Here is a 57,671-nt window from a genome sequence, read left to right on the forward strand (position 1 = left end):
GCTCGTGAGTGTGTATTCGTCACCCTCCGACAACCGCGACATGAGCACGGTCGTCGACGTCGCGGCGTTGAAGCGCACGCTCTCGGTCCGCTCGGTGTCCGCACCGGCGAGCTCGAGTCGTGATGGTGCGCCGACACCCGGGAGCCACACACCCGTGTACCCCTGCACCGTCACGTCGAGCGATCGCTCGTCGGCCCGAGTGAAGAGATCCGGCTCCGGGAACTCGCCGCCGACGAGTCGGAACGAGCCCGAACCGTTCGTCGCGACGTCGACCCCCGCGACGTCCCACAACCTGCCCGTGTACGTGTCCATCGTCGCGAGACGCAACTGATCGCCCGGGACGAGTCCGTCGACCGTGAACAGGATCGTCTCGTCGAGGTCGGCCGTGTAGTTGCGGAAGCCCGCGAGCGGGCTCGGATAGTCGACGGGGTCGAAAGGCGGCTGCACGACCTCGCGGAGGACGAAGCGCGACTCCGCGACGGGTGCCTCGACCGCGGCCGTCCCGACGGCGCCTGCGGCGACGGCTGCCGCCACGATGACGGCGGTGCCGACGAGCTTCCGCCGGGCCAGCGTGCTGCGGTCCTGCAGGCTCGCGTTGCGACCGAACGGGTTGCGCCAGCCGAGCCACACGAGCGCGACGACGGCGAACGCGGTTCCACGGACGGCGGCGAGGAACGGGTCGTCCGTCCCCAGCACGACCGTCACGATGTAGAGGACGACGGGGGCGATGAGAAGGACCGAGACGCGGCCGAGCGAGCGACTGCCGCGCGGCACCCACCGCAGGGCGAGCACCGCGGTCACGAGTCCCGTGAGCCACGCGCTCACGTACGGGAGGACGAGCAGGTAGTCGGGAGCCGCAGCCGGGGCCGAGAGCGTGAGGACGTCCCTCCAGCCGAACACGGCGCCGACGGCGAGCCCGCGCAACGAGCCGAGCGACGGCAGGACGCCGAGGATCGCCTGACCCGGGATCGCCGCGGGAGTCCCGAGGAGGAAGTAGAGGACGAGGGCCAGCAGCGCCGTGAGGATCGCCGAGAGCCCGAGGACACGGGAGAGCCAACCGGCGGCCACGCCGACGAGGAGTCCCACGACGGCGGCGACGAGGAACCAGCCACCCACGAGCACGGGCGCGAAGCCGAGGAGGGCGATGGCGAGGAGGAGGGAGACGACGCCGAGGTCGATGAGGGAGCGGCGGTCGGCGCTCGCGGCGAGACCCGAGCGCGGGCCTCCCCACCCGCGGGACGATCGGGACGTCGCGCGGCGGGCGTCACGCCGCGCCCCGCGCCGCGTCGCGGTCGCGGTGTCGGCGAGGCCGTCGCGCAGGCCGGGCTCCGCGGCGCCCTGCGGGTTCGCGCCCTGCGGGTTCGAGCCCTGCCCGCTCATCCCCTGCCCGCTCATGACGCCCTCGTGAGCACGCGCGGGAGGTCACGGAGAGCGCCGACCGTGAAGATCTGCAGTCCTCCGGCGATCTGGACCTTCGGGTTCTCGCCCTCGGCGATGCGGAGCGCGATGACGCGCGTCTCCGACGGGAAGAACTTCTCGATCGCACGGAAGTCTGCCGCGGTCATCCGGCTGCCCGCGACGATGACGGCGACGCTCGGCGCCGGGAGCATCGCCGTCGCGTCGCGCGCGAAGTCGCGGGGACTCGTCGTCGCACCTCGGATGACATCGATGCGGCACGTGTCGTCGAGCAGGGCGCCGCCCGTGTGGGTGCGCAAGCGCCGGCCCTCGGTGACGACGTCGATCGCCGTCGCCTCGCGGATGACCTGCGTCGCGACCGACGCGGTCACGGAGACGGCGAGCTCGAACTCCTCGACCGAGGCGAAGTAGCGCTCGTCTGAGGTGTGGAGGATCGTGAGGTGGGAGCGACGGGTCTCTTCGAATTGCCGCACCATGAGCTGGCCGGTCCGAGCGGAGCTGCGCCAGTGCACGTGCCGCACGTCGTCGCCGACGACGTACTCGCGGAGCGCGTGGAAGGCCATGTCGCTGTTCGTGATCTTCTGCGTCGTCTGACCCTCGAGGTCGCGGACGAGTCCGGCAGCGCTCGGCTGGAGCCGCGTCGTCACGGGATGGACGAACAGCTCGATCGGCTCTGTCCACGACACGGTGCGGCGGAAGAGCCCGAGCTGGTCGCCCCGGACGGTCACCGCGGGACCCGCGTCGATGACGGCACGCCGATGGGTGGGGACGGCGAAGAGCTCGTCGGTCGCCGCCTCGGGGGCGAGCCCCGGGATCGCGAAGACCGCGAGTCCGTCGCCGACGGGCAGCTCGAGACGGGTGGCGGACGTGCGGCGCGAACCGACGTTCGTGATCTCGACCCGCCCGATCGCCCGTTCACCCACGACGACCCGCGTCGGGCTGAGCGTCACCTCGACGCGGAAGCTCGTCCGGCCGAGCACCGTCACGATCGCGACGACGACGGCCGCGGTCGCGGCGAACGCCACCGCAAGAACCTCGGACCAGGACCACGACAGGCCGACGACGAGGAGGACGGTCGAGGCGACGATCGCGAGCCAGCCCGTCGTCGTGACGACCCCGACGACCGGTCCGACGGCACGGACGACCGGCCGCATACCCGTCGCGAGGGTGCGACGGATCGACGCGAGCCGCGTGGGCTTCGCATCCGCTCCGAACGCCTCCGTCGCCGTGTTCGCCATGCCCTCGAGGTCCTACGCTGCCCGCGCGGCCGGCGGCGTCACCCGGGCGATCACACGGGTGATGATGTCGATCGCGGTCGTACCCGCGAACTCGGCCTCCGCGTCGACGATGATGCGGTGCGCGAGGACGTGGGGGGCGAGCTCGCGGACGTCGTCCGGCGTCACGTAGAGCCGTCCCTGCGAGAGAGCCCACGTCTTCGCGATGCGCGCGAGGGCGAGCCCACCGCGCATGCTCACTCCGAGCGCCGAGTCCTCGTCGTCGCGCGTCCCCTGCAGCAGGTCCGTGATGTACTCCATGACGGCGCGCTCGACGTGCACCTCCGACGCCAGTTGGATCATCGCGTTGACGGCTTCTGCACCGATGATCGCCGAGACGCGGGAGGCGCGCGCGCGGTTCGCGGCGTCCATGAGCAGGTCGACGCTCGTGTCACGGTCGGGGTAGCCGAGCGACGTCTTCACGAGGAACCGGTCGAGCTGGGCCTCCGGCAGCTTGTACGTTCCGGCCTGCTCCACGGGGTTCTGCGTCGCGATCACCATGAAGGGACGGCCGACGACGTGCGTCTCACCATCCACCGTGATGAGCCCCTCCTCCATGACCTCGAGGAGAGCCGACTGCGTCTTCGGCGAGGCACGGTTGATCTCGTCGGCGAGCACGATCTGGGCGAAGATCGGGCCCTTGTGGAACTCGAACTCCCGCGTGTTCTGGTTGTAGATCGTGACACCCGTCACGTCGGACGGCAGCAGGTCCGGCGTGAACTGGATGCGCGAGTGCGCGCCGTCGAGGGTGTTCGCGAGCGCCTTCGCGAGCACCGTCTTCCCCGTGCCGGGGTAGTCCTCGAGCAGCACGTGGCCCTCGCTCACCATCGCGGCGACGACGAGCCGGATGACGTCCTGCTTGCCGAGGATCGCTTTGTCGACGTTGTCGACGAGGCTCGTGAAGGCGTCGCGGAACCACGCGGCCTGTTCGGTCGTGACGGGCACTGTTCTCCTTGGGTGCGAGGGGGGGGTCTGTCGGTGACGGGGCGTGATCGCGGTCGCGGCGCAGGCGGTCTACGGGAACGAGAACGGTCCGTAGTCCTTGCCATCGATCGTCAGGAGAACACCGTTCGCCGTCCACGAGCCGTTCTGGATGTACGCGGTCGACCGCGTCTCACCCTTCTCGCCGGAACTCGTGTACGTGCCGGCGATGTTCTCCCAACCGTTGCCGCGGTTGAACTTCGGGGTCACGCGGTGGTCACCCGGACCGAAGTTCTCCCAACTCCACCCCACCTTGTACGCGTTCGTGACGCCCTCGATGGTGCGCGGACCGTCGTAACCGAACACGTCGGTGACGGTCGGCACGGGTGGTGGCGGCGGCGGAGGTGGAGGCGGCGGAGGCTGGTCCTCGACGCTCGCGGATGCGGAGGTGCTCGCAGGGCCGCAACCGGCCGGTGAGCACGCGACCACTGTGAAAGAGTACGTGCCGGCCTTCATCTCGGCGGAGGTCGCGCGCGTCTGAGCGGTGCTGCCGGTTCCGCCGCCGCTGAAGGTCCACTCGTAGCGATCGATGCGTCCGCCGCTGTCGGAGGGCGCGGCCCAGGCCATCGAGAAGGTGCTCTTCGCCCAGTCGCTGTCCTTCGAGAGGCTGAGGTTGCGGGGAGCTCCGGGCTTGCCGTACGAGACCTCGCTCGCGGCGGCGGAGGCTGTGCTCTCCCCGACGCCGTTCGTCGCCGTCACGGTGAAGGAGTAGGTCGTGCCGTTGGTGCCGGAGAAGGAGCACGGCACGCCGGGCGAGCAGTCCGTGCGCGTGGTGCCGTCGTTACGCGTGACGGTGTAGCGGGTGACCTCGGAGCCGTTGTTCGCGGGCGTCGCACCGACCGTCACGGCGATGCTGCGATCGCTCGGTTTGAGGGTGGGAGCCGGTGGCGCGTCGGGCACGTCGGTGACCGTCACCGAGGCGCGGCCCTGCGAGGTGCGAGAGGGGTCCTTCGTGGCGTCCTGGATCGTGTAGATGACGCTGATCGATTGGCTCTTCGGGGCACCCGTCTCGATGACGACGTTCGTGCCGCTCACAGCCGCGGACGCTTGACCGGATTCGACGGCGACGTCGGTGATCGTGAGGTCCTGGCCCGGAAACGGGTTGAAGTCGTTGTCGAGGACCGGGACGGTCACGGTCGTGTTCTTCCGCGCATCCGGCATGGTGTCCTCATACGCTTGCGGGAGCGGCCGGGACGACGCGACGACTCGGATGTTGACCTGGCCGACGACCTGGAACTCCCGGTACGTCACCGTGATCGGAATGGTCGTGGAGGTTCCGGGCTGCACACCGAACGGCGCGCTCGCGGTGAGGGTGGAACCGGCGAGGTTCGCTTCGATCCCACCGGTCGGCTGCCCGAGGGAACCGAACGTCACGGAGCGGAGGACGTCCGCGTTCGGGTGCGCCGCCGACTCCCGCAGGTCGATCGGGAAGGGAGTCCCGTCGGCCTCGATCGAAAGCGTCGGGTTCGTGAAGGTGGGAGGCTCGTCCTTCATCTCGGGGTCGCCGACCGTGATCGGCATGGTGAGGAGGGAGACGCCGAGCGCGGTGCCGTCGCTGACCTCGAAGGTGAGGGATGCGGGGCCGCGGTAGTCCTTCGCGGGCGTGAAGGTGACGGTCTGGTCGTTGACGTAGTTGGGGGTACCGTCGCTGCGGTTGCTCGTGACCTTCTCGGGGTCGGTGAGCGCGATGCCTTTGCCCGTCGGGGATTCGGCGATCTCGGAGAGCTTCCACGTCTTCGTCTCGTTCTTGTTCACGATCCGCTCCTCCTCGATGAGGACCGGAGGCAACCCATCGGAGAACGGCGGGACCACGATGAACGCGGCGGAACTGAGCCCGTCGATCTCGTTCGTGAGGCGGTAGGTGATCGCCGTGCGGGTGTCGCCGAGCGTGACCCGGGCGGTGCCGTCCTCGAGCAGCTCCACCGCTCCCGCATTGGGTCCCTCGATTGTGGGGACGAGGTCCTGCACCCGCCCGCCGGGGTTGGATGCGCCCTCACGGAGGTCGATGTCGACGGTCTTCTCCGCGATCACCTCCCGCGCCTCGATCACGTGGTCCTCCACCCCGGGAGGCTGGATACGCGCCTCTTCCGTGACACGGACTTGCACGTAGGCGTTGTCCGTGCCGCCGTGGCCGTTGGAGATCGTGTACCGGATCGCGAACGACGTCTCCTCATCCGGCGCCTCGATCTCCACCGTGCCACCGTTCACCTCCGCGGCCACGTCGTCCGGGACGTCACCGAGCTCGTTCGTGAGCTCGATCGGGTACGCGTTCGGGTCGGAGTCGTTGCCGAGGACCGGGACCGTGACGATGCGGCCGGGTCGGACCTCGATGCGGTCGTCGACCGCGATCGGCGACATGTCCTGCGCGGGACGCTCGATGACCGCGATCTTGATCGTGCCGACGGCGGTGGCGCCGTACACGTCGCGCACACGGTACTGGAAGGTGTCGGTGCCGTAGCGGGTCGGATTCGCCTCGTACACGAACGTGTCGCTCGTCGCGTCGCGGACCAGCCCGAGCTCTTGAGCGCCCGTGATGCCGTCGAACACGACGGAGTCTCCGTCGCCGTCGAGGCCGTCGAGCGGGACGTTGACCTCCACGTCGGCGCCCGCGAAGACGCGAGCTGTGAGGGTCGGCGCCGTCGGCGCGAGGTTGTTGTCGGCGTCGACAGGGATGACCGTGAAGACGACGTTGCCGACGGCCTTCTGCTGGAACTCGTCGGTCACCTGATACGTCGCGGTGTAGACGCCCGGTTCCGACGGCGCCTGGTAGCGGACCCGATCGCCGGTGACGAAGGAGAGCCCCTTCTCCGCGGCCTTCATCAGGTCCTGATCGACCGTCATGAGCGCGTTGTCCGGGTGCAGGTCGTTGTCGAGCACCGGAACGCTCGCGATGTCCCCCGCGCGGACCTTGACGAAGTCGTCCTGCAGGATCGGCGCCTGATGCTTCGTCAACGGCGCCACGGGAACGACCGTCACGGTCGTCGTCGCGTCGTGCGTGCCATCCGAGAGCGTGTACGAGAACTGCAGTTGGCGATCGAGCGCCTCATTCGCGGTGACGCGCACGACCGACTGTCCCAACAATTCGACCGAGAGCGCGGCGGCATCGTCGGGAGTCGCGATCGACCGCACCGCGAGCACCGACCCAGACGGGGACACGTCGTTGTTGAGCACGGCGAGGCTCGTCGGCTCGTTCGGGCGCAGATAGAGGGTGTCGCGGACGGCGATCGGCTTGCCGATCTCGTCGGGGAGTTCTGCTACGTCGACGCGAGCGAGACCGACGCTCGTCTTGGGTCCGGCGGCGAGCGTGTACTTCACGTAGTACGTGCCGGGCGCGCCGGCGGAGAGGGACAGCACTCCGGAGTCGGTGTTCGGGGTGATTCCGAGGCCGCCGGTGATCGCCTCCGCGCCGACGAGGGCGAGAGGAGCGCCAGACGGGGAAACGTCGTTGTCGAGGACGTCGAGTTCCACGGCCTGCCCGACGAAGGTGTCGGTGAAGTCGGGGGTGCCGACGGGGTTCATCGACCCCGCCGGTTTCGCGTCGAGCGCGAATGTGCCCGTCGCTTCGGTGGTGCCGTCGGACACCACGAACACGACGTCGCGGACACCCAACTGGCCCGAGGAGTGGGTGACGGTCACGAACCCGTCGGGAGAGAACCTGACCCGGTCCCCGGCCTTCGACGCTGCGCTCTTGAGATAGATGTCGTCGCCGTCCGGATCACGCCAGTCCATGAGCGCGTTGTACGACACCGTCTGCCCCGACTCGACCGACGTCGCCCCCACGCGCTGCTCCGCCGGAGGCTGGTTGAGTTCATACGGGACCACGCGGATCGACAGCGACGCCGTCGACACCCCACCGGGGCGACCGTCGGACACGGTGTACCGAAGCGAGATGGTCCCGCTGGTCTTCGCCTCCGACGGCGTGAACTGCAGGGCACGGCCCCCGTCGATGTACTCGAGGGTTCCGTCCGACTCGGACACGCCCGTGTCGGAGATGACGGTCAAGACGTCGCCATCGGGGTCGGTGTCGTTGTCCAGGACCGGCAGCACGGTCGAGCGACCGGGGCGCGCACCGATGTCGTCATCGCGGGCGAGCGGCGGCCGGTTCGTGTCGGTGCGCTCCGCGATCGTGTCCTCGAACGACTGCCGCGACGCCTTCTCGTCGCCCTCCTCGCCCTCGTCCTCCTCGGGAGGGGTCACCTCTTCCCAGTTCTGGACGAGGCGCATGTTCGCGTCGACGAGCCAGATGTCACCGGTGAAGAGATTGTTCAACGCGATGATCTGCCGATTCACGCGGAACATCAGCGGCGACCCGTCCGCCGTGGGCTCGACGTCCTGCCGGTCGATCTCCGTCTCGTCGCACACCGCGAGGTACCGGCTCGCCGACGACCACGCCCCGTGCCAGCACCCACCGAGGTTCACGGGGGCCGCGACGTCGTCGGCGCTCGTCGCGGGAGCCGAGACGTTCGCCGACACGACCATCGGGTCGCCGTCGCCCTCGAGCGGCACGGCGATGAGCGAGTCCCCCGTCGCGACGAGCGCGACGTCGTCGGACGGGCTCGACTGCTGCAGCACGAGACCGTCCTCCGGGAGGTCGATCGTCGACCCGTCGCCGCGCACGATCCGGCCGTCCGTGCGATCGAAGATGACGGGCTTCTCCCCCGCGGCCGCGACCTCGATGTCCTCGAGCGGCGGAAGCTTCTGCGTCGACGACTCGTTACCGTCCGACGGGAGCGTGTGGAGTTCGCGCTCCTCGGTGGAGACGGCGAACACCGTCCCCGTCGATGACACCGCGACGTGCGCCTCGGCGCCGAGTTCGAGGATCGGCTCGGTGTCGACGGTGCTCAGCTCCAGGCCCGTCTCGACATCCGTCGTCCACAACTCGCCGTCCGGGGACAGCACGGCAAGAGTCGTCGCGCCGAGAGCGACGCTCGAGCCCGCCGGGATGTCCGTCTGCTCGACGAGAGTCGTGTAGGAGGGGTCGATCATCTCGATCGTCGACCCCGTGAGGTCGTGCAGCACGACGGTCTCCCCGTCCTGCAGCACGTCGATCTCGTTCGACACCGTCTGCACGGCCGCGTCGAGCTCCTCGATCTGACGGTTCAACCGCCCCGCGAGCAGCTCCGACCCGTTCGTGACCCAGACGTCCTTCGCCTCGAGCGTGACATCCGTGACGGGGAACCCGTCATGCAGGATCGCGAACGACACCGGAACGGCGACGAGCACAGACACGGCGACGACGGACGCGGTGACCTTCCGGCCGCGCAACCACGCCCGAATCCCCAACCCCGTCACATCCCCTCGGCAGCGTTTCGTATCCCACGTCACGGAGGCGGTCGACCGACGGCACACACGCGACGACGACACGCGGCCCCCGGGAAGAAACGCTAACACGCACCCCGTCCGGCTCACGTGCCGGACGACATCCGGCCCGCCCCCCAGTTCAGGCGAGTCGACGCCGTCGAACGGCGCGGATGCTCGCGCCTCAGACCGTCGGCTCCTGCAGGTTGCCCGTCGTCTCGGCGGCATCCTCCGCCGCGTTCCGCTCGAGCAGGATGAGGTCGTCCGCGTCGACGAGTCGCGTCGACACGGCGTACTCGACGAGTCGTGCGCGGCGGTTGGTCGCGAGCTTCCCACGACCCCCGCGGAGCCCCTGCACACCATGGCGATCGAGCTTGTCGCACACGTTGTCGAGCTTCCTGTTGAACGCCGTCTGCGTCCACCCGAGCCGCGCGGCGGCGTCCGCCGACGCCGGGATCTCGCCCCGACCGGGCGAATTCTGCTTGAGGATGTCCTCGGCGAGCGCCACGACCAGCAGACGCTGGCTCGTCGTGAGGGTGATCGGTCCGACGGTCGTCTCACCCGTCGACGCCGACGTCAACTGCGACGTCGCGAAGTAGTCCGACGTGGAGTGGATCGCGAAATCGTACGTCGTGGATCCGGCGCTGAAGAGCACGTTGAGCGTCGGGAACACGATGGGAAGCCGTGCGTTCGGCGCGAGCCACGCCTGGACCTGCCCCGAGTCGTCCGTGACCGTCGCGGAGAGCAGCGTGCCGACGTTCGCCAGCCACCACAGGTCGTTCTCCTTCGACACGGCGAGGAAGCGCCGGTGCAGGAAGGGGTTCTCGTCGATCACGAGGTCGGCGTCGCGGCCGATGTAGAAGGGCTCGTCGGGGTGGACGTCGTACCACTCCCCGCAGAACTCGATGCGTGGGTTGCTCACGATGTGCACATCTCCAGAGGTTCGGGTGATTGTCGACCGGAGCGCACGATCCACACGGATACGCACACCTCGTCGCCGGGCTCGATGCCGCCGACCGTCGCCGACGGTGTTCCCGTCGGTGTCTTGTCGCCGGGGACGCCGTCGGTGCGCTGCCAGATGTAGCGGTCGCCCTCGCGTGCGTCGGGGTTGGTCCAGGAGAAGGTGACGGAGGCCCCGCCGTCGCCGATGGCGATGTCGCCCTCTCCCGGCGCCGGAACGCCCTCAACGTCGAGCGGATCGTTCTCCACCGGGTTCGACGTCGCGACGGGTTCCTCCTCGCCTCCGAGCAGGATGCCGGCCGTCACGGCTCCGCCCACGAGCACGACGACGAGTCCGATCACGATCGCGGGGATCCATCGCCGTCGCGCCCGCACCGTGGAACGGCGCGCACCGCGGACGGTCGCGTCGTCGACTCCGGCACCGATCGCACCGGTGTGGGGAACGTGGTCGGCCGTCGACCACCCTGCCGTTCCGGCCGCAGGCGCTGCGACCCGTGCCGCGTCCGTCGGGCCGGGGTCCTGTCGCACGACGACGGGGCGCCGCATGATCGTCCGGTCGTCGTCGCCCGCTGCCCCGTCCGGCTGCGACGCCGTCGGCCCCGCCGGGGGTGAGACGATGCGCCCGGTCGGTCCGACCCCCGGTTTCTGCGCCTCGACCGTCCGGATGTCGCGCATTCGGGTCGCGTCGGGGTCCCCGCCCTCGGGTCGCGTGTTCGACGGGATCGCGAGGTTCGGCACGTCGATCGTCGTCGGGCTGAACGAGAGCTCGAGCTCCACTCCCTGCAGAGCGCGCGCGAACTCGAGCACCGAGTCGTACCGCGACGCCTTGTCGACGGCCATACCGCGAGCGAGCACCAGCAGGAGGGATCGCGGGATGTCGGGGCGTTCGTCCTCGAGCGGAGTGATCGTGCCCCGCTCGATGCGGCCGATCAGGTCCACCATGCCGTTGGGCTTGCCGCGCACCTCGAACGGCGTGTGACCGGCGAGGAGCGTGTAGACGGTGGCAGCGAGTGAGAACACATCGCTGCGCACGTCCGTCTGCGGGTGGTCCGCGAACATCTCGGGAGGCGACCACGGGATCGACATGCCGATCGTCGGGCTCGTACCGCCGTCGGCCTCCCCCGTCGGAGAGCCGGCCGACGGCAGGAGTCCGGCGTGCGCATGGTCAGGATCGAGCGCGGCGGAGATGCCGAAGTCGGTGAGCGCCGGCCACCCGTAAGCGTTGGTGAGCACGTTCGCCGGCTTGATGTCGCGGTGGAGGATTCCCGCGGCGTGAGCCGTCGCGACGGCGCTCGACAAGCGCACGCCCGTCCGCAGCGCGTCCGCGACCGTGAAGCGGTGGTCCTTGTACTGCTCGGCGAGGCTCGGGCCGGCGCAGTACTCCATGACGAAGTAGGGGCGCCCGTCCGCTGCGACCGCGGCCCCGTAGATCGTGACGATGTAGGGATGCGCGGAGAGCTGCGCCATGAGGTTCGCCTCGCCGACGAACGCCGATCGCGACTGGTCGTCGACCGTCTCGGCGGCGAGCACCTTGACCGCCACCTCACGGCGCGGCAGCTCCTGTTCGTACAGGTAGACGTCGCTGAACCCGCCGGATCCGAGGGGCCGGACGAAGGTCAGGCCCGGGATGTCGGGCGGACTCGTGGGAGCACGGCGCACCCTCGTCACACTCCCCTGACGCGCATCGTGACACCGCCGCCCAGATCGATGAGGGTACCCGCGATGACGGGGGTCGGCTCACCGCCACGGAGCTTCTCCGGCGGACGACCGGGGACGATGACGATCGTGCCGTTCGAGGAGTGCAGATCCGTCACGACGACCGTGCCGCCCTCGACGCCGACGCGGACGTGATTGCGCGAGATGTCGTCGCCGACGAGCGTCACGAGGTGCGGGAGGGCGGAAGCCGGAACTCCCGCGACGCTCGGCGCCCGGCCGAGCACGACGGGGACGTCGAGCGGCTGCCGGGACCCCGATGGCAGTTCGAGCTCGTAGCGCTGCACCGCGAACGACTGCGGGACCGCAGCGGGGACGTGCGCCCCCTGGCGGGCCGCGCGCAGGTCCTCGGCGAGCACGGTGAGCCCGTCGTGGTCGCCGAGGGTGTCCGCCGGCACTGGAGCGTCGGAGGCACCGGGCGCGGGCGGGAGCAGTGGTGCCGACGGAAGCGACGGCGCAGGTGCCAGGGGCGGAGCGGGCGGAGCGGGCGGAGCGGGCGTCCCTGCGGCCGCAGCGGCACGAGCCGCGCGGACCGCGCGCGACGGACGGGCGATCGTGTGACCCTCGATCGGGTCGTCGTCGATCGGGTCGTCGTCGATCGCGTCGTCGTCGAGGGAAACGGGCACCGCTGGTCCCGCGTCATTGCCAGCGGTCGCCTGCTCGACGTGGCGCCCTGCGCCCCGTTCTCCGTCCAGCGCTACGTCCCGCTCGCCGTTCGGCACCGCGTCCCGCTCGTCCTCCTTCACGGAGATGCGCGACACCCAGACGGAACCGGCGTCGAGCTCGAGATCGACCACGGGGGCGCCGGGGTCCCCGAGTTCGAAGGTGACGGCTGTCGCGCCGTCGATGTGCCGCTCCGTCCAGCTCGCGAAGCCGCGCGCTTCGACGCTCTCCTCACCGGCTCGGGTCGACACGAGCGCCCGGCCTTCACCGCGCGCGACGATGCCGACGCCGTCCTCCTCGAGGCGACCGGGCAGCCAGAACGCGAGCACGAACGACGGCGTGCTCGTGAGCCCGGCCGACGTGAGCGCGTCGAGGAGCCCCTGCACCGTCGAACCTCCGCGGGTGAGCGCGACGAGCGGCTCGATACGGTCGCTCGTGAGCTCGAGACGCACCGCGAGCAGGCAACCGGGTGCCGCGACGGCGAGCCACTCGGGCGCGACGGTCGGGCTGTAGCGGAATACGGGCATGCGTCAGGACCTCATGTTCGGGGAAGCGTCTCTTCCAGGACGCCGAGCGGCCTGTCGTCGTGGTAACCGGGGCTCTGCGGTCCCGTCTCGGTGCTCACGGCGTCGACGACGACGACGGTGACATTGTCCCGCGAGCCCTGCCGGATCGCTCGTTCGACGAGCGCGGACGCTGCGTTCTCGACGCCCGCGTCGAGGTCGCCGACGATCTCCGCCTCCGACACGTCGCGCGTGAGCCCGTCCGAGCAGATCACGAAGGTCTGGCGTCCCGAGACGGGGATCAGCCACACGTCGGGGTCCGCGTCGTCCTCGACCCCGACGGCGCGCGTCACGACGTTCCGATCGGGATGGGACGCGGCCTGCTCGCGCGTGATCGATCCGTCGTCGAGGAGTTCCTGAACGGCGGAGTGGTCGACGGTCACCTGGCGGAGTCCGCGCTCGTCCCGCAGGTAGACGCGGGAGTCGCCGATGTTGAAGACCATCCAGTGCAGGTCGATCTGCGTCGAGAGACTCACGAGAGCGACGCCGGCGATGGTCGTTCCGGCGATGCCGCCCCGTGTGCTCCACGACCGCACCGTGGCGTTCGCCGCCGTGATCGCCGTGAAGATCGCTTCGGGCGCGGTCGGACGTCCGGGGCGCACGCTCAGACCGAGCTGCTCGACCATCGCGCGACTCGCGAGGTCGCCGCGGTGGTGACCGCCGAGGCCGTCTGCGACGGCGAAGACCGGCGCGGCGCTGAAGAGGCTGTCCTCGTTGACCGCCCTGACCGGTCCGGTCTCGGATCTCCCCGCGGCGGCGATCGAGATCTCCGACCGTTCATCGGCGATCAGGATGCGATTGTCCACGCGAACGTCCTTCCCCGGGCCTCGGTACGACAGCGGACCCGTCCGCCACGCTACTCGACCCCTGCCGCGACTCGCGATGGGGACGGCTGCCCATCGCCCGGCGGCACCTCGGTGCGATCGATCAGGCTCGAGCGGCGGGTCCGGCCTCGAGCACGCGCTCGTACTCCTCGCGCGCCTCGATGTTGCGCGCGCGGACGGATCGCCCGCGCTTCCCCACCCACACGCCGAACCAGATCGGGACCTCGCGAGCGACGATGAACGCGAGGACCGCAGCGGGCGTGAGGGCCTGCGCGAGCAGGAACGACGGCACCTGGGACGGAGCGACCTCGAACGCGTTCTGGATGAGAGCGCCACCGAGCGCTCCGGCATAGGTGATGATCGCGACGACGAAGCCGCCGATCACATAGCCCCACCAGGGTGCACGAGTGAGCACGACGATGAGCAGCACCCAGGCGAGGAAGAACACGATCACGGGCACGAAGAAGGCCGCACTCGTGAGGATCGTCATCGCCGAGGCGGCGTAGTCGACAGCTGTCCCCGACAGAAGCGGGGTCAGCAGGAGGGCGACGAAGTACAGCGCACCGAAGACGGCCGTCGCGAGGACGCCGACGAGAACGCCGAAGCCGCGGTTGCCCTTCTTCTTGGGAGGCGCCGGGGCCTGAACGTAGACGGGGCGCTGCGCGGCACCGTCGGAACGGTCGGCGGCGTCGCGATCCGACGCCGTCCGGGTGTCGACGGCGCGGTCGTCGCGATCCCTCGCGATGCGTTCGGTCGTCGACGACCGGTCGCGATCGGCCTCGTGCGTCGACGCGGCGGATCCCGCGGATCCCGCGGCGACAGCGGCGACCGCAGCCGCCCCCGAGCCGGATCCTGCTCCGGAACTCGCGGGTGAGGGGTCGCCGAGGGCCTGCGGCGGGTACGGGTGGAAGTCCTCCTCCGGAGACGGCTTCGTGAGGGGCCGCTCGTCGGCGCCGGGTTCGGTGTCCGGCTCCTGATACGCGCCGTAATCGACGACGATCTCCTCCCCGCCGGGACCTTCCGTCGCGGGCGACGGCTCGGCGTCCGTCGCCCCGATCGGGTAGGGCTCGCGCTCCTCGCCGGACAGGTCGTCGTTCGACGAGAGTGCGGAGGTGGAGGCGGCGGAAGCCGAGCCGTCGTAGACGTCAGCCGGACTCGTCGGCTGGACGGGCTCCGCCGGGACCCCAGGGTCAGCGGGAGCCGCACCGTCGATCGAGTGGCTCGGGTCGGCGGCGACCGCAGCGACGTCGTCTCGGTTCACGTCGTCACCGGCGTCACCCTGCACCGTGCTGTCATCGGAGCTGGGGCCGTCGAGGATGATGCCGTCGTGCGACTGCTGGTCCTCATGGGGCGAAGTCTCGTGGTCTGGCGTGTTCGACGTCATGGCGGAGCTCCCGTTCTGCGGCGAGCAGGTCTTCTGCTCGGGCATGACTCTAACGCGGGACCCGGCCCCCGGCCGGGTGGCACGCGGGACTCGGCCGAGCCCGTCGTCGACCGGGCGTCATCCCCTCCGCGCGGAGAGCCTCACTCCGCGGCGGGCCAGAGGGATTCGACGATGTCCTGGGTGTACCGGTCCGGCGCGAAGTTCACCCAGTGCGTCGCGATCCACACGCCACCGCGGACGAAGTGCGATTCACCCGTGCGGTAGGTGCCGAGTTCGTCCGTCACTGTCTCGCTGTCGATGCAGCGCTTCCCTTCGGATTCGTCGTAGCACTCGTAACCGAGCGAGTCGAGCTGTTCGAGGACCGCCGCCGCCGTGTCCGACGACACCTGCGTGATGTTCGTGTTGAGACCGTACTCCCCCGCGAAGCCCCAACTGCACTTGAAGGTCGTACCGTCGGTGATGAGGGCGGCGAGGACCGGATCGGTCGAGCCGAGGCTGTCCGTGACGGAGTCGTCGTTGAGGGGCAGGCCCGTCGACTCGAGGTACTCGTACATCTCCGACGAATAGATCTGCGTGCATTCGGTGGGGCGCGGGGCGGCCGGCGCGGCCTCCGCCGTCTGCGCCGGAACCGGCCGCGAGCCGTCGCCGACGGCGGTGCCCGTGTCGGGACGCGTCGGACTCGCCATCCCGGCGCCGTCCATGTGCGTCAGCAGCGCGAACACACTGCCGGCGAGCAGCGCGAGGACGGCGGCGATCGCGATGGCCGAACCGATCCACAGGCGGCTGCGACGAGGGGTCCCACCGTCGTCGCGCGCATCGGCGGTCGACGGGCTGTGCTCATCGACGGCGTCGGGATGCGTCATGACTCCTCCTGGGGGCTTGGGCCACTCCTCGATGCTACCCGTCACGAGATCGGGGCGGCCGTACCGCGCTGCGGGGTGGCTGCGTGTTCGCCCGTTACTCCGCGGCCGCTTCTTCTGCTCCCGCCGCGCCGAGGAGGACGTAGGCGAAACCCGTCGAGGTCGCTGTGAACGAGCCGGTGTCCTCGTCGGAACTGACCTGGAGCGACGTGACGAGGAACAATCGTTCGCCGTGCTGGAGCCGATCGACGAAGTCGAGGACGTCCTCGTTGGAACCCGTGACCGCGACGGAGACCTGCATGGAGTAGAAGTTCTCCGGCGTGATGAGGGGATCCGTGATCATCGGAGGACCGGTGGGTTCGGCGGGAGCCGGTTGCTCCTCGGCCCCCTCCTCTGCTTCCTCCGTGTCCCCTTCGTGGGCACCCGAGTCCGGTGGCACGTCGACGACCGGAGGGGTGTACGCGACGAGCGGCGACGTCGTCACTTGCGTGACCGTCGTGCCGCTCGCCGCGGCGAGGGCATCGAGCTGGTCGAGCAGGAGCGACGACTCCGACGTGACGGGGATCGACGTACGCAACGCGTCCCGGTCCTCCTCGAGCGCGTCGAGGCCCCCGAAAGCCGTCTCCAGACGAGCGACGGTCGCCTCGGTTGCGGCGTTCTGCGCGTCGACGCCCCGGCGTTGCTCATCCGTCGCTCGCATCGCGACGAGTTGCGGCTCGACACCGACGAACCATCCGAGCACGAGCACGGCGACGGCGACGATGGCCGTCCCGATGATCCAGAGCCTCTGCGCGTTCACTCGCCCGCCTCCGATCCCGCCTGGCCCTCGCCGACCTTCTCGTCGTCGGGCGTGAATCGTTCGGACCAGGCGCCCTCATCGATCTGCATGGTCACCGCCGACGTGTACAAACGGCTCTCCTCGTCGAGCGACACGGAGGCGGGGGTGGCTCCGACATACCCGGGCAGGTCGGCGAGACCGTCGAGCCACGACGTCACGTCCGGAAGAGTCGCGCTCACCGCCGAGAAGGTGAGCGTCGCGACGCGCGGCTCCTGCAACGGCTCGTCCGACTGTGCGAACTCGCTGAGCGGCGATGCCGACTCGATCAAGACCGACATGACGACGACGTCGGCCGGGAGCTTCGACTGGACGCTCAGAAGGTAGTCCTTCCAGAGGATCTCAGTCGACGCTCCGACCTTCCGTCCGCTCTCGATGAGGGCGATCTCCTCCTGCACCCGGCGCACCTCGATGTACTTCGCCTGCTCGACGAGCAGATCCGCCGTGCGAGCTTGTGATGCGAGGAGCGCGAACTGACTCTGCACGTTGAGCCACGTCGCCCCTCCGGCGGCGAGACCGACGACGAGCAGCACGCCGAGCAGACCGAGCAGCAGCCGACGACGGGTCTTCTTGGCCTGATGCTCCGCGACGATTTCGGGCGGGATGAGATCGGCGCGTGGACGGCGACCGACCGCGAGTTCCTCGACGGCGCTCCGGGGGCTCATGCCGCTGCCCTCCCCGCGTGGGCGTCCTGCACGCCGACGGCGAGCCCGAGCGCCACCGTGAACTCCGCCTGCCGGGCATGCAGCCCTTTGGCGTCTACGCCGCGCGCGATCGCAAGACCGGCGAGCACGTCCACCGGAGCGACCGGCAGACGCGTCAACTCGGCGAGCGCCTCCGGCAGTCCGCGGAGGAAGGACCCTCCCCCGCACAGCTGGATCCGCTGGAGGATGGAATCGGGCCGAGTGTGCGTGAAGTAGGCCACCGTGTTCCGGATGCTCCCGAGCAGATCGCTCGCGACCTCGTTGATGATATTCATCGCCGGCACGTGCCACGGGTCAACGACCCGCGTCGTCAGACCGACGAACCGCTTGAGCGTCTCCGCCTCGCCTCGCTCGAGTTCGAGCCGGAGCTTCAGAGCCTCGGTGACGTCCTCACCGCCCGACGGGATGATGCGGAGGAACTGGGGAACACCACGCGTCGAGATGACGACGGTCGTGGCCGTCGCGCCAATCTCGACGACCGCTTCCGTGACGATCCCTGCACCCTCCGACGCGGCCGTGCCCAGGAGGAGGCGTGAGAGCGCGAAAGGAACGAGGTCGACGCCCGAGGTGGTGAGTCCCGCGAGTTCGACGGCTCGAACGTTCCCGAGGACGGCCTCCTTGATCGCGGCGATCAACAAGCCGTTCACGACCGGGCCCGAGTCCGACATCGCCTCGGAGATCGGGTAGAAATCGAGTAGAGCCTCCTCCACCGGCACGGGGAGATGATCCTGGACCTGGTACGGGAGCGACTCGCGGATTCGCGTGATCGACATACGGGGAAGGGTCAGGTCACGGGCGAGCACACGCTGGTTGCCCATCCCGATCACGACCTCCTTGGAGCCGAAACCCGCCGTCGACCACAACCGTTTGAGGGACGAGGCGACGGTGCGCTGCTCGATGACCTCACCGCGCGCGACGGCGCCCTCCGGCAAAGGAATCTCTCCGAAACGCAGCACGGTCGGTCGCGCCTTGTCCGGGTCCTTGAGTTCGACGGCGCGAATGGCGACGCTGCCGATGTCGATGCCGACGACGCTCGATGCCATGGTGTGTCTCCTGAACTGTGGTGCTCGTGGTGCGTGGTGGACGCGGGCGCTCGGTGCGCTCACGCCAAGCCGAGGGATGAGAGATAGACGGTGGCGACGGGTTCACCGGCGACGGCGCCGATCCATGCCCCGAGGAGCATCCAGGGGCCGAACGGAATCCCCGACCCGCGTCGAGCGCGACCGGTCACGAGCAGGCTGACCGCGAAGAGTCCGCCCGTCAGGAACGCACCGAACGCGCCGACGATGAGTTGTGGCCACCCGAGCCACGCGAGCGCGAGCCCGAGCACACCCGCCAGTTTCACGTCGCCGAGCCCCATCGCTCCCGGCTTGACGGTCGCGAGGATGAGGTAAAAGACCGCGAGCACGGCGGCGCCGATGACGGCGCGCCCGAGAGCCTCCGGCCGCCCGTCCAGGAGCGCCGATGCCCCGAGGAGGACCGTCAGCACGACGTAGGCCGGGAGCACGATCCGGTCCGGGAGACGATGGAGGTCGAGGTCGATGAGGCCGAGCGCGAGCGACACCGCCGCGAGGTAGAGGAAGGCGACGAGGCCGAGGCCCGAGGCGACGATCCCGCTCACCGTCTCCGTGAGCCCTGTGACGGAGGTCCACCACCCGGCGACGCCGATGAAAGCGACGCCGCCCGCGAGCTCGACGAGGGGGTAACGCACGGAGATCGGCTCGCGGCACGCGCGACACCTGCCGCCGAGCACGAGCCACGAGAGCACGGGAACGTTGTCGTACGGCTTGATGTCCGCGCCGCAGCCGGGGCACGCACTCGGCGGGTTCACGACGGACAGCCCGTTCGGCACTCGATAGACGACCACGTTGAGGAACGAGCCGATCAGCAGTCCGAAGACGCCGACGAGCACGGCACCCACCACAAGGAGAGGGACGAGGTCCACCTGAGTCATGCCGGGCTCCCGTCGGGCTTGAAAGCAGACTTGACCTCGACGATCTCCGAGACGCCGTAGGTCGTGGTCGCCGGCGAGAGGAACTTGGGTGGTGCCAGGTACTTGAAACGCGGGTCGTACGAGTAGTTCTTCAGGTAGCCGCTCTGCACGCCACCCGCTCCGTCGGTGGTGGCGACCGGGCCCCGGAACTTCTGGGCGATGGACCCCATCACGGTGAGCGTTCCGAAGGACGCGCCGCGGTCGTAATTCTGCACGATGAAGGTGTGCAGAACCGAGAGGATCGCAGCATCGATCCGCCGATCCTTCGTGGTCGAGATGTTCGCGTAGGTTCTGCACGTCGTATTGCGACCGTATTCGTCCTTGTTCCAGACCGAGCAATAGACGGGTTTGTGCACCCACACCGAGTTCTCGCCGACCAACCCGAGGACATCGTCGGATGCGCTCTCGTAGGTCAGGTCTCCGGTGACGTAGATGTAGTTCTGGGCGGCAAGGGTCACTCGGCCGTCGAGCACGCCCTTGACGTAGAGGTCGCCGTTCCGACACCCGTAGTGCGCCGGTGACGCGTATGGCACCTGTTCGTTGGCGGCGGGGTGTTTCTCGGTGCCGAAGGTCCACTGGTTGCCGGAAGAGGAGCACGTGAAGTTGCTGGCCGTCGTCGAGATCGGGATGTTCGGGTTGCCCGCTTGATTCGGCACGTTCTGGACGTAGATCAGGTTCTGGTCAATCACGGGGATCGTCGCACCGTCGAGGGAACCGAGCTGTCCGGTCTGGTTGCCGGGGGTGCCGCAATCGGTGTTCACGACGGCACCGGAGGCCGGCGAACCCGACGTACGCGTCGCTCGCGTGAACGGTGACTTCACGTTCATCATCCCGTCCGCGGTGAATGTGATGATCGTCGGACCGCTGTAGAGGCAGCCGGGGCGCGGCACCGTGCTCGACATGAGGTCACCACGCGTCTCACGGAGCATCTCCGCGTTCGACTCCGGCATTTTCGGGGCATCGCTGTGCTTAGGCGCTACCGCGAAGACCGGAGAGCCAGAACAACCGGAGGCAGTCGACCGCTTGTAGAGCGGCGCAATTCGGTTCTCCGTCGTGAACGTACCGTTGAAGCGCGTCGCACCGCAGGTCAAGACGGTGTCCTTCGAATGGAACGGACCGTTGATGACGTCGTTGGCGGCGAACTGGATGTTCTGACACCCGCTCGCGTGGGTGTTCCCCGGCAGCTGGTGCGCGTAGGTGAGCGGGCACCAGGAGTTCGGGCGCAAAATGGGATCCGTCATCTCGAAATCGGTGTAGTAGAGGTAGTCGACGAAGCCCTTCTGCTTCACGTTCACGACGATCGAGCGGACACTGTCGCCGACTCGACCGGAGGAGCGGATCCGGAGACTCCCGGCCGTCGCGTAGGAGGAGTTGTCGACCTCGTACCGGTACTGGGCCCCATTGGAGCTGCCCGGCACGCTCGCCCACGTCCCAGTCGTGCCGATGCCGAAGGCCGGATTCTCCTGGGCCGGCAGGACCAGCGTGCTGGTGCTGCTGAAGGCGGCGTGGGGGTTCCCATAACGCGAGTACGACGTGTCGTTCGACAGTCGCGACTGGTAGTCGTCGACCCCGGCGTATGCGGCCGCAATGGCGGCGCTCCAATCCGCGTCGTGCGAGGACTTCCGGGTTCCACTGACCGCGACCGCTGTGGCCGTCGCGACGAAGATCATCAGGACCATTCCGATGATGATCGTCATGGCGAGCGCAGCACCGTCGTCCGCCCCTTCTCGCCACCGACCCAGAGTCGTCCTCAGCCGGTTCACGGGATCACCCGGGTTCGACCGAGGTTCGGGATCGCCACCGTGTTCTCGAGCGCGACGCGAGAGCGGGTGTCGGTGGACGAACCCTGGATGGTGAGAGCGATGGACACGGCGCTGACGGACGCGAGGACGTCCGTACTGATCACACCGCCCGACGGCACCGCGATCGGATGCCCCGCCTTATCGAGATAGGTGAACAGCGGCGAACCGGTCTCGGCCGCCGGGACGAGCGAGGTGGCCAGCTCGCGCCTCGAGGTGGGATCGGGCGGAAAGTTGTAGAAGTCACCGTCCGGTGGGCCGGCCTCCCACGTCGTCTCGATGAGGTCGGTGCGCTCGACTGAGTACTGCACCTTCACCGGCTTCTGGTCGCTGTTCTGGAGGTTGACGTAGGCGTACATCGTGAACGAGTCCGGCGCGATCTGGACGAACGCCGGTCGTGGGACCATTTCGTTCTTCACCGGGTAGGGGGTGCCGGCCCGCACCATGCGCGTTAACTGGTTCATCCCGTTCGACGCCATCCGGGTGTTCGTGTCCGTCGCCGACGAGACCGACATGGCGCGGACGGAGCTGATGAAGAGGTTCGCGATGAGGGCCGAAATGATCCCCAGCACGAGGATCCCCACGACAAGTTCGACGAGGGAGATGCCCTCGTCGCGTTGCGCGACGCGCCGGACGCTGACCATTCGCGCCGCGACCGCCCGGACGACCATCGACGGGTTCACGGCACGACCACCTTCCGCGGGTCCAGGGTCAGGACGCCGTCGTTGAAAAACCCTCCGGTGAGGGGGGCCACCGCTGATCCGGGAATCACGCCGACGGTCCCGGACGGCGTCGTCACACTCCAGGTCCCGAACGGCAGGACGAAATCCCGAAACCCGGAAAAAGAACCGAGCGAGTACTCCATGGTGGTGCCGCACGTCGGAGAGTCGGCGACGGGGGCGATGCTCTTCGCGGTCACCGTCGCCGTCGACCCGGCGGGCATCGTCACCCTCACCACGGCGACGGGGACCGACACGGTAGTGGAGGTGCCGCGAGCCGTCGCCGTCGGAGGGATGACCCAGCCGTCCTTCGTGACGCCGTCGGTTCCCGTCGCCGGAGGCCAGCGAGACGGGTCGATCGCGTCGCAAGACGTCGCGGCACCGGATTCGATGGCCACCGTGCCGGCCATAACCGTGTAGCCGGCCTCGGCAGGGAACATCCGAACGGTCGACTGAGGCGAGCTCGAGAGGTAAGTCCCTGCTGTGCTGACGTAGCTGACCCCGAGCCCGGAGGGGATGATTGCGTTCGGGCTCGCGCTGCGATCGAGCGCCGGCGTGATGGCGATGGCTTGGTCGTAAGCGAACAGCACCGAGGTGGCGGCTCCCCGAACCACGGCCTGATCGCGTTGGACGGAGATCGCTTGGTGCGTGCCCGAGACGTAGCCCGTTCGCTGGATCGTGACGTCGTAGTTGCCGGGCTTCACTTCGAGGGCATAGGAGCAACCGCTGCTGTTGGTGACGGGAACCGGCTCTGTGAGCGTCGCCGCGGTCCCCGGGGTGGCCGACGGCGTCACCGAGACGGTGATTCCCTCCGCGCCGGACCCGTCGGCGCGCGTCACCTGAACGACGACCGTGCCGAGCGTTTCATCGTTGATCTTCGACGACGGCGCGATGATCGTGTCTGAACGGACCGTGCGCTTTGCGTCTCCGGAGCCCCAGGAGACCTCGACGTTCACCTGCTGATGCAGCAGGACACCGTCTCCGGCGCCGCAATCGGTCGAGTTCAAGCCGGTGTTGATCCATTTCGTCGTGCGAGTGACCGTGTAGGGGATGCCGCCGACCATCTCCGTGCGCGGCTGCGCCGTCGAGATCGAGAACACGTCTCCGACCGACCTTACGAAGTCGATCTCCTGGGCGGCGAGGTTCGCAGCGGCGGCACGGCCCCGGGAGTCGTGTGTGGACTGCAACGTCGCGAGGATCGAATAGGCGACCCCGAGCGACAGGATGGCGAAGACCATCATGGCCACCACGAGTTCGACGAGGGTAAGTCCGTCGTCGGCGCTCGCGCGACCCGCTGAAGAGACGGGTGCCACGGGGAGGAGCTTGCGCATTCTTCTCACGGGGCACCTCCTCGACTCAGGTGAATGGGGAGAGCGGAACGGAGATCGGCAGCGGCACCTCTCCCCGAGGTGCCGCTGTCGCGTGGTTGTGGTGCTGTTGGTTCGTGTGCTGCGGTGTGAGGGTCGGGTACTCACGCAGGTGGTTCGGACAGAGACCGGTGGGACGCCGAACGAACGGCGCCCCACCGAGTGACTGATGGTGAAGGGTTAGGACGAGGGCGTCGTCGTGCCGGTGGTGCCGCACTTACCGGTGGCGACGCCCGCGTCGGACTTGATGTTGAACCACTTCTCGTCAGTGGCCGCGCCATCTCGTTGGGCCTGGATGCAGAAGGCCTCAGCGCTAGGGGTTCCGCCGAAGGTAATCGATGCGTCCTTAGTGTCAGCGGAGTCCGTGAAGCCGTACTCCTTCAAGAGCTTGGCGTCGTCCGTGTTGGTGAAGCTAGGCGTCGTCGACTTCTCGGTGTAGAACGCGGTGACGGCGATCTTGGCGTTCGTCAGGTCCGACTTCACAGCCGAGTCCTTCGCGTTCTCCTGAACACCGATGTAGATCGGGATGGCGATGGCGGCGAGGACGCCGATGATGATGACGACGACGAGGAGCTCGATGAGCGTGAAGCCCTTGTCGCTGTCCTTGAGGGCGGCCTTACGTGCGGCGAGCGCCGCGGTGATACGAGCAACCATGAGGGGTTCCGTTTCTTGGTGATGTGCGTGCAGGGTGTGGGTCGTAAGGCCGGGTTTTCCTTGACCCTGGACGATGTTAGAGGCGGAGAACCGGTCGTGAAGACACACCAACGGGGGTGAAAATCCCCCGGTCGTGACCCCAATGTCGGGGTGGCGACACCTCCCGGCGTACACCGAACTGGGGGCACGTGTCCCGTGGTTGGGGGGTGTATCGCCTCATCTGGGAGATCACCTCCGTATCGGGTGGCGGCGTGCAGAATGCCCGCCGGAGAGGCACACGACAGCAGATCGATGGGAGCCGCGGTGCGCGACTGCGGCACGTTTCAATGCGATCACGAACACCGACGAAGGGCGTGATGGTCGCCTCAGGGCGGATCGGGCTCGGTGACGTACGTGCGCCCCGCCGGACTCGTCCAGGACAGCACCGCCGTTCCGTGGTGGGGAGCGCCTCGCACTCGCTCGACGCTCCAGGCCGTCTCGTGTTTGAGGTGATGGTGGTTGGCGCAGAGGGCCGCGAGATTGTCGTGGGCCGTCTCGCCGCCGTCCGCCCACGGGACGGTGTGGTCGAGCTCGCAGTCCCGCGCGACGCGATTGCAGCCCGGAAAGCGGCACCGGCCGTCGCGCAGGCGGACGAACCTCTTGAGGTCCGTCGGGACGGCGTAGGAGTCGCGCCCGACCGACAGGACGACTCCCGTCTCCGGGTGCGTGAGGATCCTCGTGAAGCTCGGCGCCCGCGCCGCGAGCCGTCGGGCCGTGTCGGCGGGGATCGGGCCGTACCCGTCGAGGACGGCGGGCTCCTCGCTGGCCCCGAGAAGCGTCAGGACCGGCACGGTGACGTGGACGGTGGGCCGGATGACGTCCGCTCCCGACACGGCCTCCGGAGCGCCGCTCAGCAGGAGGTCGCGAGCGATGTCGGCCCGTGTCTGCGGGAGCGTGCGGCCGCTGCCCCGCGCAGCACGGCGACCGAGTCGCGTGAGCGTGTCGTACACGGCATGCGCCTCCTCCGCCGGAAGGTAATGATGCAGCCACGCCATGCCGTCGTCGGCATCCTCCAGCACGACCCGTCGCTCCGCCGCCGCCCACCGCACCCGCACCTCGATGGACTGCGGCAGCAACCGCTCACGAATGACACGCGCCCGCCGCTTCAGACCTGGCGGGTTCGTCGTCTCGGCGAGAGGCACACTCTCGTTCTCGAATCGTTCCAGGCGCCTCTCAGCATCCCGCGGATCGGCGTCGGTCGGGTGAGCGCCCAGACCGATGCTCTGCTCGATCAGGACGCGCGCGTGTCTCTCCCCGATGCGCCCATCAGCGAGAGCGGCCAGTGTGAGGGGCAACCGCCGCACGAGTCGCTCGGCCTCGTCGAAGTCACGCGCGACGACCCGCTCCGACTCGTGTATCGCCACGGCGACCTCGGCAACGAGCGCGCGATGCGCCAACTCGGCCCGCAGCCCCGAGTCGAGCGCCGGGGGTGGGGCCCAGCGACCACCCGGCGCGACGCCGCCGAATCCGACGACTTCGGACTCGACCTCACGAGAGCGCAACTCGACGAGCACGCGCGCCTGCAACGCGGCCTCGCGTGAGGCCGCCGCGCGGCTCGCGATGAGCGCGTCGAGCAACACCGCCCGCGAGGCGGAAGCGAGGTCGTCGGGATCCATGACGGCATGGAATCACACACCACCGACATCCGGATCATGTCCGCTATCGGGTCTTTTGTCCCTGTGGACGGGTCATCCCGATAGCCGCTGTGGACGACGATCCCGGGGAGAGAACCGGCCGCATCGAACGGCCGCCCGTGCCCTACTCGCCTACTCGATCGCCGTGTAGATGCTGAAGATCGGGAGGTACAACGCCACGATCATGCCGCCGACGACGATCCCGAGGAACGCGATGAGGAGCGGCTCGATGAGCGCCGTGAGCTGCGCCGTCGTCGTCTTGACCTCCTGGTCGTAGAAATCGGCGATCTTGTCGAGCATCTGCTCGAGCGCACCCGAGTCCTCGCCGACGGCGATCATCTGCGTCACCATCGGCGGGAAGACCTTCTCGTCGATGAGCGGCAACGAGATCGACTGCCCCTGCCGCACCGCGTCCTGGACCCGCGACAAGGCGTTCTCGACGACCCAGTTCCCGGACGTCTCCCCCACGATCTGCAGCGCCTGCAGGATGGGGACGCCGGCGCCGATCATGTCCGAGAAGTTGCGGGCGAAGCGCGCGACGGCCAACTTCGTCATGAGTGGACCGAACACGGGAGCCTTGAGCTTCAACGGATCGATCGTGCGACGGACCTTCTCGGTGTTCTTGTTCTGCCGCCACCACACGGTCCCCACGATCGTCAGGACGATGAGGAGCGGCGCGAGCCACACCATCTGCTTCGAGAGGATGACGAGCAGCATCGTCGGCGCCGGCAGATCCGCACCGAACCCCGCGAACATCGTCTCGAAGATCGGCACGATGAAGATCAGCATCGCCGCGACGGACACGAAGCACATGATGATGACGATCACCGGGTACGTCATGGCCGACTTGATGCTGTCCCGCAGCTCGACCTCCTTCTCGAAGTTCGTCGCGACGGTCGAGAGCGCGTTGTCGAGGAACCCGCCGGTCTCGCCGGCCCTCACCATGTTGATCATGATGGGCGGGAAGTCGCGCGGGTGCTTCCGCATCGCGTCCGAGAGGGAGGTGCCCGCTTCGACGTCGTCGCGCACGCGCGCGAGGATCTTCGCGAGCGCGACCGACTCCGTCTGCTCGGCGAGGATCGTGAGCGTGCGGAGGAGGGAGAGACCGGCGCCCGACATCGTCGACATCTGCCGGCTCATGACGGCGAGGTCCTTGAGCGTCACACCCTTGGAGAGACCGGGGATCGAGATCTCGCGGTTGAGCCCCGTGCCGTCGGGGGCCTGCTCGATGGAGACCGGTGAGAGCCCCATGACCCGGAGCCGCGACGCCACTTGCGCCTCGCTCGTGGCGTCGACCCGGCCCTTCACGATCTTGCCGCTCGCATCGCGCCCCTTGTAGGCGTACGCGGTCATCGTGGGCATGTCAGGCCTCCGTCATGCGAGCCGACGGCACCGCGAGCGTGGTTCGAGCGGCCTCGCGGGTCGTCACGAACCGCTCCCCGAGAAGGCGTCACCGAAGTCGATCCCCGACGACCGCATCGCTTGAGCCGCGGCTTCCGTCGGCGACTCCACACGACCGAGCAGGCGCGCGAACGCCGACGGGTCGTGGGCCTTCGCCTCCGCAGCCTTCCGCGTGATCGATCCGGCGTTCACGAGTTCCGCGAGATGCTGATCCATCGTGTGCATGCCGAGGTCCTTGCCCGCCTGCATCGAGGAGATGATCTGGTACGTCTTGCCCTCGCGGATGAGGTTGCCGAGCGCCGGAGTCATCACGAGCACCTCGGTCGCGACGACGCGGCCCGATCCGCTCGCCTTCGGCACGAGAGTCTGGCAGACGACGCCCTGGAGCGTGCCCGCGAGCTGCGTGCGGACCTGGTCCTGCTGGTGCGGCGGGAACACGTCGATGACACGATCGATCGTCTGCGCGGCGTCCTGCGTGTGCAGGGTCGCGAAGACGAGGTGACCGGTCTCGGCCGCCGTGAGGGCCACGGAGATCGTCTCGAGGTCGCGCATCTCGCCGATGAGGATGACGTCGGGGTCCTGACGCAGGACGTGCTTGAGGGCGTTCGCGAAGCTCCGCGTGTCCTGCCCGACCTCGCGCTGGTTCACGATCGAGAGCTGGTTGGGGTGCATGAACTCGATCGGGTCCTCGACCGTCACGATGTGGTCGCGCCGCGTCTTGTTCACGAGGTCGATGAGGGCTGCGAGGGTCGTCGACTTGCCGGAGCCCGTCGGTCCCGTGACGAGCACGAGGCCGCGCGCGAGCGTCGCGAAGCGCGACACGGAGTCGGGTACGCCGAGAGCCGAGAGCGGCTTGATCTCCGTCGGGATGAGGCGGAACGCCGCGCCGATCGAGCCGCGCTGCTTGTAGTAGTTGACGCGGAAGCGGCTCGCCTCGGTGAGGGGGTGGGCGAAATCGAGTTCGAGCACGTCGGCGAATGCATCGCGTTGCCGGTCGTCGAGGATCGCGAGCAGCTCGCGCGACACCGTGTCGGCGTCCCACGGGCGCGCACCCTCGATGGGTTGCAACCCGCCGCTCACGCGGACCGTAGGCGGCGCGTCGCGTGTGATGTGCAGGTCGGATCCGCCGAGCGCCACGAGCTCGTGCAGGGCAGCCTCAAGCGTCACGTGGCGCGACGCCCCGGACCCTGACGCTGCCCCAGACGCCGACGCCGACGCCGACGCCGACAAAACTGTCGGCGCGGGAGCAGCGACGGACGCGGGAGCAGCCGCGGACGGCACGGAGCCGACCGTCGGGGCGGACACGAACGCGCTCACGTCGTGCGACACCGTGGACGGTGCCCGTGCAGCTTCAGCCTCGGCGGCCGCGGCGGCTTCCGCGGCCGCCGCCGCGAAGGCGTCCGCCGGTGCGCTCGCCTGCCGCTGCGCCCGACGGGACAGCTGCCCGGGAGCCCCCGGCGTCCAGCCGCCGGCGTCGTCGCCCGGCGGGGTCACCGGGATCTCGTAGATGGGACCTGTCACGCGTCGCTCCCTCGTCGTCCGATCGTGTGCTGTGTCGTTGTCGCCGATACTCGGAGGCGGCCTCCGCCGCGTCGCCCGCTCACACGGCCACCCGCAGGATCTCCTCGAGCGACGTGTAGCCCCGTAACGCCTTCGCGAAGCCGTCCTGACGGAGCGTGAGCATCCCTTGACGCTTCGCGACCCTGGCGATGTCGGCGGACGACGCACGTTCGACCGTGAGTCTTTCGATCTCCTCGGAGACGGCCATGACCTCGTGCACGGCGATGCGCCCGCGGTAGCCCGTGTTGGAGCACTGTCGACAACCGACGGGGGCGAAGAGCCGCACGGGCGCACCGTCCGGGCCGATCGAGGGGAAGCCGAGCCGATCGAGCTCCTCCCCCGACGGTTCGGCCGGTTGCTTGCACCGCTCGCACAGCTTTCGGGCGAGTCGCTGCGCCACAACGCAATCGAGGGCCGAGCCCACGAGGAACGGCTCGATCCCCATCTCGGTGAGACGCACGACGGCGCTCGGCGCATCGTTCGTGTGGAGCGTCGAGAGCACGAGGTGGCCCGTGAGCGATGCCTCGATGGCGATCTGCGCGGTCTCGTGGTCGCGGATCTCTCCGAGCAGCACGACGTCGGGGTCGCTCCGCAGGATGGAACGCAATGCGCTCGCGAACGTCAGGCCGGCCTTCGGATTGACCTGCACCTGGTTGATGCCGTCCATCCGGTACTCGACCGGGTCCTCGACCGTGATGACGTTGATCTCCGGCCGCGCGACGGCACCGAGCGTCGAGTACAGCGTCGTCGACTTGCCGGATCCCGTCGGACCGGTCACGAGGATCATGCCGTGCGGTTTCGAGATCGCCTTCTCGTAGACCCCGTAGTTGCGCTCGAGGAGGTTGAGGTCGCGGATGCTCATCGCGGTGTTCGAGTTGTCGAGGATCCGCATGACGACCTTCTCGCCCCACACCGTCGGCAGCGTCGCGACACGCAAGTCGATCTGGCGGCCGCCGTGCACGACGGACATGCGGCCGTCCTGCGGCTTCCGCCGCTCCGCGATGTCGATGTCGCTCATGATCTTGAGCCGCGAGATGACGCCGTTCTGGATGGCCTTCGGGGCGCTCTGCATCTCGTGCAGCACGCCGTCGATGCGGTAGCGGACACGCAACTCGTTCTCGGCCGGCTCGATGTGGATGTCGGACGCCTGGTCCTGGATCGCTTGCGACACGAGCAGGTTGACGACGCGCACGATGGGCGCGTCATCCTCTGACGACTCCGTCACGAGGGCCGCGTCGATCGACGTGCTCTCCTCCTCGAGCGTCGTCGTGAGGTCGCTGAGCTCGTCGTCCGCGCGCAAGTAGCGGTCCATCGCGGCCGCGAGGTCGTGCTGTTCCGCCATCACGGGCTCCACGACGAGGTGGGTCGCGGCGCGGACGTCGTCGATCGCGAAGACGTTGCCCGGGTCCGCTGTCGCGAGACGGATCCGACCGTCCTCGACACCGATCGGGAGTACGCCGTGCCGGCGGCAGATCGCGGACGACACCATCGAGACGGCGGTGCGGTCGACGGGGTACTCGAGGAGTTCGACGAAGTCGAGACCGCGCTGGATCGCGCGCGCCCGAGCCACGTGCGCCTCGGTCAGGACACCGTCCGCGACGAGGCCGCGCACGACGGCCTCCTCGTCGGCATGGTTCCGGCTCAACCGCTCGAGTCGGTCGAGATGCTGGAGCGGCAGGATGCCGTGCAGGATGAGCGTTTCCGTCATCGACGCCACGTGGGTCACCTCTTCCCTCGACGTGGCGGATCACACCACTCCCGCCGCACGCGCTGGGTTCACGCGTTCATCGGCCGGAGCAACGCTATTCGAGCCTCATCGGTGGGAACAGTCCCGCAATGTGGGCTCCCCCGTTCGGTGGACGCGGAGCCTCCGCCGTCGAGCGTGGGAACACCGAAGGGCCCCGGCGGATGCCGGGGCCCTTCGGGTGGATCACATCTCCTGCGGAGACTCGCGCCTAGCTGTAGTTGCCGGGCGTGAAGTCGTCGCTCGAGAAGCTGTCGAAGTCGACGAACGAGAGGTCCGCCTCGCTGAACGCGCCGTCGTCCGCGAAGATGCGGTTCGGGTAGCGCTCGGCCTTCGCCTCCTCCGTCGCCTCGACGGCGACGTTGCGGTAGCGCTGGAGACCAGTGCCCGCGGGGATGAGCTTTCCGATGATGACGTTCTCCTTGAGGCCGACGAGCGGGTCGCGCTTGCCTTCCATGGCGGCCTGCGTGAGGACACGCGTGGTCTCCTGGAACGACGCGGCCGACAGCCAGGACTCGGTCGCGAGGGACGCCTTGGTGATACCCATGACCTCCTGGCGAGCCGACGCCGTCTTCTTGCCCTCGGTCAACGCCTCGCGGTTGAGGTTGTTGTACTTCGAGCGGTCGACGAGCTCACCCGGCAGCAGGTCGGTGTCGCCGTGGTCGACGACGGTGACCTTGCGGAGCATCTGACGGACGATGACCTCGATGTGCTTGTCGTGGATCGGCACACCCTGCGACCGGTAGACGCCCTGGACGCCACCCACGAGGTGCTTCTGGACCTCGCGGACGCCCTGCACGCGCAGGACCTCCTTGGGGTCGACGGCACCGACGTGGATCTTCTGCCCGAGCTCGACGTGCTCGCCGTCCTCGACGAGGAGGGTCGCACGCTTGAGGACCGGGTAGACGACCGGCTCGTCGCCGTTGTCGGGGGTCAGGATGACCTTGCGGCTCTTGTCCGTCTCCTCGATCGTGATGCGACCGGCGGCCTCCGCGATCGGGGTCGCACCCTTCGGGGTACGGGCCTCGAACAGCTCCTGCACGCGGGGAAGACCCTGCGTGATGTCGTCGGCCGACGCGGAACCACCCGTGTGGAAGGTACGCATCGTGAGCTGGGTTCCCGGCTCACCGATCGACTGGGCCGCGATGATGCCGACGGCCTCGCCGATGTCGACGAGCTTGCCGGTCGCGAGCGAGCGGCCGTAGCAGGCAGCACACACACCGACGGCGGACTCGCACGTGAGGACCGAGCGGACCTTGATCGACTCGACGCCCGCGGCGACGAGCTTGTCGATCAGGACGTCTCCGACGTCCGATCCGGCCTCGGCGATGACCGTGCCGTTCGCGTCCACGGCGTCGGCCGCGAGCGAACGGGCGAACACGGAGTTCTCCACGTTCGCGTCACGGACGAGGGTGCCCTGGGCGTCGAACGCCGCGATCGGGAGCTCGAGCCCCTTGGTCGTCCCGCAGTCGTCCTCACGGATGATGACGTCCTGCGACACGTCGACGAGTCGACGAGTGAGGTATCCCGAGTCGGCCGTACGGAGGGCCGTGTCGGCCAGACCCTTACGGGCACCGTGCGTCGCGATGAAGTACTCGGCCACCGACAGACCCTCGCGGTACGAGGAGATGATCGGACGAGGGATGATGTCACCCTTCGGGTTGGACACGAGTCCACGCATACCGGCGATGTTCCGGATCTGCAGCCAGTTACCACGAGCGCCGGAGGACACCATGCGGTTGATGGTGTTGTCGACGGGGAAGTTGTCCCGCATCGCCTTCTGCACGTCGTCGGTCGCCTGCGTCCAGATCTTGATGAGCTCCGCACGACGCTCGGCGTCGGTCGTGAGGCCCTTCTCGAACTGCGACTGCACCTTGGCGGCCTGCTTCTCGTAACCCGCCACGATCTCGCGCTTGTTCGGCGGCGTGAGGATGTCGGAGAGAGCCACGGTCACACCGGAACGCGTCGCCCAGTGGAAACCGGCGTCCTTGATGCGGTCGAGGGTCGCGGCGACCTCCACCTTCGGGTAGCGCTCGGCGAGGTCGTTGACGATCGACGAGAGCTGGCCCTTGTCCGCCACGGCGTCGATGAACGGGTAGTCCACCGGGAGCGCCTCGTTGAAGAGCGCGCGACCGAGCGTCGTGGTGTGCAGGTACGGCTTGCCCTGCTCGAAGCCCTCGGGCGTCGCACCTTCGGCGAAGTACAGGCCCTCGAGACGGATGCGCACCTCGGCGTTCAGGTCGAGCGTGCCCTGGTCCTTCGCGAGGATCGCCTCGGCGATGCTCGAGAACGCACGGCCCTCGCCGACGGCACCGGGGGTGACCGTGGTGAGGTGGTGCAGACCGATGATCATGTCCTGGGAGGGCAGGGTCACCGGGCGGCCGTCGGACGGCTTCAGGATGTTGTTCGACGCGAGCATCAGGATGCGCGCCTCGGCCTGGGCCTCGACGGACAGCGGGAGGTGGACGGCCATCTGGTCACCGTCGAAGTCCGCGTTGAACGCGGCACACACGAGCGGGTGGAGCTGGATGGCCTTGCCCTCGACCAGCTGAGGCTCGAACGCCTGGATGCCGAGACGGTGCAGCGTGGGCGCACGGTTGAGGAGCACGGGCCGCTCGCGGATGATCTCCTCGAGCACGTCCCACACCTCGCCGCGTGAACGCTCGACCATGCGCTTGGCCGCCTTGATGTTCTGAGCGTGGCTCAGGTCGATCAGACGCTTGATCACGAACGGCTTGAACAGCTCGAGCGCCATCTGCTTGGGCAGACCGCACTGGTGGAGCTTGAGCTGCGGGCCGACGACGATGACCGAACGACCCGAGTAGTCGACGCGCTTTCCGAGCAGGTTCTGACGGAAGCGTCCCTGCTTGCCCTTGAGCATGTCGGACAGCGACTTGAGCGCACGGTTTCCGGTACCCGTGACCGGGCGACCGCGGCGGCCGTTGTCGAACAGCGCGTCGACGGCCTCCTGGAGCATGCGCTTCTCGTTGTTGACGATGATCTCGGGGGCACCGAGGTCGAGCAGACGACGGAGACGGTTGTTGCGGTTGATCACACGACGGTAGAGGTCGTTGAGGTCGGACGTCGCGAAGCGGCCACCGTCGAGCTGCACCATGGGGCGGAGCTCCGGCGGGATCACGGGCACGACGTCGAGCACCATCGCCGCCGGCGAGTTGCCGGTCTGGACGAAGGAGTTGACGACGCGGAGCCGCTTGATCGCACGGATCTTCTTCTGGCCCTTGCCCTCGGCGATCTGCTGGTGGAGCAGCTCTGCCTCGGCGTTCAGGTCGAAGGAGAGCAGGCGCTTCTTGATCGACTCGGCACCCATGTAGGCCTCGAAGTACAGGCCGAAACGGTCCTGCAGCTCGTGGAACACGGCGTCCTCGGGCTTGAGGTCGCCGACCTTGAGGGTGCGGAAGTCCTCCCACACGCGCTCGAGGTGGGCGATCTGCTCGTCGAAGGACTTGCGGGTCTGACCCATCTCCTTCTCGGCGGCGTCCTTGGTCTTGCGCTTCTGGTCGGCCTTGGCGCCTTCCTCCTCGAGAGCCGCGAGGTCGTCCTCGAGCTTCTTGAGGCGGTCGGCGATGCGGGCGTCGCGCTGGTCGCCGAGCGTCTTGATCTCGAGCCGCAGCTCGTTCTCGAGACCCGGCATGTCCTGGTGACGTGCCTCCTCGTCGACACTGATCACCATGTACGCGGCGAAGTAGATGACCTTCTCGAGGTCCTTCGGCGCCATGTCGAGCAGGTAGCCGAGACGGCTCGGAACACCCTTGAAGTACCAGATGTGCGTGACGGGCGCGGCGAGCTCGATGTGGCCCATGCGCTCACGGCGGACGGAGGACTTCGTGACCTCCACGCCGCAGCGCTCGCACACGATGCCCTTGAACCGGACGCGCTTGTACTTGCCGCACGCGCACTCCCAGTCACGGGACGGCCCGAAGATCTGCTCTCCGAAGAGACCGTCCTTCTCGGGCTTCAGGGTGCGGTAGTTGATGGTCTCCGGCTTCTTGACCTCACCGTACGACCACCGACGGATGTCGTCAGCGGTGGCCAGGCCGATGCGGAGTTCGTCGAAAGTTGTTGCGTCGAGCAATTCTTATCTCCTACGGAATGTTTCTCGAAGTTCTAACGATGTGTAGGCGCTGCGCCTGAATGGGTACAGTGCCCGGATCAGATCTCGTCGATGGACGAGGACTCGAACCGCGAGGAAATGTTGATGCCGAGCTCTTCCGCCGCGCGGAACGCATCGTCGTCGGTGTCACGGAGACTGACCGCCGTACCGTCGGCCGAGAGGACCTCGACGTTCAGGCAGAGCGACTGCATCTCCTTCATGAGGACCTTGAAGCTCTCGGGGATACCGGGCTCCTGGATGTTCTCGCCCTTGACGATCGCCTCGTACACCTTGACGCGGCCGAGGATGTCGTCGGACTTGATCGTGAGGAGCTCCTGGAGCGCGTAAGCGGCGCCGTAGGCCTCGAGGGCCCACACCTCCATCTCACCGAACCGCTGTCCACCGAACTGCGCCTTACCACCGAGCGGCTGCTGGGTGATCATCGAGTACGGTCCCGTGGAACGGGCGTGGATCTTGTCGTCCACGAGGTGGTGCAGCTTCAGGATGTACATGTAGCCGACCGAGACGGGCGCGGGGAACGGCTCGCCGGAACGACCGTCGAACAGTCGCGTCTTGCCGGAGGAGCCGATGAGGCGGTCTCCGTCGCGCGTGACGTTCGTCGAGTCGAGCAGACCGGCGATCTCCTCCTCCGCTGCGCCGTCGAACACGGGCGTCGCGACCTTGGTACCGGGAGCGGCCTCACGAGCGTGCTCCGGCAGGTTCTTCGCCCAGTCCGGGTTGCCCTCGATCTTCCATCCCTGCTGGGCGATCCAGCCGAGGTGGAGTTCGAGGACCTGTCCGAAGTTCATTCGACCGGGGATACCGAGCGGGTTGAGGATGACGTCGACCGGCGTGCCGTCCTCGAGGAACGGCATGTCCTCGACGGGCAGGATCTTCGCGATGACACCCTTGTTGCCGTGACGGCCGGCGAGCTTGTCGCCCTCGGTGATCTTGCGCTTCTGGGCGATGTAGACGACAACGCGGCGGTTGACGCCCGAGCCGAGCTCGTCGTCGCCGTCCTCCGCGTTGAACTCCTTCACCGCGATGATCGTGCCGGACTCGCCGTGGGGCACCTTGAGGCTCGTGTCGCGCACCTCGCGGCTCTTCTCGTTGAAGATCGCGCGGAGCAGGCGCTCCTCGGCACTCAGCTCGGTCTCGCCCTTCGGCGTGACCTTGCCGACGAGGATGTCGCCAGGACGGACCTCGGCGCCGATGCGGATGATGCCGCGCTCGTCGAGGTCCTTGAGCAGTTCGGGGCTCACGTTGGGGAGGTCACGGGTGATCTCCTCCTTGCCGAGCTTCGTGTCGCGCGAGTCGACCTCGTACTCCTCGATGTGGATCGACGAGAGGACGTCGTCCTTCACGAGGTTCTGGCTGAGGATGATCGCGTCCTCGAAGTTGTGACCCTCCCACGTCATGAACGCCACGAGGAGGTTCTTGCCGAGCGCGAGCTCGCCGTTCTCCGTCGCGGGGCCGTCGGCGATGACCTCGCCGACCTCGACGCGGTCGCCCGCGTTGACGATGACACGGTGGTTGTAGCTCGTGCCCTGGTTGGAGCGGTCGAACTTCCGCAGGTAGTAGGTCTGCGTCCCGCCCTCGTCGAGCTGGATCGTGACGACGTCGGCCGAGACCTCGGCGACGACACCGGCCTTCTGCGCGGTGAGCACGTCACCGGCGTCGATGGCCGCGTAGCCCTCCATACCGGTTCCGACGAGCGGCGAGTCGCTGCGGAGCAGCGGAACCGCCTGACGCTGCATGTTCGCACCCATGAGGGCGCGGTTCGCGTCGTCGTGCTCGAGGAACGGGATGAGCGACGTACCGACCGACACCATCTGGCGCGGCGAGACGTCCATGTAGCCGATGTCCTCGGCCGGCACGAGGTCGACCTCTCCGCCGGTCTGACGGGCGAGGACCCGGTCCTCCTGGAAGTGACCGTCGGACTTCAGCGGCGCGTTGGCCTGGGCGACGATGAAGTCCGCCTCCTCCATCGCGGTGAGGTAGTCGATCTGGTCGGTGACCCGGCCGTCGACGACGCGACGGTACGGCGTCTCGATGAAACCGAACGCGTTGATGCGGGCGAAGGACGCGAGCGAGCCGATGAGGCCGATGTTCGGGCCTTCCGGGGTCTCGATCGGGCACATGCGGCCGTAGTGCGACGGGTGGACGTCACGGACCTCGACGCCGGCACGCTCACGCGACAGACCACCGGGGCCGAGCGCCGAGAGACGACGCTTGTGCGTGAGACCCGCGAGCGGGTTGTTCTGGTCCATGAACTGCGACAGCTGGGACGTTCCGAAGAACTCCTTGATCGCGGCGACGACGGGACGCACGTTGATGAGCGTCTGCGGCGTGATGGCCTCGATGTCCTGCGTCGTCATGCGCTCGCGGACGACGCGCTCCATCCGGCTGAGGCCCGTGCGGACCTGGTTCTGGATGAGCTCTCCGACGGCGCGGATGCGACGGTTGCCGAAATTGTCGATGTCGTCCGTGTCGAGACGGATCTCGGCCGGCTTGCCGTTGCGGAGGCCGTTGAACGTGGTCTCCTCGGCGTGCAGGCGGACGAGGTACTTGATCGTCGCGACGATGTCGTCGACCGTCAGGACGGAGTCGCTGAGCGGAGCGTCGAGACCGAGCTTCTTGTTGATCTTGTACCGGCCGACCTTCGCGAGGTCGTAGCGCTTCGAGTTGAAGTAGAAGTTGTCGAGGAGCGCGCGAGCGGCCTCGGCGGCCACCTGCTCGCCCGGACGGAGCTTCCGGTAGATGTCGCGAAGCGCGTCCTCCTTCGACAGGATCGCGTCCTTCTCGAGCGTCAGCTCGATGGACTCGTAGCCCTTGAACTCGTCGAGGATCTGCTCGCTCGTGAGGCCGAGTGCCTTGAGGAACACCGTGACCGACTGCTTGCGCTTGCGGTCGATGCGGACGCCGACCTGGTCGCGCTTGTCGATCTCGAACTCGAGCCAGGCGCCACGGCTCGGGATGATGCGAGCGGAGTAGATGTCCTTGTCGGAGGTCTTCTCCTGCTGGCGCTCGAAGTAGACGCCAGGGCTGCGGACGAGCTGGGACACGACGACACGCTCGGTGCCGTTGATGATGAACGTGCCCTTCTCGGTCATGAGAGGGAAGTCGCCCATGAAGACCGTCTGGGTCTTGATCTCGCCCGTCTGGTGGTTCATGAACTCGGCCTCGACGTAGAGAGGGGCCGCGTAGGTCTTGCCGCGCTCCTTGCACTCCTCGATGGAGTACTTCTCGGGCTCGAGGTACGGGTTCGCGAACGAGAGCTGCATCGTCTCACCGAGGTCCTCGATGGGGGAGATCTCCTCGAAGATCTCGTCGAGTCCGCTCTTGGACGGCAGGTCCTGTCGGCCTTCCGCCGACGCCTCGTCGACGCGGGCCTTCCAGGCCTCGCTCCCGACGAGCCAGTCGAAGCTCTCCGTCTGCAGTGCGAGCAGATCGGGAACCGTCAGGGTGTCGCTGATCTTGGCGAACGACAGTCGGGAAGCCCCGCGGCCGTTCTTGGGTGTGGTGGGAGTTGCGTTGCGCGCAGCAGCCAAGGAAATAACCTCCGTGGACCCCGTCAGGTCGTATCACTGTCAGTTGATGAGGGAAGTCTCGCCGGACGCACAGAAAGGAGCACCTCGAAACCACGGGGAAGTGGGATCATCGTGCACACGGGCCGACCGCAATATGAAGGCAGAGTGAAACGTCTGGGAGCGCAAAGGTCAATCATATGCCGAGTTATCCCCTGTGTCTACTTCTCGGCTTGACCTTTTCGGCGAGTCTCCTGTATAAACGCGAGCCGCTCCGATCTATTCCCCCTCGGGAGCCCGTCCCGCGGGCCGGTCCGTGAGCCCGTCGCGCCGCCGTCGCGGTAGTTTCGACGCATGGATCATCCCCACATCCGGCTCGAGGGCAGCGGCTTCCAGGCCGTCATCGAGCCCGACCGCTTCGTGCCGGGGAGCTTCCAGCTCGTCGTCGACGGGACGCCGCAATCGCACGTCAACCTCGAGGACCCCACGGATCTGAGCTTCGAGTACGTGCGCCGCATCGGTCACGTCGTCGACCTCGCCGCCGAACCGGGCGCCCCCGTCACGGCCGTGCATCTCGGCGCCGGAGCGCTCACGCTGCCCCGCTACGTCGAGGCGACGCGCCCCGGCAGCCGGCAGCAGGTCGTCGAGATCGAGCGCGAGCTCATCGACTTCGTGCGCGAGCACCTGCCGCTGCCGAAGCGCGCGTCGATCCGCGTACGCTACGGCGACGCCCGCGAGGTCGTCGGAAAGCTCCCCGGCGCCCTCCACGGCGCGTGCGACCTCGTGATCGTCGACATCTTCCAGGGCGCGCGCACGCCGGCCCACGTCACGAGCGTCGAGTTCTACCGGGAGGTCGCGCGGCTCCTCTCGCCGACGGGGCTGCTCGCCGTCAACGTCGCCGACGGGCCGGGCCTCGCGTTCGCCCGCAGCCAGGTGTCCACCCTCGCCGCGGCGCTCGACCACGTCGCGGTGATCGCGGAGGCGCAGATCATCAAGGGCCGGCGCTTCGGCAACCTCGTTCTCGTCGGGTCCCCGTCGGAGCTCCCGTTCGATTTCCTCCCCCGGCTCCTCGCCGGCGGACCACATCCGGCCAAGGCACTCGTCGGCGCGGAGCTCCGCCAGTTCACGGCGGGGGCGCCCATCGCCACGGACGCCACGGCGACGGGTTCACCGCCGCCCTCGAAATCCGTGTTCCAGATCAAGCCGGGTCGCTGACGGGACTCTGCACCTCGCCCCCCGGCATCGAGCGCATCCCGCGACAGGCGGGGGCACCTCGCCGGGCGAGCGCCGTGCCGCGCCTACAGTTGGTCCGGTGACGAACAGCATCATCCTCGGTTATGACGCGGCCAGTCTCCGCGAGAAGGTCGACCTCAAGGCCGTCGGCGAGCGCCTCGACGAGCTCGGCGAGCTCCGGAGCCTCACGGCCCTGTGCGAGAAGGCGTGGCTGTTGAAGGTCGCCGGCCAGCTCGACGAGGCGCTCGAGATCGCGAACGAAGCCGTGCGACTCGCCCGCTTCACGGGAGACCGCAAGGAGCTCATCCGCCCGCGTCTGCTGCGTGCACAGGTTCTGCAGTTCCGCGGGGCGTACGACGACGCCATCCACGAGCTCAACGCGTGCGCCGACGAGGCACACACGCACGAGTGGACGCTGTACGAGGCGTTCAGCCTGCAGCACCGCGGCAAGGTCTACTTCGACATGAGGCGCTTCGAGGAGGCCCTCGAGGACTTCCGTGCCGCGGCGGAACTCCGTCGGCAGCTCGGGGCGCCGGACGAGCAGATCGAGTCGTCCCTCATCGCGATCGCCGTCACGGAGTCGTTCCTCGCCGACGCGAGTTGATCACGCCCGTCATGAGGTTGCGCATGACGAGCGGCGCGTCCCGTCCGGTTCGGTCCGGAATGTCGGTCGCGCGTTATAACGTGAGTCCATGGCAGATCTCGCTCGAGTGAGGGTCTGGGCCGACGCGCTCATCGCACTCCACCTCGACCCGGCGGTCTGGAGCTTCGGCTTCGACAACGCGAAGAAGCGTGCCGGCTTGTGCAATTTCACCGATCACCGCATCACCGTGTCGCGGTATCTCGCGGCGCGCTACGACGACGACGAGGTGCACCAGATCCTCCTGCACGAGGTCGCCCACGCGCTCGCGGGAGCGGCCGTCGGCCACGGCGCGGAGTGGAAGCGCATCGCGGAGGACATCGGCTACGCGGGCGCCCGCTTGCACTCGGGTCAGACGGCGGACGAGCTCGCGCCGTGGGTCGGCTCCTGCCCCAACGGGCACACCGTCTACCGGCACAGACGCCCGAGCCGTCGCAGTTCGTGCGCCGTGTGCTCGCGCAGTTTCGATCTGCGCTTCGAGATCCGGTGGCACCGCCGTGAGATCACGCCGGCCATGCGCCGCAATGCCGCCGCGTCGGTCGCGTCCTAGGCGACGGCGGTTCCCGTGCCCGGCGCCGACCGCTCCTCCGGAGACCCCCTCGACCTCTCGATCGCTCTGCTCCGCGGCGTCAACGTCGGTGGCATCACGGTCAGATCCGCTCCGCTCGCCGCCGCCTTCGAGAGCCTCGGCTACTCGTCCGTGCGTACCGTGCTCGCAAGCGGAAACGTCGTCTTCGACGGCGGCGATCGTCGCCCGGACGTCGTGAAACGCGACGTGGAGAGGGCGCTCGAGGACGCCTTCGGCTACGACGCCTGGATCGTGCTCACGACGCAGTCCCGTGTCCGCGCGATCGCGGAGGCGTTTCCGTTCGCGGAGGTCGACGGTCGACAGCCCTACGTGGTGTTCGGTTCCGACGAGGCGATCCTCGACGACTTGGCGTCATTCGCCGAGACGGAGACCGATCCGGCGGTCGAACGCATCGTGCGGGGCGACGGCGTCCTCTACTGGGACCTGCCACGGGGCTCGAGCACGGACACGGCCTTCGCGAAGCGATCGGCGCGCTCCCGCTACCGGTCGAGCACGACGACACGGAACCTCCGGACGCTGCGGAAGCTCGTCTGACGGCGGTCAATCGAGGCAGAACTCGTTTCCCACGGGGTCCTGCATCGTGTCGGTGTCGGTGTCGGTGACGGGGCCCGGTCGCTCGTGATCCACAAGAGCGTCGCCCCCTTCCCGACGAGTCGCTGCGACTCCGCCTCCCGTCGGTCCTCGTCGACCCTCGCGTCGACGTGCACGCGGTTCTTCGCCGTCTTCGCTCGGGAACCCGCCGGAAGAACAGCCGCGGCGACTCCCCTTTCGGGTCGCGCTCGGCCGCGATCCTGTCGAGCGCGAGGTCGGCCCGTTCGCGGATCGTGCGGCGCGCTCCAGAGATCCGGCCGGCGTCCCGCGTGAGGCCGAGCGGTCGATCGCCCGGATCGTCGAGTCCCATGTGACCGACTATTTTTGGTTTCGTGAGAGTCACCTCAAGAGTCGATGTCCCGACGGGCCAGTGGTTCGAGTCCTCCGACGGCGTGAGGTGGTGGTTCGACAGCGGATCGCTCGCTCTCGACTTCGCCTACACCGGTGGTCTCGGAGCAGCGGACGGAGACATCGAGCATCCGTGGGAGTTCCTCCGCTCGACGGCGGACCTCGACCACTGGATCGGCGAGCGCATGGCGACGTCCCCGTCGACCGACCGCGACATCCTCGACGCGCACGCACTCCGTGGAGCGATCACGAGGCTCGCGCTCGCCCGGTCCCGCGAGCTTCCGCTCACCGGGAGCGACATCGACCTCGTGAACCTCTACGGCGCGACGCCGGACATCCCGCCGCGACTCGAGGGAGGCTCGCGCCAGGCCGGCCGGACATCGGCGCGAGCGGCGCAAGCGCTCTCGACGATCGCGCGAGACGCGATCGCTCTCTTCGATCCCGAGTCGAGCGGCCGGATCCGCGAGTGCGACGGCCACGACTGTTCGCTCGTCTATCTCGACACCTCGCGCGGCGGAACGCGGCGCTGGTGCTCCATGTCGCGGTGCGGGAATCGGCACAAAGTGAGGGCGCACCGGGAACGTCGAGCGGCGGGCGCCCGCGGCTGACGGAGGACCGTCACCGCCGGGCGCCCGCGATGCGCGGCTTCCGGACTCAGTCGCCGACGGAGACCCGCGGGTCGAACGCCACGTAGCCGGCGAAGTCCTTGCCGACCCGGTCGGCGGCACCGTCGTACGGCTCCGGGTAGGACCAGGCGATGTCGCTCGGTCCTCCCGTGAGCGAGTAGTACTGGCACACGCCCTTCCACGGACACGTGTAGGGGGTGGGACTCTCCTCGAGGCTCGACCAGTCGATCGATGCCGGCGGGAAGTACCAGTTCCCCTCGATACGGATGAGGTCGTCCTTCTCCGCCGTCGCGATGACGCGGTCTCCGAGTACTGCCTGCATTGTCTCTCCTCGTCTGACTGTCGGCCGGCGTTCCGGCCACTGTCGACGTTACGCCGAGGGGAGGCGCAGCACGACGGTTTCGCTCTCGGCGTCGAGCCGGGCGAGGGCTCGCAGTTCTTCCGCCGTGACGGTCCCCGACGCCACGAGCTCCTGTCCCGCGACGGACGCCGTGTAGAGGTGCGCGACCGCACCGGACAACCCCGAGAACGCCGCGCACGCGACAGCGGCCTCGGGAGAGGTGAAGTCGATGCCGAGCGTCGAGAGGGCGTCGATCACGGCGCCGGCCGCGAGGACGTCGGTGGCCGAGAAGACCCCGCCGTCCGTCGCCGCGACGACGGAGATGGAGACGCGTCGACCGAGCGCGACCTGGTGCTCCAGGATCCAACGGGCGGTCGCCGCGCGTGAACGGAGCGTGGCCCCGACCACGGCCGCGCCGGGCGCGACAGCGGCGACGTCGACACCTGCCCCGGAGGTACCGAGCGCGTCGACCCACACGACGACGTCGGCCTGGCCGATGCGCGCGAGACCGTCGACGCCCACGTCGAAACGGACCTGATACTTGCCCTGCGCCGGCGGCGGGAACACGGGAGGATTCGTCACCACGACATCGTATTCGACCGTCGGCTGCCGCTCCGATCGCACCGACTCACGTCGTCATCTCACTCATCGCTCGGGACCCGGCGGAACCGTCATCGACGTGAGGGATCACGGAGCCGCTCCCCCGGAGCCACACGCATCGCCTGCTCGATGACCTCGAAGTCGTGGCGGCTCAACTCGAGGAAGCCCTTCTTCAACTGCAGTCCCCAGTCGAACGAGTGGCGCGTGAACTCGAGCACGTGGAGGAGGGGACGGATGGGGGCATCGGCGACGTCGAGCCGGTACTCGACCCGGCGACGCCACGGCCGCCACGTGGAGTCCACACCACCGACGCGATAGAGATCGTCGTCCGCGACGCGACCCACTGCCGTGAACGAGCGCACGGGCACACCCTCGGCGGTGTCCCGTGCGGAGTAGAAGGCGAGGCCGTCCGACTCCCTCATCCCCTCGAGCCCCTCGCGGCGGCCGAAGGTCAATTGGGCGACGCCGAGGTCGACGACGCGACGCACGTGGTCGCGCTGCATGACGCCGAGCCAGTACCGGATCGCCATCGGCCGGGCCTACCGCTCCGCCGGCGGACGGGATCGCAGGACCGCCGCGAGGAACCGTACGAACACCGCGATCCAGCCGAAGAGGATGACGAAGGCGACGAGCTCGAACGCCGTGAGGTTGAAGTAATTGACCTGGAAGTGCAGGAGCGCGGCACCCACGAGCGCGAGCAGGAAAACGATCGTCACGAGGAAGAACTGCCACGGCAGCCCGCGCAGGAGGAGCGGAGCGGCGATGAGCAGCACCCCGAAGACGATCGTCGTGCCGCCGGAGAAGACGTTGTGCGCGAGGATGCTCACGTTGATCGGCACGATCCCGATGCCCGCCAGGAAGAGCCCCATCACGACGAAGAGCGTCGAGACGACACTCGGGCTCCACCGGAACCGCACCTCGCCTCGCTCATGCAGCAGATGCAGATCGCGGTCGACGTAGAGGGCGAACGTCGTGACGAGCACTCCCGCCACCACGAGAGTGACGTTGAAGAGGCTGCTGCCGCGGTCGCCGAAGGTACCGAGGTGACTGAAGTGGTACCGCCACCAGTGCGGATCCGTCGAGATCGACATGCTCGCGAAGGTTCCGACGGCCATGAACGTCAGCAGCAATTGCGACATCGTGACCGTCGTGAGCGACGAGACCGAGAGGTAGACGGTGTACGTCGCGAGCCCCGCACTGACGGCGACGGCGACGATCGCCGCGTAGCCGTCGACTTCGAGGTCCCGGAAGCCCGCCTGGATGATGACGAAGGCGCCGAACGTGATCATCGCGGCGATCGCGACGTGCACGATCGAGACGGCGGTCGCATCGACGACGGACTTCCACGCCGGCAGCGTCAGCCGCCAGCGCTGGCCGGGGTGGGTGCGCGAGCGCCAGTAGCCTGCGACACTCGCGACGAGTCCGGCGACCGAGACGGCGATGATCGCGGCCGAGCCGACCGACCAACCGCCCCAGATCGGGGTGAGCGAACCGAGGAAGGCGATCGCGCCGAAAAGCGCACCGACGAGTCCCGCGACGAGGGCTGCGATCGCCGCTTCCGTCTCGATGCGTACCGTCGTCGCGGGAGCGGGAGCGGGAGCCGCCATCGTCGTCGTGTCACGTGTGCCCGTGCCGTCCGGATCCGCTGGCGACTCGAGCGGGCGATCGCCCTCATGATCGCGCGGGTCGACGACCCTTCGCTCGTCGAGTCGCGGATCGTCGGTCATGCCTCCAGTGTAGGAAGCGCGGGCCGGACCTTCGCGCGACGGCCCGGCGCTGTCAAGGGCGGCCACCGTCCGGGCGACTTCGGCATCATGATCGCATGAGGATCCAGCTCAAGACCGTGCTCGATTGCGAACCCGACGTCGCGTGGCGCGCCCTCCGGTCGCCCGCGGCGCTCCAGGAGATCTACGGGCCCGTGCTCGCGATGAAGCCCGTGGCGGACCTCCCCACCATGTGGCAGGCGACCACGGCGGAGGTCGCCCTCTCGATCGCGGGCCTCGTGCCGACCGGTCGGCAGCGCATCGACATCTCCTTCGACGACGACCGGGCCGACGGCGTCCGTATCCTCGTGGACGATGGCAAGCCGCTCTCGGGTCCGCTCGCGCTCCTCGGGTCGTGGCGGCATCGCATGGCGATCGCCCCAGCCCCTCACGACCAGGGGAAGACCCTCTACCGGGACCGACTCGACATCGGGGGCGCCGCAGCGCCCGCCTTGTGGTTCCCGCTGTGGACGGTGTGGCAGTGGCGCGCGTCACGACTCGCCGAACTCGCTCCGACGTGGGCGTACGACCCCGAGATCGCCGCGGTCGACGAGGACGGGGGCGAGGAGTTCGCGGCCGGCGACGGTGCCGAGGGCGGGGCGGAGCGCTGAGTCGAGCGGTGCCGCGGTCCCTGCAGCGCGCCGCTTCGTGGACCGACCACCCGTTTCCGTCGTTCGTCCGCTAGACTGGGTGCAACGGTGAACCCATCGACGGGTTCCCTGCGTCGTCAGAACGCTCTTCACATCTCTCACCCACTTGCACGCGTCCGGTCCTTTCTCCAGGCGCATCGTGACAGCAGTCGGGGAGCGGTCCACTCGGATCGCGTGGGATCTCTGTTGAACCGTGCGCGGTGGAACACCACCCGCACCGTTCCAAACGGCGAACGATCGTGCCATGAGGCACCTTCGCCACCTCAGCACCCACTCCCCCGGCACAGACCGGAGGGCTCCGGCGTGCGAACGATGCCCGAAAGGCACCAGTGACCGACATCACCTTCAGCACGCTCGGCGTGCCCGCTCCTCTCGTCTCCGTCCTCGCGGCGGACGGGAAGACGACCCCGTTCCCCATCCAGGAGGACACGCTCCCCGACACGCTCGCGGGCCGCGACGTCCTCGGGCGCGGAAAGACCGGCTCCGGCAAGACCATCGCCTTCGCGATCCCCCTCGTCGCCCGCCTCGGCGGCGCACTCGCCGGCGGCAAGCGCCGCCCGGGTCGGCCGCTCGCCCTCGTGCTCGCCCCCACACGCGAGCTCGCCACGCAGATCGACGCGACCCTCGCGCCCCTCGCCGCGGCGTACAACCTCACGACCACGACGATCTTCGGCGGCGTGAGCCAGAACCGTCAGGTCGCCGCACTCAAGTCCGGCGTCGACATCATCGTCGCGTGCCCCGGTCGACTCGAGGACCTCATGCAGCAGGGCTTCGTGTCGCTCGACGCGATCGAGGTCACCGTCATCGACGAGGCCGACCACATGGCCGACCTCGGCTTCCTGCCCGTCGTGACGCGCATCCTCGACAAGACGCCCTCGAACGGTCAGCGACTGCTGTTCTCCGCGACGCTCGACAACGGTGTGGACAAGCTCGTCCGACGTTTCCTCCACAACGAGGTCCTCCACTCCGTCGACGAGGCCAACTCGCCCGTCGCCGCGATGACGCACCACGTGTTCGAGGTCGAGAGCGTCGAGGGCAAGAAGGTCCTCGTCGAGAAGCTCGCCTCCGGCACGGGACGACGGATCCTCTTCCTCCGCACCAAGCACCACGCGAAGAAGCTCGCGAAGCAGCTCACCGCGTCGGGCATCCCGGCCGTCGATCTGCACGGCAACCTCTCGCAGCCGCAGCGCGACCGCAACCTCAAGGCCTTCGGCGAGGGAAGCGTCCGCGTGCTCGTCGCGACCGACGTCGCTGCTCGCGGAGTGCACGTCGACGACGTCGAGCTCGTCGTGCACGTCGACCCGCCCATGGAGCACAAGGCGTACCTGCACCGCTCCGGTCGTACGGCTCGCGCCGGCAGCGCCGGCGACGTCGTGACCGTCTCGCTCCCGACGCAGCGGGGCGACCTCGCGGCACTCCTGCGCAAGGCGAAGATCTCCGTCAAGCCGACGATCGTCACGGCCGACTCCCCCGAGGTCACCGCTCTCGTCGGTGACGTCGCCGCTTTCGTGAAGCCGGCCCCCGAGGAGCGTCGCCCCCAGGGCGGCGGCGGAACCTCCCAGGGCGCGAACGCACGCCGAAAGCGCGCCGCGCGTGACGAGAACGGTTCGTCCACCGGTGGTCGCGGTCGCGGTCGCGCCGACGGCGGCCGTGGTGAGGGTGGCCGTGGTCAGGGCGAAGGCCGCGCTCAGGGCGAAGGCCGTGGCCAGGGCGGCGGGCGCCGCTCCGGTGGCCGTGACGGGGCGACCCGCGACGCCGCTCCTCGCACGGGTGGCGCGCGCTCCGGCGCCGGTGCTCAGCAGTCCGGCGGAGCCTCGTCCGGCGGTCGCCGCGGCGGCGCATCCGGCGCGAAGGCTCCCATCCGTGTCGGCAGCCTCGTGGGCGGTCGCTCGGGTGGCACGAGCCGCGGCAACGGCCCGCGCCGCGCCCAGGGCTGACCCGCAGGGCCGCTCAGCACTCCCGGATCCCCGGATCGAGACGGACTCCTCCGTCCTCGTTCCGGGGATTCGTGCTGTCCCACGTGCCCGCGGATCCGATTTGGGAGGCCGGGCGGCCCCCGGTATCGTCGGCACATGGAGACCATTTCCGCCACCGTGAGACCCGTGCGGGACGTCGACGCCGAGGCTCTCGGCCGCGTCCACGCCACCTGTTGGCATGAGACGTACGACCACCTCGTGAGTTCTGCGACCCTCGAGAACCTCTCACCGCGCCGCATGGCCGAGTTGTGGACGCACTGGATGAACCAGGGCCCGGAGTACGTGCAGTACGCCGCCCTCGTCGACGGCGAGATCGTCGGCTTCGCGGGGTCCGGACCGGCTCGCGACGATGATGCGCCGCGCCCGCGCGAGCTCTACTTCATCTACCTGCTGCACGCGTACCACGGCACGGGCATCGGCCAGCAGCTGTTCGACGCCGCATGCGGAACGGAGCCGACGTACCTGTGGGTCGCGGAGGACAACCCGCGAGCCCACGGCTTCTACCGCCGCAACGGCTTCACCCCCGACGGCGCGTCGCACGACGAGCCGTTCCTCGGCGAGACGATTCACGAGGTCCGCCTGATCCGCTGAGGAGACGTCCGGAGGGCCGGAAACGGCGATGGCGGGTGTCTCCACACCCGCCATCGCCGTTTCCGTCTCACCTCGTCAGAAGTCGAAGTCGAACCCGTCGCCGTCGCCGAATCCGCTCATGAGCCCGCCGATCACGAGTCCACCGACGACACCCCCGAGGATGTCGCCACCACCGCCGCGACCACGCCCGTACCCCCCGTAGCCGCCATAGCCCTGCTGGTACTGCTGCTGCATCTGCTGCTGCTGGTGCGCCTCGATGTCGCGCTGGCCGAGCGTGACGGCGAGCGCCGCGAGGCTCGCAGCACGGCGCACCTGGCCGAGCGCTGTCGTGGCGTCGGGAGCGGAGTCGAGCGTGTCGAGCAAGCGCTCGGCCTCGGCGAGCTTGGTGCGCGCGTCCGGTCCGATCGGGCCGCGATAGCCGGAGAGGAAGTCGCGAGCGACGCCGATCTGCCGCTCGGCATCATCGAGGGCCGGCCCGATGGCGGCGCGAGCGTGCTCCTCCTGCTGCTGACGACCGCGGACGTCCGCGACGACAGCGTCGAGCGCCGAGTTCGCGTCCCGCAGGCTCTCGAGCTCTCCGAGCGGGTCGCGACGATCGGCGCTCGGCGACAGGACGGCGAGCGCCGACGTGGCCCGCGCCGCGGCGGACTCGATCGCGGAGCGCGCCGCGGGGTCGCGGAGCGTCGCCACGAGACGGCGCGCGTCGACGATGTCCGACTCGGTGTCCGCGACGACGGCGGCGAGGGTCGACTCGGCCCTCAGCGCCTCGACCTCGAAGTGCTCGACGGCTGCGACGAGCTGGCCAGCGCGATGCACTGCCTCCTCCGCCGTCTGGAGAGGAACCGTCGCGTCGGCCGCCCGGCGGGAGCCGAGCCGGTCCTCGGCGACCTCGAGGCTCCGCTCCGCGTAGACGACGAGCTCGCGCGCTTGTGCGGGGTTACGGCTGACGGCCCGCAACGCCTCGTCGGAGTATCGCGAGCGCAACCGCTCGAGCAGTCGCTCCGACGACTCGATGCCCGGTTGCACCTCGGTGATGCGGGCGCGCACAGTACGGACGGCTGACGGAGCCTGCTGCTCGAGGGACCGCAACGACGTGAACGCGGCCGACTGCTCGGCGAGTGCCTGCTCGGCCGACGCCGCGAGCTCGATGATGCGGCGGTTCCAGTCACGACGTTCCTCGACGGTGTCGGGGAACGCGTCCTCGAGACGCTGCTTGAGCTCGAACGCCTCACGGAGCCGGGCCCGCGATCGGGCGAGCGCCCGCGTGAACTCCGCCGTCGCGGCCTCACCGAACTCGGCGACCGCGAAGCCGACCTCGTCCTCGCTCGACTGGACGCGGTCGTCGGCGTGGACGAGGGCGCTACCGGCGCGGGTCTCGAGCTCGCGCAGTTCCGACTCCGTCGCTGCGATGCGCCGCTTGCCCGCGCGTCGGACGAGAGTCGTCACCACCGCGGCGGCGGCTCCGATGCCGACGACGATGACGACGAGAGACACGAGGATTTCCGGGAGGCCCATGAGCCGATTCTACGGACTCCGACAGGGAGCCCGCCGAGCATCGTCAGGCGGTCGACGACCCGACGAGCCGCTCGACAGCCGCGAGCGGGATGCCCACCCACGCCGGACGATTGCGTGCCTCGTAGAGCGTCTCGTAGACGGCCTTGTCGAGCTCGAAGGCGTCGAGCACGTCGCGATGCGCGTCGAGGTCGATACCGGAGCGGGTGCCGTAACCGGCAGAGAAGGCCCGTCGGCCCGTCGTCGCCCAGGACCCGACGGCGGCGGTGTCACCGCCGTCCTGTCCGAGCGAACCCGCGACGTAGTCGAACGACCGCAGCATGCCCGCGACGTCCCGCAGCGCCATGTCGGGGCGCGTGCGCTCCGCCATGGTGCGGAGGGGTTCGCCCTCGAAGTCGATGAGGATCCAGCCGCGCCGGTCGGACCAGAGCACCTGACCCAGGTGGAGGTCGCCGTGGATGCGCTGCAGAGCCGGCCACGACGCGCGCGCCGCTCGCGCGTAGACCGCGTCGATCGCAGCGCGGTGCGCGGCGAGTTGCGGCGCCTCCGTCGTCGCCGTTGTGAGGCGCGATCGCATGACGGCGACGGCCGCGTCGATCTCGGCCTGGGTCGTCCGCACGGTCGGGAACACGGATGCGAGCGTCTCGTGAACCTCGGCGACGGCTTCCCCGAGTGCACGGGCCCGCTCGGAGAAGTCCTCTCCCGCGGCGGCCGCCTGCAGCGCGACGCGCCAGGCGTCCTCGGATCCGGCGAGGAACTCCTGGACGGCAGCGAGGTGACCCACCGCGACTCCCTCGGCACGGCCGGGGTCGGGCCATGACCCCGTCAGTACGCCGAACGAGCGCGGCACTCGATCCGAGCCCGCCGCGCTGATCCCCGACTGCAGCGTCACGTCCGGATTCTCGCCGTGGTGAACGAGTCGGAACACCTTCGCGATGAGCTGCGGGAGGGGACCGCCCTCGACGTCGACGACGATCGACGTGTTCGACTGCTCGCCGGAGAACACGCGGGAGGAGCGGGGCGTTCCGGGGTCGATCGCCGGCTCGCCGACCGCCTGGGCGCCCGAGCCCTCGAGTCGACCGCCGTCGGCGATCGTGCGCACGAGGAGCCCGACGTACGCGGGGTCGTGGGGACCGTCGTAGAGGAACCGGCCGTCGACCTCTCCGATGAGGGCGTTCCTCGATTCCGGCAGCTCCGTCGGGCGGAAGACGACGGGCACCTGGTAGAGGAGCGGCTCCGCCGGGGCCTCGTCGAGCAGCAGGAACACCGTGACGCGGACGCCCGGCACCCCGCCGTCCAGGCTCGCCACGACGCTCAGCGCTGGTTCGGCCCCCTTTGCCTGGTACCAGCGCTGACGCGCCATCCACTCGGCGATGACAGGAATGACGGCGCTCATGTCGCGACTGTAACCGGTGGCGGAGCACGTCCGTCAGGGGTCGCTTTTCCTGTGCCCGTCATGGCAAGGGGGTCTCGGCGAGCAACCGGGGGCGATCGGCGGAACGCGCCGGGGCGATCGTCAGCGCAAGCAGCCGACCGAGGCGAGCGCGGAGCGGACGAGGCTGCCGCGGCCGCCCTCCATCTCGGCCGAGACGGCGTCGGATGCCGCTTCCTCCGGGGTCATCCACGTCACCTCGAGGGCGTCCTGACGCGGCTCGCACGTGCCCGTGACCGGCACGACGTAGGCGAGCGAGACCGCGTGTTGGCGATCGTCGGAGAAGAGCGAGACCCCCGGCATGGGGAAGTACTCGGCGACCTGGAACGGCACCGGCGAGGCCGGGAGCTGCGGGAACGCCATGGGTCCCAGGTCCTTCTCGAGGTGTCGGAAGAGAGCCTCGCGGAGCGTCTCGCCGTACAGCACTCGACCGGAGACGAGCGTGCGGGTCATCTGGCCGGTCGGCGTCGCACGGAGCAGCACCCCTACCTCGGTCACGATACCGAGGCCGTCGACGCGAACCGGCACGGCCTCGACGTAGAGGAGCGGCAGTCGCTGACGCACCTCGGCGAGTTCGATGTCGCTCAACCACCCGGGATTCGCCGAAGGCCGCGGCGGCTCGCTCGACTCCTCGGGGACGTCGGGATCGGGATCGGGTGTTCTCACGGCCATTGGGCCATTCTGCCGTGCGACGCCGCGCTGCGGGTACGCAGTCCCCGTGAGTCGTGTGCACGTCCAGCCGGCCCCGGCGTCGGCGGCCGTCGTTACGCTGGACGGAGGGACGCCGACGCGTCCGGCACCCGCATCGGCAAGAGGAGTCCGCGTGAGCACGATCGAGATCGACGACGACGCCGTGCTCTGGTCCGCGGGTGTCCAGGACCGCGTCGACCGGCCTCTCCTCGTCCTCCTCCACGGTCACGGATCGAACGAGGGCGACCTGTTCGGGCTCGGTACGGCACTCCCGCTCGAGCCCGTCATCGCCTCGCTGCGCGCGCCCCTGGCCGCGCCCTGGCCGCTCATGGGCTGGTCGTGGTACCCCCTCGACTCTCGCGGTGCGCCTGACGTCGCGGGAGTGGACGCCGCCGTCGAGGCCGTGATCCGCTGGACCGACCGCCTCGAGGTCGCGCCCACATCGATCGGCTTGCTGGGGTTCTCGCAAGGCGGCTCCATGACGCTGCAACTCCTCCGTGCCGCTCCGGATCGTTTCCGCTACGCCGTGACCCTCGCGGGCTTCGTCCCGACCCTCGAGCACGAGGGCGACGACGATCTCGCGGCCGCCGCACCGCCGGTCTTCTGGGGCCGCGGCACGCTCGACACCGTCATCCCGGCCGCCGCCGTCCTGCGGACGACGGACTGGTTGCCTCGCCACTCGACCCTCACCGGCCGCATCTACGAGGGCCTCGCCCACGCCGTCTCGCCGCAAGAGCTCACCGACGTCGCGGCGTTCATCTCCCGCGAACTCTGATCCGGAGGCCCCGCGTCCCTACACGAGCGCGCCCTCGTCAGCGACCATGCACCGGGTGTCGGTGGTGTGTGTTTGCATGAATGCGTGAGCGACGTCCTCGACCGGTTCTCCCCCGCCACCCGCGAGTGGTTCCAGGGGGCGTTCGACGCGCCGACGCGAGCGCAGGCCGGTGCGTGGGACGCCATCTCGCGCGGGTCCCACGCCCTCGTCGTCGCCCCAACGGGGTCGGGTAAGACGCTGTCAGCGTTCCTGTGGTCGATCGACCGCCTCATCGCCTCAGGAGCGTCGGCCGCGGCGGCATCGACCGCGGCGACCGAACCCGTCGCAGCGAAACGCGGAAAGCGGTCGGCGGCGGAGGCGCCCGAAGCGGTGCCGGGCACACGCGTGCTCTACATCTCACCGCTCAAGGCGCTCGGTGTCGACGTCGAGCGCAACCTCCGCTCGCCCCTCGTCGGCGTCACGCAGACGGCGAAGCGGCTCGGGCTCGACGTACCCCAGGTGCGCGTCGGGGTCCGATCCGGCGACACTCCGCAAGCCGAGCGTCGCGCCCTGCTCAAGAACCCGCCCGACATCCTCATCACCACGCCAGAGTCGTTGTTCCTGCTCCTCACGTCCGCCGCCCGCGAGACGCTTCGCGACGTCGACACGGTCATCGTCGACGAGGTGCACGCGCTGGCCGGCGGGAAGCGCGGCGCGCACCTGGCCGTCTCGCTCGAACGGCTCGACGATCTGCTCGAGAAGCCTGCGCAACGCATCGGCCTCTCTGCCACGGTGCGGCCGCACGAGGAGGTTGCCCGGTTCCTGTGCGGGCGCGCGCCCGTCGAGATCGTCGCGCCTACCGCCGACAAGCGATTCGACCTCACCGTCGTGGTCCCCGTCGACGACATGACCGACCCGGGCGCGGTCGACCCCGCACGCTCGTCCGACGCCGCCGGTGGGCCTCGAGAGGGCGCCACCGCCGGCAACGTCGTGCCCGACGGCGAGCGCACGGGCTCGATCTGGCCGCACGTCGAAGAGGCGATCGTCGATCGCATCCTCGAGCACCGGTCCACGATCGTCTTCGCCAATTCCCGCCGCCTCGCCGAGCGACTCACAGCCCGCTTCAACGAGATCTGGGAGGAGCGAAACGCACCCGAGACAGAAGAAGGAGACGACGCCTCTACCGGGGGCACCTCCGCCCGCCGCGCACCGGCGGCTCTCATGGGCGGCAGCGGGCAGACCAAGGGGTCTCGAGCGGGCACGGCACTCCTCGAACCAGGCGTCGCGACCGAGGCCACGGGGGCTCCGCTCGCTCGCGCCCACCACGGTTCCGTCTCCAAGGAGCAGCGGGCCGAGATCGAAGACGCCCTCAAGACCGGGCGGCTCCGCTGCGTCGTGGCGACGTCGAGTCTCGAACTCGGCATCGACATGGGAGACGTCGACCTCGTCGTCCAGGTCGAGACGCCGCCCTCCGTCGCGAGCGGGCTGCAGCGCGTCGGTCGAGCGGGGCACCAGGTGGGCGAGATCTCGCGCGGCGTGCTGTTCCCCAAGCACCGCTCGGACCTCGTGAGCACGGCCGTCGCCACGGAGCGCATGGTGACGGGTCAGATCGAGCGGCTCTCGGTGCCGGCGAACCCGCTCGACGTCCTCGCTCAGCAGACCGTGGCGGTGTGCGCGCTCGAGCCCGTCGAGGTCGAAGCGTGGTTCGACACGGTGCGCCGCAGCGCTCCCTTCCGATCCCTGCCCCGATCGGCCTTCGAGGCGAGCCTCGACCTCCTTGCCGGTCGATACCCGAGCGACGACTTCGCCGAACTGCGGCCCCGCCTCGTGTGGGATCGCGACGCCGGGACGCTCACGGGCCGACCGGGAGCGCAGCGGCTCGCCGTCACGAGCGGCGGCACGATCCCCGATCGCGGGATGTTCGCGGTCCACATGGTGGGCGGTGACGCCAAGGGCGGAACACGCGTCGGTGAGCTCGACGAGGAGATGGTCTACGAGTCGCGCGTCGGCGACGTCTTCGCGCTCGGCGCGACGAGCTGGACGATCCAGGAGATCACGCACGACAGGGTCCTCGTGACCCCGGCGTTCGGTCAGCCCGGGCGGCTGCCCTTCTGGAAGGGCGACGGCCTGGGTCGGCCCGCCGAACTGGGCGAGGCCATCGGGGCCTTCGTCCGCGAGACGGACGCGGCGACACCGACCGCCGCGGAGGAGCGCTTGTCGGCGGCGGGCCTCGACCACCGTGCCGTCGGCAACCTGCTCACCTACCTGTCCGAACAGAAGCGCGCCACCGGTCACCTGCCCACCGACCGCACCCTCGTGGTCGAGCGCAGCCGCGACGAGCTCGGCGACTGGCGCGTCATCCTCCACTCCCCCTACGGCATGCACGTGCACGCGCCATGGGCGCTCGCGGTCGCGGCGCGCGTCCGCGAACGGCTCGGAGTCGACGGCGGCGCCACGGCGAGCGACGACGGCATCATCGTCCGCATTCCCGACACGGACGCCGAGCCCCCGGGCGCCGACCTCTTCGTGATCGACCCGGACGAACTCGAGGCGATGGTGCGCGACGAAGTCGGCGGGTCCGCCCTGTTCGCCTCGCGCTTCCGCGAGTGCGCGGCGCGAGCGCTCCTCCTGCCCAACCGCCGCCCCGGGTCGCGCGCGCCCCTGTGGCAGCAGCGGCAGCGATCCGCGCAACTCCTCGACGTGGCGAAGCGCTACCCCGATTTCCCGATCCTGCTCGAGACGGTGCGCGAGTGCCTGCAGGACGTCTACGACCTGCCGGCCCTCCTCGACCTCGCGAAGCGCATCGGATCGAGGGCCGTCCGCGTCGTCGAGACCACGACGGACACACCGTCGCCGTTCGCCGCTTCGCTCCTCTTCGGCTACGTCGGCGCGTTCATGTACGAGGGCGACAGCCCGCTCGCGGAACGCCGAGCCGCGGCTCTCGCCCTCGACCAGGGCATGCTCTCCGAGCTCCTCGGACACGTCGAGCTGCGCGAGCTGCTCGATCCCGGCGTCATCACCCGCACGGAACTCGAACTGCAGCGCCTCCTTCCGGAGCGCCGCATGCGCGGGCTCGAGGGCGTCGCCGACCTCGTCCGGATGCTCGGTCCGCTCACCGTCGACGAGGTCGCGGCACGCCTCGAGGCCGAGAACGCGGCAGAGTCGCCTGGCGCGACGGGAACGGCGGGTGAACCGTCGGCAGCGATCACGACTGCAGCGACGACGAGCGCCGCCTCGGAGTTCGCCAACACCGCCGACCGGCCACACGACGACGACGTTCCCGAGCCGGAGCCGGACGTCCCCCATGCGACCGCGGAGCAAGCGCTCGCGCACCTGCGCGCTCTCGAGTCTGCGAAGCGGGTCATTCGGTCGTCGTTCGCTGGCGCCGAGTGGTGGTCGGCGATCGAGGACTCCTCCCGCTTACGCGACGCACTCGGCGTCCCCCTCCCGATCGGCGTACCGGTCGCCTTCATCGAGCCCGTGACCGATCCGCTCGGGGACCTCGTCGCCCGCTACGCGAGGACGCACGGTCCGTTCACGACGTCGGCGGTCGCTCGTCGCTTCGGCCTCGGCCCCGCCGTCGCACGGCACACGCTCGGTCGACTGGCCGATGAACGGCGCATCCTGAGCGGCGAATTCCTCACGGCCGCGCGCGAGCGGGGAGCGGATGACGACGAGTGGTGCGACTCCGAGGTCCTCCGTCGACTGCGCCTGCGGTCGCTCGCCGCGCTCCGACACGAGGTCGAGCCCGTCGACCAGCAGACGTTCGCGCGCTTCCTCCCCGTCTGGCAGCACGTCGGCGGTTCGCTCCGCGGGGTCGACGGGGTGCTCACAGTCGTCGAGCAGCTCGCCGGCGTCCCCATCCCCGCGTCGGCGTGGGAGTCCCTCGTCCTGCCCCAGCGGGTGAGGGACTATTCGCCCGCGATGCTCGACGAGCTCACCGCCACGGGAGAGGTGTCCTGGTCGGGAGCCGGTTCCCTGCCCGGCAACGACGGGTGGGTGGCGCTCCACCCCGCTGACGCGGCCCCCGTGACCCTGCCGACCGCTCGCGATCACGAGCCCGACGCCCTCCAGCGCGAGGTGCTCCTCGCGCTCGGGACCGGTGGTGCCTACTTCTTCAATCAGCTCGCGGAGAGCACCGGAGCCGCCGACGACAAGGCGCTCGTCGCCGCGATCTGGGACCTCGTCTGGGCCGGACTCATCACCAACGACACCTTCAGCCCCCTCCGCACCCTCATTGGCGGTGGCGGCTCGCATCGCGCGACGCGCGCGACGCCCCGAGCCCGCACGTACCGGGGCCGAGCCGTTCCGCGCCCCACGATGGCGACGCGCGTCGGTGGGCCGCGCCTCGGGGGTCGCTGGTCGATCCTGCCGCTCGCGGAAGGCGATGCGACGATCCGCGCCGCCGCGACGGCGGAGATCCTGCTCGACCGCTACGGCATCGTCACGCGCGGGTCGGTCGCGACCGAGGGTGTGCCGGGCGGCTTCGCGCTCGCCTACAAGGTGCTGAGCGGCTTCGAGGAGAAGGGGCGAGCGCGCCGCGGGTACATCATCGACGGCCTCGGCGCCGCCCAGTTCTCCACCTCGGGCACGGTCGACCGGGTCCGAACGTTCGTGCGCTCGGAGCCGCGCGGCGAGAAGCCCGGCGAGCGCCTCACATCCGTCACCCTCGCAGCGACCGATCCCGCCAACCCCTACGGCGCCGCGTTGCCCTGGCCGAGCAACGAGACCACCGGGACGAAGCACCGGCCGGGCCGCAAGGCCGGTGGTCTCGTCACGATCGTCGACGGCGAACTCGTCTTCTATCTCGAGCGCGGCGGCTCGTCCCTGCTCGTCTTCACGACCGACGACCAGCTCGTGCGCGACGCCGCCGTGTCGCTCGCGAACGTCGTCCGCGACGGCCGCGTCGAGAAGCTCGCCGTCGAGAACGTGAACGGCGAATTCGCGCTCGGCAGCCCGCTCTCGCTGCCGCTGCGCGAAGCGGGTTTCGCCGAGACTCCCCGCGGACTGAGGATCAGACGTGCCTGAGGGCGACACCGTCTACCGCACGGTCACCCAGTTGAACCGCGCCCTCGCTCACGACGTCGTCACGCGGTGGGACCTCCGCGTTCCGGCCTTCGCGACGACCGACCTGCGCGGCGAGCAGATCCACGAGGTCGTCGCGCGCGGCAAGCACATCCTCCACCGCGTCGGCGACTTCACCCTCCACACCCATCTCAAGATGGAGGGGTCGTGGCATCTCTACCGACCCGGCTCCCCCTGGCGTCGACCTGACCACACCGTTCGCGCCGTCGTCGGAACGGAGTCGTGGAC

The 57,671-nt window shown here is 69.1% G+C and carries 42 protein-coding genes and 1 pseudogene (2 of these 43 running past the window's edge); 11 read left to right on the plus strand and 32 right to left on the minus strand.

Going from position 1 to position 57,671, the window contains the following annotated elements:
• The 24 genes from ELQ90_RS11795 to rpoB all read right to left on the minus strand — a co-directional run.
• Positions 1-1,395: the 5' portion of a transglutaminase TgpA family protein gene (locus tag ELQ90_RS11795; protein ID WP_128495474.1), read on the minus strand. 1,185 nt of this gene lie to the left of the window's left edge; only the first 1,395 of its 2,580 coding nucleotides appear in the window; its start codon is at positions 1,393-1,395; its stop codon lies beyond the left edge, outside the window.
• On the minus strand, positions 1,392-2,654 hold the full coding sequence (locus ELQ90_RS11800; protein WP_128495475.1) for a DUF58 domain-containing protein: 1,263 nt from the start codon (positions 2,652-2,654) through the stop codon (positions 1,392-1,394). The genes ELQ90_RS11795 and ELQ90_RS11800 overlap by 4 nt, the downstream gene beginning before the upstream one ends.
• Before the next feature lie 12 nt (positions 2,655-2,666).
• A complete protein-coding gene (locus ELQ90_RS11805; protein WP_128495476.1) occupies positions 2,667-3,635 on the minus strand; it encodes an AAA family ATPase in 969 nt (322 codons plus the stop codon).
• Positions 3,636-3,704: 69 nt separating this feature from the next.
• Positions 3,705-8,954 carry an Ig-like domain-containing protein gene (locus tag ELQ90_RS11810; RefSeq protein WP_166409010.1) on the minus strand — a complete coding sequence of 1,750 codons (5,250 nt, stop codon included), beginning with the start codon at positions 8,952-8,954 and terminating at the stop codon, positions 3,705-3,707.
• A 199-nt stretch (positions 8,955-9,153) separates the two neighbouring features.
• On the minus strand, positions 9,154-9,891 hold the full coding sequence (locus ELQ90_RS11815) for an FHA domain-containing protein (protein WP_128495478.1): 738 nt from the start codon (positions 9,889-9,891) through the stop codon (positions 9,154-9,156).
• Positions 9,888-11,588: a serine/threonine-protein kinase gene (locus ELQ90_RS11820; protein WP_128495479.1), complete on the minus strand. Its 1,701-nt coding sequence runs from the start codon at positions 11,586-11,588 to the stop codon at positions 9,888-9,890. Before ELQ90_RS11820 ends, ELQ90_RS11815 begins: the two co-directional genes overlap by 4 nt.
• 5 nt (positions 11,589-11,593) lie before the next feature.
• Positions 11,594-12,832, minus strand: coding sequence for an FHA domain-containing protein (locus ELQ90_RS11825; RefSeq protein WP_128495480.1), 1,239 nt, complete (start codon positions 12,830-12,832; stop codon positions 11,594-11,596).
• 11 nt (positions 12,833-12,843) lie between these two features.
• A complete protein-coding gene (locus tag ELQ90_RS11830) occupies positions 12,844-13,674 on the minus strand; it encodes a PP2C family protein-serine/threonine phosphatase (protein ID WP_243696147.1) in 831 nt (276 codons plus the stop codon).
• A gap of 121 nt (positions 13,675-13,795) precedes the next feature.
• Positions 13,796-15,121, minus strand: coding sequence for a hypothetical protein (locus ELQ90_RS17025; protein WP_243696148.1), 1,326 nt, complete (start codon positions 15,119-15,121; stop codon positions 13,796-13,798).
• Between the two features lie 95 nt (positions 15,122-15,216).
• Positions 15,217-15,939, minus strand: coding sequence for a hypothetical protein (locus ELQ90_RS11835; protein WP_128495482.1), 723 nt, complete (start codon positions 15,937-15,939; stop codon positions 15,217-15,219).
• A 94-nt stretch (positions 15,940-16,033) separates the two neighbouring features.
• On the minus strand, positions 16,034-16,735 hold the full coding sequence (locus tag ELQ90_RS11840) for a hypothetical protein (protein WP_128495483.1): 702 nt from the start codon (positions 16,733-16,735) through the stop codon (positions 16,034-16,036).
• Positions 16,732-17,436, minus strand: coding sequence for a hypothetical protein (locus tag ELQ90_RS11845; RefSeq protein WP_128495484.1), 705 nt, complete (start codon positions 17,434-17,436; stop codon positions 16,732-16,734). The genes ELQ90_RS11840 and ELQ90_RS11845 overlap by 4 nt, the downstream gene beginning before the upstream one ends.
• Positions 17,433-18,518 carry a type IV pilus assembly protein PilM gene (gene pilM / locus ELQ90_RS11850; protein ID WP_128495485.1) on the minus strand — a complete coding sequence of 362 codons (1,086 nt, stop codon included), beginning with the start codon at positions 18,516-18,518 and terminating at the stop codon, positions 17,433-17,435. Before pilM ends, ELQ90_RS11845 begins: the two co-directional genes overlap by 4 nt.
• Before the next feature lie 59 nt (positions 18,519-18,577).
• Positions 18,578-19,429 (minus strand): prepilin peptidase, encoded by an 852-nt coding sequence (locus ELQ90_RS11855; RefSeq protein ID WP_128495486.1) that lies wholly within the window; start codon positions 19,427-19,429, stop codon positions 18,578-18,580.
• Positions 19,426-21,165: a hypothetical protein gene (locus ELQ90_RS11860; RefSeq protein WP_128495487.1), complete on the minus strand. Its 1,740-nt coding sequence runs from the start codon at positions 21,163-21,165 to the stop codon at positions 19,426-19,428. The genes ELQ90_RS11855 and ELQ90_RS11860 overlap by 4 nt, the downstream gene beginning before the upstream one ends.
• 62 nt (positions 21,166-21,227) lie before the next feature.
• Entirely contained in the window at positions 21,228-21,950 is a 723-nt protein-coding gene (locus ELQ90_RS11865) for a type II secretion system protein (protein ID WP_128495488.1), read from the minus strand.
• Positions 21,947-23,317, minus strand: a complete 1,371-nt coding sequence (locus tag ELQ90_RS11870; RefSeq protein WP_424980816.1) for a prepilin-type N-terminal cleavage/methylation domain-containing protein — start codon at positions 23,315-23,317, stop codon at positions 21,947-21,949. The genes ELQ90_RS11865 and ELQ90_RS11870 overlap by 4 nt, the downstream gene beginning before the upstream one ends.
• Before the next feature lie 216 nt (positions 23,318-23,533).
• Complete coding sequence (locus ELQ90_RS17120; protein ID WP_128495490.1) at positions 23,534-24,007, minus strand: type IV pilin protein; 474 nt, start codon at positions 24,005-24,007, stop codon at positions 23,534-23,536.
• A gap of 365 nt (positions 24,008-24,372) precedes the next feature.
• A complete protein-coding gene (locus tag ELQ90_RS11880; RefSeq protein WP_128495491.1) occupies positions 24,373-25,662 on the minus strand; it encodes an HNH endonuclease signature motif containing protein in 1,290 nt (429 codons plus the stop codon).
• A gap of 150 nt (positions 25,663-25,812) precedes the next feature.
• Positions 25,813-27,042, minus strand: a complete 1,230-nt coding sequence (locus tag ELQ90_RS11885; RefSeq protein ID WP_208020643.1) for a type II secretion system F family protein — start codon at positions 27,040-27,042, stop codon at positions 25,813-25,815.
• 63 nt (positions 27,043-27,105) lie between these two features.
• Positions 27,106-28,602, minus strand: a complete 1,497-nt coding sequence (locus ELQ90_RS11890; RefSeq protein ID WP_243696149.1) for a type IV pilus twitching motility protein PilT — start codon at positions 28,600-28,602, stop codon at positions 27,106-27,108.
• Between the two features lie 79 nt (positions 28,603-28,681).
• Complete coding sequence (locus ELQ90_RS11895; protein WP_128495492.1) at positions 28,682-30,358, minus strand: GspE/PulE family protein; 1,677 nt, start codon at positions 30,356-30,358, stop codon at positions 28,682-28,684.
• 238 nt (positions 30,359-30,596) lie between these two features.
• Positions 30,597-34,478 (minus strand): DNA-directed RNA polymerase subunit beta', encoded by a 3,882-nt coding sequence (gene rpoC, locus ELQ90_RS11900; protein WP_128495493.1) that lies wholly within the window; start codon positions 34,476-34,478, stop codon positions 30,597-30,599.
• A gap of 77 nt (positions 34,479-34,555) precedes the next feature.
• The gene (gene rpoB / locus ELQ90_RS11905) at positions 34,556-38,047 is read right to left on the minus strand and encodes a DNA-directed RNA polymerase subunit beta (RefSeq protein ID WP_128495494.1); all 3,492 of its coding nucleotides are present in this window, start codon (positions 38,045-38,047) and stop codon (positions 34,556-34,558) included.
• A 330-nt stretch (positions 38,048-38,377) separates the two neighbouring features.
• Between rpoB and ELQ90_RS11910 the strand changes: the two genes are divergently transcribed.
• From ELQ90_RS11910 to ELQ90_RS11925, 4 genes are all read left to right on the plus strand, one after another.
• Positions 38,378-39,238 carry a spermidine synthase gene (locus tag ELQ90_RS11910; RefSeq protein ID WP_128495495.1) on the plus strand — a complete coding sequence of 287 codons (861 nt, stop codon included), beginning with the start codon at positions 38,378-38,380 and terminating at the stop codon, positions 39,236-39,238.
• Between the two features lie 97 nt (positions 39,239-39,335).
• The gene (locus tag ELQ90_RS11915; protein WP_128495496.1) at positions 39,336-39,860 is read left to right on the plus strand and encodes a tetratricopeptide repeat protein; all 525 of its coding nucleotides are present in this window, start codon (positions 39,336-39,338) and stop codon (positions 39,858-39,860) included.
• Between the two features lie 88 nt (positions 39,861-39,948).
• On the plus strand, positions 39,949-40,446 hold the full coding sequence (locus ELQ90_RS11920) for a SprT-like domain-containing protein (RefSeq protein WP_128495497.1): 498 nt from the start codon (positions 39,949-39,951) through the stop codon (positions 40,444-40,446).
• Positions 40,447-40,461: 15 nt separating this feature from the next.
• The gene (locus tag ELQ90_RS11925) at positions 40,462-41,019 is read left to right on the plus strand and encodes a DUF1697 domain-containing protein (protein WP_208020644.1); all 558 of its coding nucleotides are present in this window, start codon (positions 40,462-40,464) and stop codon (positions 41,017-41,019) included.
• On the opposite strand, the pseudogene ELQ90_RS17205 reads toward ELQ90_RS11925, so the two are convergent.
• A pseudogene (locus ELQ90_RS17205) lies at positions 40,965-41,303 on the minus strand (VOC family protein); the annotation flags it as partial. The gene ELQ90_RS11925 and the pseudogene ELQ90_RS17205 overlap by 55 nt on opposite strands.
• A gap of 105 nt (positions 41,304-41,408) precedes the next feature.
• On the opposite strand from ELQ90_RS17205, the gene ELQ90_RS11930 reads away from it, so the two are divergent.
• Positions 41,409-42,032, plus strand: coding sequence for a CGNR zinc finger domain-containing protein (locus ELQ90_RS11930; RefSeq protein ID WP_128495498.1), 624 nt, complete (start codon positions 41,409-41,411; stop codon positions 42,030-42,032).
• A 46-nt stretch (positions 42,033-42,078) separates the two neighbouring features.
• Here ELQ90_RS11930 and ELQ90_RS11935 read toward each other — a convergent pair whose 3' ends face one another.
• From ELQ90_RS11935 to ELQ90_RS11950, 4 genes are all read right to left on the minus strand, one after another.
• Positions 42,079-42,372 carry a DUF427 domain-containing protein gene (locus ELQ90_RS11935; protein ID WP_128495499.1) on the minus strand — a complete coding sequence of 98 codons (294 nt, stop codon included), beginning with the start codon at positions 42,370-42,372 and terminating at the stop codon, positions 42,079-42,081.
• Between the two features lie 48 nt (positions 42,373-42,420).
• On the minus strand, positions 42,421-42,972 hold the full coding sequence (locus ELQ90_RS11940) for a hypothetical protein (protein ID WP_128495500.1): 552 nt from the start codon (positions 42,970-42,972) through the stop codon (positions 42,421-42,423).
• Between the two features lie 89 nt (positions 42,973-43,061).
• Positions 43,062-43,520 carry an EVE domain-containing protein gene (locus ELQ90_RS11945; RefSeq protein WP_128495501.1) on the minus strand — a complete coding sequence of 153 codons (459 nt, stop codon included), beginning with the start codon at positions 43,518-43,520 and terminating at the stop codon, positions 43,062-43,064.
• Between the two features lie 9 nt (positions 43,521-43,529).
• Positions 43,530-44,717, minus strand: coding sequence for a DUF998 domain-containing protein (locus ELQ90_RS11950; RefSeq protein ID WP_128495502.1), 1,188 nt, complete (start codon positions 44,715-44,717; stop codon positions 43,530-43,532).
• A gap of 95 nt (positions 44,718-44,812) precedes the next feature.
• Here ELQ90_RS11950 and ELQ90_RS11955 point away from each other — a divergent pair, with 95 nt between their 5' ends.
• The 3 genes from ELQ90_RS11955 (at position 44,813) to ELQ90_RS11965 (ending at position 47,970) form a co-directional block, all read left to right on the plus strand.
• Entirely contained in the window at positions 44,813-45,364 is a 552-nt protein-coding gene (locus ELQ90_RS11955; protein ID WP_128495503.1) for a hypothetical protein, read from the plus strand.
• A gap of 368 nt (positions 45,365-45,732) precedes the next feature.
• Complete coding sequence (locus ELQ90_RS11960) at positions 45,733-47,340, plus strand: DEAD/DEAH box helicase (RefSeq protein WP_128495504.1); 1,608 nt, start codon at positions 45,733-45,735, stop codon at positions 47,338-47,340.
• Between the two features lie 135 nt (positions 47,341-47,475).
• A complete protein-coding gene (locus tag ELQ90_RS11965) occupies positions 47,476-47,970 on the plus strand; it encodes a GNAT family N-acetyltransferase (RefSeq protein WP_128495505.1) in 495 nt (164 codons plus the stop codon).
• Between the two features lie 75 nt (positions 47,971-48,045).
• Here the strand turns inward: ELQ90_RS11965 and ELQ90_RS11970 are convergent, their stop codons facing one another.
• The 3 genes from ELQ90_RS11970 to ELQ90_RS11980 form a co-directional block, all read right to left on the minus strand.
• Positions 48,046-49,485: a coiled-coil domain-containing protein gene (locus ELQ90_RS11970; RefSeq protein WP_128495506.1), complete on the minus strand. Its 1,440-nt coding sequence runs from the start codon at positions 49,483-49,485 to the stop codon at positions 48,046-48,048.
• Between the two features lie 43 nt (positions 49,486-49,528).
• Entirely contained in the window at positions 49,529-50,878 is a 1,350-nt protein-coding gene (locus ELQ90_RS11975; RefSeq protein ID WP_128495507.1) for a maltokinase N-terminal cap-like domain-containing protein, read from the minus strand.
• 120 nt (positions 50,879-50,998) lie between these two features.
• Complete coding sequence (locus ELQ90_RS11980) at positions 50,999-51,586, minus strand: NUDIX hydrolase family protein (RefSeq protein ID WP_128495508.1); 588 nt, start codon at positions 51,584-51,586, stop codon at positions 50,999-51,001.
• A gap of 151 nt (positions 51,587-51,737) precedes the next feature.
• On the opposite strand from ELQ90_RS11980, the gene ELQ90_RS11985 reads away from it, so the two are divergent.
• From ELQ90_RS11985 to ELQ90_RS11995, 3 genes are all read left to right on the plus strand, one after another.
• Positions 51,738-52,379, plus strand: a complete 642-nt coding sequence (locus tag ELQ90_RS11985) for an alpha/beta hydrolase (RefSeq protein ID WP_128495509.1) — start codon at positions 51,738-51,740, stop codon at positions 52,377-52,379.
• An 84-nt stretch (positions 52,380-52,463) separates the two neighbouring features.
• Entirely contained in the window at positions 52,464-57,386 is a 4,923-nt protein-coding gene (locus tag ELQ90_RS11990) for an Lhr family ATP-dependent helicase (protein ID WP_128495510.1), read from the plus strand.
• Positions 57,379-57,671, plus strand: the start of a protein-coding gene (locus ELQ90_RS11995; RefSeq protein ID WP_128495511.1) for a DNA-formamidopyrimidine glycosylase family protein. 484 nt of this gene lie beyond the right edge of the window; 293 of the gene's 777 nt are visible here — the first part of the coding sequence; its start codon is at positions 57,379-57,381; its stop codon lies off the right edge, out of view. Before ELQ90_RS11990 ends, ELQ90_RS11995 begins: the two co-directional genes overlap by 8 nt.

The organism is Labedella phragmitis, from assembly GCF_004078635.1.
Lineage (GTDB): Bacteria > Actinomycetota > Actinomycetes > Actinomycetales > Microbacteriaceae > Labedella > Labedella phragmitis.

Excerpts from the sequence above, each read along its gene's own strand:
- ELQ90_RS11800 (WP_128495475.1), bottom strand. The coding sequence starts at position 2,654 with ATGGCGAACACGGCGACGGAGGCGTTCGGAGCGGATGCGAAGCCCACG.
- ELQ90_RS11825 (WP_128495480.1), bottom strand. The coding sequence starts at position 12,832 with ATGCCCGTATTCCGCTACAGCCCGACCGTCGCGCCCGAGTGGCTCGCC.
- ELQ90_RS17025 (WP_243696148.1), bottom strand. The coding sequence starts at position 15,121 with ATGCCCGAGCAGAAGACCTGCTCGCCGCAGAACGGGAGCTCCGCCATG.
- ELQ90_RS11835 (WP_128495482.1), bottom strand. The coding sequence starts at position 15,939 with ATGACGCATCCCGACGCCGTCGATGAGCACAGCCCGTCGACCGCCGAT.
- ELQ90_RS11845 (WP_128495484.1), bottom strand. The coding sequence starts at position 17,436 with ATGAGCCCCCGGAGCGCCGTCGAGGAACTCGCGGTCGGTCGCCGTCCA.
- pilM (WP_128495485.1), bottom strand. The coding sequence starts at position 18,518 with ATGGCATCGAGCGTCGTCGGCATCGACATCGGCAGCGTCGCCATTCGC.
- ELQ90_RS11855 (WP_128495486.1), bottom strand. The coding sequence starts at position 19,429 with ATGACTCAGGTGGACCTCGTCCCTCTCCTTGTGGTGGGTGCCGTGCTC.
- ELQ90_RS11860 (WP_128495487.1), bottom strand. The coding sequence starts at position 21,165 with ATGACGATCATCATCGGAATGGTCCTGATGATCTTCGTCGCGACGGCC.
- ELQ90_RS11870 (WP_424980816.1), bottom strand. The coding sequence starts at position 23,317 with ATGCGCAAGCTCCTCCCCGTGGCACCCGTCTCTTCAGCGGGTCGCGCG.
- ELQ90_RS17120 (WP_128495490.1), bottom strand. The coding sequence starts at position 24,007 with ATGGTTGCTCGTATCACCGCGGCGCTCGCCGCACGTAAGGCCGCCCTC.
- ELQ90_RS11880 (WP_128495491.1), bottom strand. The coding sequence starts at position 25,662 with ATGGATCCCGACGACCTCGCTTCCGCCTCGCGGGCGGTGTTGCTCGAC.
- ELQ90_RS11885 (WP_208020643.1), bottom strand. The coding sequence starts at position 27,042 with ATGCCCACGATGACCGCGTACGCCTACAAGGGGCGCGATGCGAGCGGC.
- ELQ90_RS11910 (WP_128495495.1), top strand. The coding sequence starts at position 38,378 with ATGGATCATCCCCACATCCGGCTCGAGGGCAGCGGCTTCCAGGCCGTC.
- ELQ90_RS11920 (WP_128495497.1), top strand. The coding sequence starts at position 39,949 with ATGGCAGATCTCGCTCGAGTGAGGGTCTGGGCCGACGCGCTCATCGCA.
- ELQ90_RS11935 (WP_128495499.1), bottom strand. The coding sequence starts at position 42,372 with ATGCAGGCAGTACTCGGAGACCGCGTCATCGCGACGGCGGAGAAGGAC.
- ELQ90_RS11945 (WP_128495501.1), bottom strand. The coding sequence starts at position 43,520 with ATGGCGATCCGGTACTGGCTCGGCGTCATGCAGCGCGACCACGTGCGT.
- ELQ90_RS11950 (WP_128495502.1), bottom strand. The coding sequence starts at position 44,717 with ATGACCGACGATCCGCGACTCGACGAGCGAAGGGTCGTCGACCCGCGC.
- ELQ90_RS11955 (WP_128495503.1), top strand. The coding sequence starts at position 44,813 with ATGAGGATCCAGCTCAAGACCGTGCTCGATTGCGAACCCGACGTCGCG.
- ELQ90_RS11965 (WP_128495505.1), top strand. The coding sequence starts at position 47,476 with ATGGAGACCATTTCCGCCACCGTGAGACCCGTGCGGGACGTCGACGCC.
- ELQ90_RS11970 (WP_128495506.1), bottom strand. The coding sequence starts at position 49,485 with ATGGGCCTCCCGGAAATCCTCGTGTCTCTCGTCGTCATCGTCGTCGGC.
- ELQ90_RS11975 (WP_128495507.1), bottom strand. The coding sequence starts at position 50,878 with ATGAGCGCCGTCATTCCTGTCATCGCCGAGTGGATGGCGCGTCAGCGC.
- ELQ90_RS11980 (WP_128495508.1), bottom strand. The coding sequence starts at position 51,586 with ATGGCCGTGAGAACACCCGATCCCGATCCCGACGTCCCCGAGGAGTCG.